Origin of the sequence: Acinetobacter sp. A47 (assembly GCF_000805455.1) — a bacterium.
GTDB lineage: Bacteria > Pseudomonadota > Gammaproteobacteria > Pseudomonadales > Moraxellaceae > Acinetobacter.
On record NZ_JSUS01000009.1, the window covers coordinates 115,344 to 173,014 of the forward strand.

General features: G+C 45.9%; 52 protein-coding genes and 6 tRNA genes (2 of these 58 cut by a window edge). 19 read left to right on the top strand and 39 right to left on the bottom strand.

Translation table 11 applies throughout. The features are described from left to right. The 5 genes in view from rng to OC23_RS03430 are tightly spaced (at most 54 nt apart) and all read right to left on the bottom strand, a layout consistent with a single transcriptional unit that may run on beyond the window. Positions 1–1,318, bottom strand: partial view of a ribonuclease G gene (rng, locus tag OC23_RS03410; RefSeq protein WP_038342819.1) — the 5' portion only. Its footprint begins 137 nt before the window's first position; only the first 1,318 of its 1,455 coding nucleotides appear in the window; it begins with the start codon at positions 1,316–1,318; its stop codon lies beyond the left edge, outside the window. Between the two features lie 54 nt (positions 1,319–1,372). Further along, positions 1,373–1,942 carry a Maf-like protein gene (locus OC23_RS03415; protein WP_038342821.1) on the bottom strand — a complete coding sequence of 190 codons (570 nt, stop codon included), beginning with the start codon at positions 1,940–1,942 and terminating at the stop codon, positions 1,373–1,375. Beyond that, positions 1,930–2,421, bottom strand: coding sequence for a rod shape-determining protein MreD (gene mreD / locus OC23_RS03420; RefSeq protein WP_038342823.1), 492 nt, complete (start codon positions 2,419–2,421; stop codon positions 1,930–1,932). Before mreD ends, OC23_RS03415 begins: the two co-directional genes overlap by 13 nt. After that, a complete protein-coding gene (gene mreC, locus OC23_RS03425) occupies positions 2,408–3,265 on the bottom strand; it encodes a rod shape-determining protein MreC (RefSeq protein ID WP_038342825.1) in 858 nt (285 codons plus the stop codon). Before mreC ends, mreD begins: the two co-directional genes overlap by 14 nt. A gap of 17 nt (positions 3,266–3,282) precedes the next feature. After that, positions 3,283–4,323 carry a rod shape-determining protein gene (locus OC23_RS03430; RefSeq protein ID WP_038342827.1) on the bottom strand — a complete coding sequence of 347 codons (1,041 nt, stop codon included), beginning with the start codon at positions 4,321–4,323 and terminating at the stop codon, positions 3,283–3,285. Positions 4,324–4,456: 133 nt separating this feature from the next. Here OC23_RS03430 and gatC point away from each other — a divergent pair, with 133 nt between their 5' ends. The 4 genes from gatC (at position 4,457) to OC23_RS03450 (ending at position 8,656) form a co-directional block, all read left to right on the top strand. Continuing rightward, positions 4,457–4,774 carry an Asp-tRNA(Asn)/Glu-tRNA(Gln) amidotransferase subunit GatC gene (gene gatC, locus OC23_RS03435; RefSeq protein ID WP_004652310.1) on the top strand — a complete coding sequence of 106 codons (318 nt, stop codon included), beginning with the start codon at positions 4,457–4,459 and terminating at the stop codon, positions 4,772–4,774. Positions 4,775–4,827: 53 nt separating this feature from the next. Continuing rightward, complete coding sequence (gatA, locus tag OC23_RS03440; RefSeq protein ID WP_038342828.1) at positions 4,828–6,306, top strand: Asp-tRNA(Asn)/Glu-tRNA(Gln) amidotransferase subunit GatA; 1,479 nt, start codon at positions 4,828–4,830, stop codon at positions 6,304–6,306. Further along, the gene (gene gatB, locus OC23_RS03445) at positions 6,306–7,775 is read left to right on the top strand and encodes an Asp-tRNA(Asn)/Glu-tRNA(Gln) amidotransferase subunit GatB (RefSeq protein WP_038342830.1); all 1,470 of its coding nucleotides are present in this window, start codon (positions 6,306–6,308) and stop codon (positions 7,773–7,775) included. The genes gatA and gatB overlap by 1 nt, the downstream gene beginning before the upstream one ends. 71 nt (positions 7,776–7,846) lie before the next feature. Beyond that, positions 7,847–8,656, top strand: a complete 810-nt coding sequence (locus tag OC23_RS03450; protein WP_038342831.1) for an NYN domain-containing protein — start codon at positions 7,847–7,849, stop codon at positions 8,654–8,656. A gap of 31 nt (positions 8,657–8,687) precedes the next feature. On the opposite strand, the gene OC23_RS03455 is transcribed toward OC23_RS03450, so the two are convergent. The 5 genes from OC23_RS03455 to OC23_RS03475 all read right to left on the bottom strand — a co-directional run bounded on the left by OC23_RS03455 (position 8,688) and on the right by OC23_RS03475 (position 12,124). Beyond that, on the bottom strand, positions 8,688–9,095 hold the full coding sequence (locus OC23_RS03455) for a PIN domain-containing protein (RefSeq protein ID WP_038342832.1): 408 nt from the start codon (positions 9,093–9,095) through the stop codon (positions 8,688–8,690). Further along, entirely contained in the window at positions 9,092–9,343 is a 252-nt protein-coding gene (locus OC23_RS03460) for a DUF6364 family protein (protein ID WP_038342833.1), read from the bottom strand. Before OC23_RS03460 ends, OC23_RS03455 begins: the two co-directional genes overlap by 4 nt. A gap of 90 nt (positions 9,344–9,433) precedes the next feature. After that, positions 9,434–9,955, bottom strand: coding sequence for a hypothetical protein (locus OC23_RS03465; RefSeq protein ID WP_038342834.1), 522 nt, complete (start codon positions 9,953–9,955; stop codon positions 9,434–9,436). Between the two features lie 153 nt (positions 9,956–10,108). Continuing rightward, the gene (locus tag OC23_RS03470) at positions 10,109–10,849 is read right to left on the bottom strand and encodes a hypothetical protein (RefSeq protein WP_413772396.1); all 741 of its coding nucleotides are present in this window, start codon (positions 10,847–10,849) and stop codon (positions 10,109–10,111) included. A 375-nt stretch (positions 10,850–11,224) separates the two neighbouring features. Beyond that, positions 11,225–12,124, bottom strand: a complete 900-nt coding sequence (locus OC23_RS03475; RefSeq protein WP_038342837.1) for a LysR family transcriptional regulator — start codon at positions 12,122–12,124, stop codon at positions 11,225–11,227. 100 nt (positions 12,125–12,224) lie between these two features. Here OC23_RS03475 and OC23_RS03480 point away from each other — a divergent pair, with 100 nt between their 5' ends. Continuing rightward, entirely contained in the window at positions 12,225–12,797 is a 573-nt protein-coding gene (locus OC23_RS03480) for a chromate transporter (protein ID WP_038342838.1), read from the top strand. Then, the gene (locus tag OC23_RS03485) at positions 12,794–13,309 is read left to right on the top strand and encodes a chromate transporter (RefSeq protein WP_038342839.1); all 516 of its coding nucleotides are present in this window, start codon (positions 12,794–12,796) and stop codon (positions 13,307–13,309) included. The genes OC23_RS03480 and OC23_RS03485 overlap by 4 nt, the downstream gene beginning before the upstream one ends. A 56-nt stretch (positions 13,310–13,365) precedes the next feature. Here OC23_RS03485 and OC23_RS03490 read toward each other — a convergent pair whose 3' ends face one another. The 6 genes from OC23_RS03490 to OC23_RS03515 all read right to left on the bottom strand — a co-directional run bounded on the left by OC23_RS03490 (position 13,366) and on the right by OC23_RS03515 (position 22,522). Continuing rightward, positions 13,366–15,417 (bottom strand): M13 family metallopeptidase, encoded by a 2,052-nt coding sequence (locus tag OC23_RS03490; protein ID WP_038342842.1) that lies wholly within the window; start codon positions 15,415–15,417, stop codon positions 13,366–13,368. A 203-nt stretch (positions 15,418–15,620) separates the two neighbouring features. Continuing rightward, on the bottom strand, positions 15,621–16,814 hold the full coding sequence (sbmA, locus tag OC23_RS03495) for a peptide antibiotic transporter SbmA (protein WP_038342844.1): 1,194 nt from the start codon (positions 16,812–16,814) through the stop codon (positions 15,621–15,623). Between the two features lie 213 nt (positions 16,815–17,027). Further along, complete coding sequence (locus OC23_RS03500) at positions 17,028–18,008, bottom strand: patatin-like phospholipase family protein (protein WP_038342923.1); 981 nt, start codon at positions 18,006–18,008, stop codon at positions 17,028–17,030. A 166-nt stretch (positions 18,009–18,174) separates the two neighbouring features. Beyond that, complete coding sequence (locus tag OC23_RS03505) at positions 18,175–19,650, bottom strand: alanine/glycine:cation symporter family protein (RefSeq protein WP_038342845.1); 1,476 nt, start codon at positions 19,648–19,650, stop codon at positions 18,175–18,177. A 94-nt stretch (positions 19,651–19,744) separates the two neighbouring features. Next, positions 19,745–20,980: a sodium/glutamate symporter gene (gene gltS / locus OC23_RS03510; RefSeq protein WP_038342847.1), complete on the bottom strand. Its 1,236-nt coding sequence runs from the start codon at positions 20,978–20,980 to the stop codon at positions 19,745–19,747. 189 nt (positions 20,981–21,169) lie between these two features. Continuing rightward, entirely contained in the window at positions 21,170–22,522 is a 1,353-nt protein-coding gene (locus OC23_RS03515; protein ID WP_038342849.1) for a DcaP family trimeric outer membrane transporter, read from the bottom strand. Positions 22,523–22,945: 423 nt separating this feature from the next. On the opposite strand from OC23_RS03515, the gene OC23_RS03520 reads away from it, so the two are divergent. After that, positions 22,946–23,650 (top strand): nitroreductase, encoded by a 705-nt coding sequence (locus tag OC23_RS03520; RefSeq protein ID WP_038342850.1) that lies wholly within the window; start codon positions 22,946–22,948, stop codon positions 23,648–23,650. A gap of 26 nt (positions 23,651–23,676) precedes the next feature. Here OC23_RS03520 and OC23_RS03525 read toward each other — a convergent pair whose 3' ends face one another. After that, positions 23,677–24,891 (bottom strand): multidrug effflux MFS transporter, encoded by a 1,215-nt coding sequence (locus OC23_RS03525; protein ID WP_038342851.1) that lies wholly within the window; start codon positions 24,889–24,891, stop codon positions 23,677–23,679. A 142-nt stretch (positions 24,892–25,033) separates the two neighbouring features. On the opposite strand from OC23_RS03525, the gene yccS reads away from it, so the two are divergent. The 4 genes from yccS to OC23_RS03545 all read left to right on the top strand — a co-directional run bounded on the left by yccS (position 25,034) and on the right by OC23_RS03545 (position 31,484). Continuing rightward, the gene (yccS, locus tag OC23_RS03530; protein ID WP_038342852.1) at positions 25,034–27,208 is read left to right on the top strand and encodes a YccS family putative transporter; all 2,175 of its coding nucleotides are present in this window, start codon (positions 25,034–25,036) and stop codon (positions 27,206–27,208) included. 78 nt (positions 27,209–27,286) lie between these two features. Continuing rightward, entirely contained in the window at positions 27,287–27,871 is a 585-nt protein-coding gene (locus OC23_RS03535) for a YcxB family protein (protein WP_038342854.1), read from the top strand. A gap of 158 nt (positions 27,872–28,029) precedes the next feature. Further along, positions 28,030–30,573 (top strand): PepSY domain-containing protein, encoded by a 2,544-nt coding sequence (locus OC23_RS03540; protein WP_038342855.1) that lies wholly within the window; start codon positions 28,030–28,032, stop codon positions 30,571–30,573. 125 nt (positions 30,574–30,698) lie between these two features. Then, positions 30,699–31,484: a YdcF family protein gene (locus OC23_RS03545; protein WP_038342856.1), complete on the top strand. Its 786-nt coding sequence runs from the start codon at positions 30,699–30,701 to the stop codon at positions 31,482–31,484. 15 nt (positions 31,485–31,499) lie between these two features. On the opposite strand, the gene OC23_RS03550 is transcribed toward OC23_RS03545, so the two are convergent. The 9 genes from OC23_RS03550 to OC23_RS03590 form a co-directional block, all read right to left on the bottom strand. Then, positions 31,500–31,982: a DUF2750 domain-containing protein gene (locus tag OC23_RS03550; protein ID WP_038342859.1), complete on the bottom strand. Its 483-nt coding sequence runs from the start codon at positions 31,980–31,982 to the stop codon at positions 31,500–31,502. Positions 31,983–32,071: 89 nt separating this feature from the next. Beyond that, positions 32,072–32,147 (bottom strand) — tRNA-Val (locus OC23_RS03555). A 139-nt stretch (positions 32,148–32,286) separates the two neighbouring features. After that, positions 32,287–32,363: transfer RNA gene (locus OC23_RS03560), tRNA-Asp, on the bottom strand. 40 nt (positions 32,364–32,403) lie between these two features. Next, a tRNA-Val gene (locus OC23_RS03565) sits at positions 32,404–32,479 on the bottom strand. A 101-nt stretch (positions 32,480–32,580) separates the two neighbouring features. Next, positions 32,581–32,657: transfer RNA gene (locus tag OC23_RS03570), tRNA-Asp, on the bottom strand. 43 nt (positions 32,658–32,700) lie between these two features. Further along, positions 32,701–32,777, bottom strand: a tRNA-Asp gene (locus tag OC23_RS03575). Between the two features lie 23 nt (positions 32,778–32,800). Continuing rightward, a tRNA-Val gene (locus OC23_RS03580) sits at positions 32,801–32,876 on the bottom strand. Positions 32,877–33,045: 169 nt separating this feature from the next. After that, complete coding sequence (gene elsL, locus OC23_RS03585; RefSeq protein ID WP_038342861.1) at positions 33,046–33,549, bottom strand: cell wall-recycling L,D-carboxypeptidase ElsL; 504 nt, start codon at positions 33,547–33,549, stop codon at positions 33,046–33,048. 284 nt (positions 33,550–33,833) lie between these two features. Next, complete coding sequence (locus tag OC23_RS03590; RefSeq protein ID WP_004802942.1) at positions 33,834–34,199, bottom strand: YbaN family protein; 366 nt, start codon at positions 34,197–34,199, stop codon at positions 33,834–33,836. A gap of 100 nt (positions 34,200–34,299) precedes the next feature. Between OC23_RS03590 and OC23_RS03595 the strand changes: the two genes are divergently transcribed. The 3 genes from OC23_RS03595 to dapE all read left to right on the top strand — a co-directional run bounded on the left by OC23_RS03595 (position 34,300) and on the right by dapE (position 36,682). Beyond that, positions 34,300–35,160, top strand: coding sequence for a DUF1853 family protein (locus OC23_RS03595; RefSeq protein WP_038342865.1), 861 nt, complete (start codon positions 34,300–34,302; stop codon positions 35,158–35,160). Between the two features lie 120 nt (positions 35,161–35,280). Continuing rightward, complete coding sequence (locus OC23_RS03600) at positions 35,281–35,424, top strand: entericidin A/B family lipoprotein (RefSeq protein WP_171194741.1); 144 nt, start codon at positions 35,281–35,283, stop codon at positions 35,422–35,424. Between the two features lie 124 nt (positions 35,425–35,548). Next, positions 35,549–36,682, top strand: coding sequence for a succinyl-diaminopimelate desuccinylase (dapE, locus tag OC23_RS03605; protein ID WP_038342867.1), 1,134 nt, complete (start codon positions 35,549–35,551; stop codon positions 36,680–36,682). Positions 36,683–36,731: 49 nt separating this feature from the next. On the opposite strand, the gene OC23_RS03610 is transcribed toward dapE, so the two are convergent. The 6 genes from OC23_RS03610 to pilG all read right to left on the bottom strand — a co-directional run bounded on the left by OC23_RS03610 (position 36,732) and on the right by pilG (position 45,895). Further along, the gene (locus OC23_RS03610; RefSeq protein WP_038342868.1) at positions 36,732–37,187 is read right to left on the bottom strand and encodes a hypothetical protein; all 456 of its coding nucleotides are present in this window, start codon (positions 37,185–37,187) and stop codon (positions 36,732–36,734) included. 12 nt (positions 37,188–37,199) lie between these two features. Then, on the bottom strand, positions 37,200–42,263 hold the full coding sequence (locus OC23_RS03615) for an Hpt domain-containing protein (RefSeq protein WP_038342870.1): 5,064 nt from the start codon (positions 42,261–42,263) through the stop codon (positions 37,200–37,202). A gap of 154 nt (positions 42,264–42,417) precedes the next feature. Next, positions 42,418–44,499 (bottom strand): methyl-accepting chemotaxis protein, encoded by a 2,082-nt coding sequence (locus OC23_RS03620; protein ID WP_038342871.1) that lies wholly within the window; start codon positions 44,497–44,499, stop codon positions 42,418–42,420. Between the two features lie 47 nt (positions 44,500–44,546). Further along, positions 44,547–45,083 carry a chemotaxis protein CheW gene (locus OC23_RS03625; protein WP_038342873.1) on the bottom strand — a complete coding sequence of 179 codons (537 nt, stop codon included), beginning with the start codon at positions 45,081–45,083 and terminating at the stop codon, positions 44,547–44,549. 45 nt (positions 45,084–45,128) lie between these two features. Further along, a complete protein-coding gene (locus tag OC23_RS03630; protein WP_038342874.1) occupies positions 45,129–45,491 on the bottom strand; it encodes a response regulator in 363 nt (120 codons plus the stop codon). 20 nt (positions 45,492–45,511) lie between these two features. Then, complete coding sequence (pilG, locus tag OC23_RS03635; protein WP_004652356.1) at positions 45,512–45,895, bottom strand: twitching motility response regulator PilG; 384 nt, start codon at positions 45,893–45,895, stop codon at positions 45,512–45,514. A gap of 279 nt (positions 45,896–46,174) precedes the next feature. Here pilG and OC23_RS03640 point away from each other — a divergent pair, with 279 nt between their 5' ends. Next, entirely contained in the window at positions 46,175–46,828 is a 654-nt protein-coding gene (locus OC23_RS03640) for a hypothetical protein (RefSeq protein ID WP_038342875.1), read from the top strand. Positions 46,829–47,039: 211 nt separating this feature from the next. Beyond that, positions 47,040–48,755: a proline--tRNA ligase gene (locus OC23_RS03645; RefSeq protein ID WP_038342876.1), complete on the top strand. Its 1,716-nt coding sequence runs from the start codon at positions 47,040–47,042 to the stop codon at positions 48,753–48,755. Between the two features lie 56 nt (positions 48,756–48,811). On the opposite strand, the gene OC23_RS03650 is transcribed toward OC23_RS03645, so the two are convergent. From OC23_RS03650 to OC23_RS03675, 6 genes are all read right to left on the bottom strand, one after another. Continuing rightward, positions 48,812–49,147, bottom strand: a complete 336-nt coding sequence (locus OC23_RS03650; RefSeq protein WP_038342877.1) for a YegP family protein — start codon at positions 49,145–49,147, stop codon at positions 48,812–48,814. 162 nt (positions 49,148–49,309) lie between these two features. After that, on the bottom strand, positions 49,310–50,983 hold the full coding sequence (locus OC23_RS03655) for an AMP-binding protein (RefSeq protein WP_038342878.1): 1,674 nt from the start codon (positions 50,981–50,983) through the stop codon (positions 49,310–49,312). Positions 50,984–51,300: 317 nt separating this feature from the next. Continuing rightward, positions 51,301–51,645 carry a zinc ribbon domain-containing protein YjdM gene (locus OC23_RS03660; RefSeq protein WP_038342880.1) on the bottom strand — a complete coding sequence of 115 codons (345 nt, stop codon included), beginning with the start codon at positions 51,643–51,645 and terminating at the stop codon, positions 51,301–51,303. 52 nt (positions 51,646–51,697) lie between these two features. Beyond that, the gene (locus OC23_RS03665) at positions 51,698–52,054 is read right to left on the bottom strand and encodes a DUF488 domain-containing protein (RefSeq protein WP_038342882.1); all 357 of its coding nucleotides are present in this window, start codon (positions 52,052–52,054) and stop codon (positions 51,698–51,700) included. Between the two features lie 22 nt (positions 52,055–52,076). After that, on the bottom strand, positions 52,077–52,415 hold the full coding sequence (locus OC23_RS03670) for a DUF2004 domain-containing protein (protein WP_038342883.1): 339 nt from the start codon (positions 52,413–52,415) through the stop codon (positions 52,077–52,079). 76 nt (positions 52,416–52,491) lie between these two features. After that, positions 52,492–52,938 (bottom strand): SRPBCC family protein, encoded by a 447-nt coding sequence (locus tag OC23_RS03675; protein ID WP_038342886.1) that lies wholly within the window; start codon positions 52,936–52,938, stop codon positions 52,492–52,494. A 187-nt stretch (positions 52,939–53,125) separates the two neighbouring features. Here OC23_RS03675 and OC23_RS03680 point away from each other — a divergent pair, with 187 nt between their 5' ends. The 3 genes from OC23_RS03680 to OC23_RS03690 all read left to right on the top strand — a co-directional run bounded on the left by OC23_RS03680 (position 53,126) and on the right by OC23_RS03690 (position 55,775). Then, positions 53,126–53,848, top strand: a complete 723-nt coding sequence (locus OC23_RS03680; protein ID WP_038342888.1) for a YgfZ/GcvT domain-containing protein — start codon at positions 53,126–53,128, stop codon at positions 53,846–53,848. A 157-nt stretch (positions 53,849–54,005) separates the two neighbouring features. Further along, on the top strand, positions 54,006–54,728 hold the full coding sequence (locus tag OC23_RS03685; protein ID WP_038342889.1) for a DsbC family protein: 723 nt from the start codon (positions 54,006–54,008) through the stop codon (positions 54,726–54,728). Between the two features lie 246 nt (positions 54,729–54,974). Continuing rightward, positions 54,975–55,775 carry a tetratricopeptide repeat protein gene (locus tag OC23_RS03690; RefSeq protein ID WP_038342924.1) on the top strand — a complete coding sequence of 267 codons (801 nt, stop codon included), beginning with the start codon at positions 54,975–54,977 and terminating at the stop codon, positions 55,773–55,775. 44 nt (positions 55,776–55,819) lie between these two features. Here OC23_RS03690 and OC23_RS03695 read toward each other — a convergent pair whose 3' ends face one another. Continuing rightward, positions 55,820–57,671: the 3' portion of a TonB-dependent receptor gene (locus OC23_RS03695; protein ID WP_038342891.1), read on the bottom strand. The gene runs 278 nt beyond the window's last position; 1,852 of the gene's 2,130 nt are visible here — the last part of the coding sequence; its start codon lies off the right edge, out of view; its stop codon occupies positions 55,820–55,822.

Below are 57,671 nucleotides of genomic sequence, written 5' to 3' on the forward strand. Positions count from 1 at the left end.
GAGCAACGACAGTAAAGCCACCCTTGGAATCAAATGCACGGGCATAACGCAAAATCTCCCGAAATATTTCGTAACATACTGTCTCTGCCGTCTTTACATAGCCCCTGCCCTGACAGGTTGGGCATGATTCACACAGTAAATGTTCCAAAGATTCACGGGTACGTTTGCGGGTCATTTCTACCAGACCCAGTTCAGAAACCTGGGTAATTTTGGTCTTGGCATGATCACGCTCAAGCATCCGCTCAAACTGGCGCATCACTTCTTCACGATGCTCGGCTTCCTGCATGTCGATAAAATCAATAATGATAATACCGCCCAGATTACGCAGACGAAGCTGCCGTGCAATCACCTGGGTGGCTTCCATATTGGTTTTAAATACGGTGTCTTCCAGACTGCGCCCGCCGACATAAGAGCCGGTATTGACATCAATCGTCGTCATGGCCTCGGTCTGGTCAATCATCAGATAGCCGCCAGACTTGAGGGCTACACGGGTTTGCAACGCCTTTTGAATATCTTCTTCAACGTTATATAAATCAAAAAGCGGCTTTTCTCCCGGATAATGAATCAGCCGGTTTTGAATGGTCGGCACAAACTCATTAACAAACTCGCTCAGCTTGCCATGGATTTCTCTTGAGTCGACATAGATTTTAGCCGTTTCATCGCTGGCCAGATCACGCACGATGCGTTGTGGTAGAGGCAATTCTTCAAAGATCAGTTCTGCGGTTGCAGCTTCTTTTTGCTTGCGCTGGATAAATTCCCATAATTTGCTGAGATAACACATATCCTGCGCAATTGCGGCTTCATCTACGCCCTCTGCAGCAGTACGCACAATGACACTGCCGGGCAGATTATGTTGTGCCTGGATGCTTTCAATAATACTGCGTAAGCGATCACGCTCGTCTTCAGACTCAATGCGCTGAGAAACACCAATATGGTTGCCGTAAGGCATCAAGACCAGATAGCGTGAAGGAATCGAAAGATCGGTGCTTAACCGGGCCCCTTTGGTCCCAAGCATGTCTTTCATGACCTGAACCGTCAGCATCTGTCCGGGATGCAACAGCTCAAAGACATTTGGAGTGGGCTGCGAACGCGACCACACCATATCGTTAATATGCAAAAAAGCGGTTCGAGACAAACCGATATCCACAAAGGCAGCCTGCATCCCTGGCAGGACACGCACCACCTTACCCTTGTAGATATTACCCACTAACCCACGTTTCACGGTGCGCTCAACGAATAGTTCATTGACCGTACCATTTTCAATCAATGCCACACGACATTCCATCGGCGTGACGTTAATCAGCAACTCTTCTGCCATAGCAAACTCAAAACTTTATAAAAATTCTTATATCCGAAAGTGTTAGCCCGGGTATTACAATACCTGAGTTTGAACCCTTTCTAATAACTGTGCTGTCTCATAGAGGGGCAACCCCACGACATTACTGTAGCTGCCCCGAATCTGAGGAATATATTGTGCAGCAATTCCCTGTATTGCATAGGCACCAGCTTTTCCTGCCGGCTCACCCGTGGCCCAGTATTTTTCCATTTCCGCATGGCTCAGTGACCGGAACTCAACCTCGGTATGTACCACCGTGCTCAGGCTCTGGGATGAAGTCGCAACACATACACCGGAATAGACATCATGCCATTGTCCGGAAAGTGCCGACCAGATAGCAAAGGCATGCTGCTTTGATTCTGGCTTGCCAATAATCTGCCCGGCAAAGCTCAGGCTGGTATCGGCGGCAATCACAATGGCATCCGGAAACCGGGCTAAAACTGCCTGCGCCTTATCCCGGGCCAACCGTTCAACATAGTGCTGAACTGTTTCCCCATCAAGCACCGCCTCATCAACATCCGGGCTATAGATTTCAAAATCCAGCCCCAGTTGTGTTAATAGCTCCTGCCGGCGAGGTGAGCTTGATGCCAGAATTATATGCGCCATTTATGTAAACAATAATAAACCAGTGGCCATACTAACACACCTGTCACCACAGGTTGCCAATGACGGGCAATCGAAAAATGGGTTCCGGCAATGGTCTGGCTAATCCACAAAAAGGTAATATGCGCAACAATGGCAAGAATCGCAATCACCCATGAGTTACCAAAGGTCAGGATACGACGTTCACGGATCAGGTAACGTGTCACAAAGCTGATCAGTACAAAACTGAGGGCATTTAAACCCAAAGGCGCATCGAGCAGCAGATCGACAAAAAGCCCCATGCCAAAGGCAAACCAGACTCCGCACCAGACCGGCTGGTAAAGTATCCAGAACAGCATGATCATCAGCATCATCGATGGACGCCATCCTGAAGCCTCATAAGGCATCGGATAAACCATCAGGATGGAACCAATCACAATTGACAGGATAATCATCCACAAGGGATCTTTGCGTTTCTCGTAATTCAACTTAGCGATCGGCATAAGGTTGCTCCTGCGCTAATGATTCAGAGAATAACACCACCACATGATGGCCGCTGGCCAACTGCGCAGCAGGCGCTACGTCAATTTCAGCAAATTCGCCCGAATTGTGCCGGCTTATTTTGGAAACGGTTCCCACCAGATAACCCGCCGGAAAATGTTCACCAAGCCCGGAGCTAAAGACTTTGTCCCCGACCTGTATATTGGCGCTGGTCGGCACATATTCCATTTTAAGTTGTCCCAGATCGCCGGTTCCGGTCACAATGGCCCGCATCCCCGTCCGTTCCAGCCGTACCGATAAGGAATGTTCCTTGTCAGAGAGCAGCATAATCCGTGCACTATGAGGATAGACATTAATAATCTGCCCCATAATCCCCTTATCATCGAGCACGGTTTGTCCGACCCGTAAATGATCCATGGAACCACGGTTAATGATAATAATGTGTCGTAAAGGATCGGCATCAGTCCCAATCACTTCAGCAATCTGCATACGGCCATCAATAATTAATGGCGTATCCAGCAGCCCTCTTAGACGGTTATTTTCCGCAGAAAGCTCTGACAGTTTTTGCAGGCGGACCTGAGCCTGAAGAAGTTCAGCCTGCATGGCCGTATTTTCACGGCGCAATTGGGCTTCAGATTTGGTTTGTTGGTTAAGCCATTCTCGCGACAGTACAGGATAGCTTGCCAGCGCATAAATCGGATTATACGCGGCATACAGGACATCCCTTGCGGGCTGGATGACATAGGGCATGCGCCAATCAAAGAAAAGCACCACCAGACATGTAATGACCGCAATGACAAATGAGCGAAAAGATGGCGGTTGTCTTGAAAAAAGATTCGGTTGCACCGCCTCGTCCTTATGATTTAACCAACGAAAAGCATGTCATGGTTTGGATTGTCAAAGAATTCCAGAACTTTACCGCCACCACGTGTAACGCAAGTCAGAGGATCATCTGCCACAATCACTGGCAAGCCAGTTTCCTGGGCAAGCAATTTATCAAGGTTACGCAGCAATGCACCCCCACCAGTCAATACGATACCGCGTTCTGCAATATCCGAAGACAATTCAGGTGGTGTTTGCTCAAGTGCAGACTTCACCGCACTGACGATACTTTGTAAAGGGTCGGCAATCGCTTGGGTAATTTCATCAGAAGTTACGGTAATTGCACGAGGTACACCCTCTGCCAGATTACGGCCACGAACTTCGATTTCGAGGGTATTGCCATCTGCAACAGCCATACCGACTTCTTTCTTGATCACTTCAGCTGTGGTTTCCCCGATCACACAACCGTGCGCTTTACGAACGTAGTTGATGATCTGTTCATCAAATACATCACCACCGATGCGTAGTGAATCTGCGTAAACACAACCTTGTAATGAAATGATGGCAATTTCAGTCGTACCGCCACCCACATCAACCACCATCGAACCGCACGCTTGCTCAACAGGCATACCTGCGCCAATTGCAGCAGCCATCGGCTCCTCGATCAGGCGGACATCACGTGCGCCTGCATTGAATACAGCCTCACGAATGGCACGGCGCTCAACCAGGGTTGATTTGCATGGTACACACACCACAACACGGGGTGCTGGCGGGAATAAACGCTTTTCATGCACTTTGCCAATAAACTGATTCAACATGGTTTCAGTTACTTCAAAGTCAGCAATGACACCGTCTTTCATTGGACGAATCGCTGAAATATTCGCTGGTGTACGGCCTAACATTTGTTTAGCATCAAGACCGACAGCAGCAACAATTTTTTGTGAACCACTATGGCGAATTGCCACAACAGTTGGTTCATTTAATATAATGCCGCGGCCTGGTGCATAAATAAGTGTATTTGCAGTACCTAAATCAATGGCTAAATCCGGCGAAAACAAGCCAATTAGTCGTTTTAGAATCACGGGGGCGTTCTCAATTAAACTTTGTGTGAATACAAGGTGGCAACTTTAACTAAATGTGATGATTTGAACAAGTCAATCGCTTATTATAACGCACGATATTTTGAAATTTTTTAATACTGAATTAGGTAAAGTTATGTCTACATCATCAGATGCTCAGCAGACAACAGACTTAAACGCGCAAACGGTCTCGCAAATTGCACACCTTGCCCGTTTGTCTCTCAATGACACGCAATCTGCTGAATATGCTCAAAGTTTAAATAAAATCCTTGGCATGATGGAAAGCTTGAAAGGCATTAATACCGATGATGTTGAGCCTTTAAAGAGCCCATTTGACAACCCGCAACCCCTACGCGCTGACGTTGTGACCGAGAGCAACCATCGCGACGAATATCAGGCAGTCGCGCCTGCAACAGAAGCAGGTCTGTACCTCGTACCTCGCGTAATTGAATAAGTTTTATTCGATTAGTCAATATTTTATATTTAGAATGTAAAGAAATTTTTCATATGACAGATTTACATCGCTTATCAATCCGTGAACTCTCTGAAGGCTTGAAACAGGCCCAATTTTCATCACGCGAATTGACTGAACATTATTTAAAGCGTATTGCCCACATTGACCCGAAAGTAAAAAGTTATGTGACGGTGACTGCTGAACAGGCACTTCGTGAAGCCGATGCCGCCGATGTGGCACTCAAGGCTGGCAATGCCACAGCTTTAACGGGTATTCCGCTTGCCCACAAAGACATTTTTTGTACACACGGCATTAAAACCACGGCCGGTTCAAAAATGCTGGATAACTTCATTTCACCTTATGATGCCACCGTGGTTGCAAAAGGCAAAGCTGCGGGTCTTGTGACGTTAGGCAAGGTGAACATGGATGAGTTTGCCATGGGTTCAACCTCCGAAAACTCGTATTTTGGGGCAACCTCAAACCCGTGGAACCTTGACCATGTTCCGGGTGGTTCATCCGGTGGTTCTGCTGCGGCAGTGGCCGCTGACCTTGCACCATTTGCCACAGGTACCGATACAGGCGGTTCGATTCGCCAGCCGGCTTCATTTTGTGGCCTGACTGGCTTGAAACCGACCTATGGCCGTGTATCCCGCTTCGGTATGATCGCCTTTGCATCATCACTGGATCAGGGTGGCCCGATGGCGCGCTCGGCTGAAGACTGTGCTTATTTGATGAATGTGATGGCTGGCCACGACGCCAAAGACTCGACTTCCGTCAATAAAGACGTTGATGACTATGTGGCAAACCTGAACAGCACAGCAGTGAAAGGTTTACGCATTGGTATTCCAAAGCAATACTTCAATGTGGCCGGTTTAGACGCCGATGTAAAAGCACGCGTTGAAGAGTCGTTGAAAAAGTTAGAGGAAATGGGCGCAATCCTGATTGAGATTGATCTCAACATGACCGAAGCCTATGTACCCACCTACTACCTGATTGCGCCTGCGGAAGCATCTTCAAACCTGTCACGTTTTGACGGTGTACGTTATGGCTACCGTTGTGAAAATCCGGTCGACCTGATGGACTTGTACAAACGTTCACGTTCGGAAGGGTTTGGTGCCGAAGTTCAACGCCGTATCCTGATCGGGACTTATGCCCTTTCTGCAGGTTATTACGATGCTTACTACGTCAAGGCACAGAAAGTACGTCGTCTGATCCAGCAAGACTTCCTCAAAGCCTTTGAAAATGTCGATGTGATTGCAGCACCATCCGCACCAACCACAGCGTACAAGATCGGTGCCAACCTCAGCCCGACTGAAATGTATCTGGGTGATATCTATACCCTTGCTGTAAACCTAGCAGGCCTGCCAGCGATCAATGCACCGGTTGGTTTTGACAAAGACAGCTTACCGGTGGGCTTGCAGTTGATTGGCAACTACTGGTCAGAATCACAATTGCTGTCGATTGTGCATCAATATCAACAAAACACAGACTGGCATACTAAACGTGCGGCAATTGCTGAGGAGAATGCATAATGGCTGAAGCTCAAAAGTTAAAGTTAATTGACGGTTGGGAAGTCGTTATCGGGATCGAGATCCATACTCAGCTTGCCACCAAGTCTAAAATCTTCTCGGGTTCATCGACTGAATTTGGCCAAGACCCGAATACACAAGCCAGCCTTGTTGATTTGGCCATGCCGGGCGTACTGCCAGTATTGAACGCAGAAGTGGTTGATCTTGCAATTCGCTTCGGTTTGGGGATTGATGCCTATATCGACCAGGCCTCTGTGTTTGCGCGTAAGAACTACTTCTACCCAGATTCGCCAAAAGGCTACCAGATCAGCCAGATGGACAATCCGATTGTGGGCTTGGGTCATATCGACATCCAGCTTGAAGATGGTAGCACCAAACGCATCGGTGTAACCCGTGCCCATCTTGAAGAAGATGCTGGTAAATCGATTCACGACCAGTTTGAAGGCATGTCGGGTATCGACTTGAACCGTGCGGGTACGCCATTACTTGAAATCGTATCTGAGCCAGATATGCGTTCGGTTGAAGAAGCGGTTGCCTATATCAAATCGATTCATACGCTCGTGCGTTGGTTAGGTATTTCTGACGGTAATATGGCAGAAGGTTCGTTCCGTGCCGACTGTAACGTGTCATTGCGTCGTCCGGGTCAACCCTTCGGTACCCGTTGCGAGTTGAAAAACCTCAACTCATTCCGTTTCATCGAGCAAGCAATCAATGTTGAAATTGAACGTCAGATGGAAATTCTGGAATACGGCGGCGAGATTGATCAGGAAACCCGTTTGTTCGATCCGAACAAGATGGAAACCCGTTCTATGCGTTCAAAAGAAGAAGCGAACGACTACCGCTACTTCCCTGATCCGGACTTGTTGCCAGTGATTATTGCCGATGAGCAGATTGAAGCCATCAAAGCAACCATGCCAGAGTTGCCTGCGGCACGCCGTGCACGCTTTATCGTAGACTTTGGTGTAACTGAGTACGATGCGCATGTATTGACGCTGTCACGCGAAATGGCGGACTTCTATGAAGCTGTTGTGGCTGCTGCTGGCGGTGCCAAGCAAGGTAAAGTCTCTGCAAACTGGGTGATGGGTGAATTCTCAGGCGCTTTAAACAAAGCGGGCCTAGAATTGGCAGATTCTCCTGTTTCTGCTGAGCAATTGGGTGGCATGATCGCGCGTATTGTGGACAATACCATTAGCGGTAAGATTGCGAAGCAAGTGTTTGGCTTTATGTGGGAAGCAGAAGGTAAATCTGCAGATGACATTATTGCCGAGAAAGGCTTGAAGCAAGAAACCGATACTGGTGCGATTGAAGCAATCATCAAGGACGTGCTTGCAGCCAACGAAAAAATGGTTGAAGAGTACAAGTCTGGTAAGGAAAAAGCCTTTAATGGTCTTGTCGGTCAAGTGATGAAAGCCTCTAAGGGTAAAGCCAACCCTGCTCAAGTCAATGAACTCATGAAAAAATTGATTGGTTAATTTATTGGCTAATCAATTGATTTAATGATATAAAACCTCGTATTGATACGGGGTTTTATTTTGAGAAAATAATGGCTTTAAAGACAATATTCAATGTAAGTGAAGAAAAAACAGCTAAACTTGCTGTATTAATTGATGCAGATAATGCCTCAGCAAAAGATATTAAAAATATTCTAGATGAGTTGACAAAATATGGTGAAGCCACCGTAAAAAGGATTTATGGAAATTTTGTTAATCAAAATGGGAGCTGGAAACAAGCTATTAATGATTTAGCGATTAAGCCAATGCAACAATTTGCGTATACTACAGGAAAAAATGCCACTGATGGTTTTATGATTATTGATGCAATGGATTTACTTTATACCAATCGTTTTGATGGCTTTGCACTCGTTTCCAGTGATAGCGATTTTACTGCTTTAGCCATTCGCATTAAAGAGCAAGGTGCCACAGTTTACGGTTTTGGAAAAATGCAAACTCCTGAAGCTTTTAGAAATGCTTGCTCCCATTTCACTTATGTAGAAAATTTAAGAGATGATGAGGGGTTTGCAGTAATCTCACAGCAGAATAAACTACAATCAAATATTAAAAACACAGACAAAGAAATTGAAAAAGTAGAAAAGACTCCTATCATAATATCTAGCCCACATCCTGAATTACCATTGTCCACAATCAAACAAATTTTTGATAATCACGATGTTGAATGGATACCGGCCTCTTCTTTTACTTCTCAATGGAAATTATTACAAAATGACTTTGATCCAAGAAATTATGGATTCAAAAAAGTTGTGGACTTAATCAAAAGCCATACAGATATTTTTGAATATGATGAGCGTTTATTAGAAAATGGACATAAACAAATATATATAAAGTTAAAAAGCTAAATTCTAAAAGGCTTAGTTTTAAACTAAGCCTTTAATCAACCAAACCACTCGGTAAAGCCACCTTTAATTCAGCAAACTTATAATCCTGAATATTTCGAGTGACAATCATCGTACAACCAAAACTCAAAGCAGCAAAATGCTGAATAGCATCTTCAAAATCAGTAAATTTAGACTCTAAAGCATTGGTAATTCCAACATGATCTACAGGAATAATGACGAAAAATTTTAGAAGCTGCTTTATAAATATACGAGCCTTCTCATCCCCACCTAACTTACGCAAAATATAGTAAATATTGGCAACACTATTGGATGAAATACAGCCTGTAAAAGTTCTATTTTCACACAAGGCCAGAACAGACTGACTCGCCTCAACAAAAGGCTGACGCGCTAAAGCGACATCTAAAATCACATCAGAGTCGATAAAAATACGCTCACTCATAGATGCTTTTCCATACGTCCATCTGCAAGTAATTCTTTATAATCCTGCCCGTTATCCTGTTCTGCAAACATTCCAGTTAAATGCTCTGTAATTGGGGCGTGAAGCTCATTGGTTCTATTCGCTTGAGCTGAGATACGGTCCAAATAAGCCTCTACCAGGCTAGAAACACTTTGCTGATGCTGTTGAGCATAATGTTTTGCTCGTTCAATCACATTTTTATCAATAGACAATGTTAATTTTGCTTGCATAAGTTTCTCCCTATACGTATTAACTATTTAATTATACGTATAGGTCATTTTTTAGCAATTCCTTTTAATCAATAGAAAAAACTTAAACTTTTACTGGCCTCTTAACACACCCAACTTATTCCAGATATCAGGCGTTAAAAAAGTCGTCACTAATTTATTTAAATCAATATAACGCAAGGTGCCTTGCAACTGCTGTCTGACCGCTGGGTCTTTGACAATATCCTGCCCTGCACTCTGACCTAACTGCTGGAAAGCCTCCCCAACGGCCTTAACACCTTCAGCTTTAATCACGGCTTTGGTCTGCGTCGAACACTGCTCCACAATCACTCGCTGTAACACCTGCGCCAGTTTCTGATCTAACTGGGTTTTCTGCTCAGGCGTGACATTGCTGAATGCCTTTAAATCAGGATGCGCAGCCAAAGCACTAAACGTCCATTGTAAAACCGTGGTTTTATCGGCTGCGGTGGTCGATTTCACCAGACAATCACTGAGTTGATCGACCGTTGGTCCTGCCATTGCCACCTGAGTAGTCCCCAACACAGCCGCAGCCATCAAGACAGAACGGCTCAGATGAGAAAAATTACGGCAGACAGAAGTATAAACGCGAGACATAAGCACAGTTCCAAATTGCAATCTTTCCCTTTGTACCATGTACAAGGCAAATCATCTGTAATGTCGCTGTAAATTGCGTAAATCCACGCCTTTCAAGCTTTGCAAAAGTGTAAAATGCTCCTCTAAAACCATCCTATATTCCTGCATGTGCATTTATTCCATACCGGCATAATCCCATGATGCGGGTATATCTGGCTGCTGCGGTGCTTTATTTAAATCAATATTCAGGTTACGACTGCCCTTAAATGATTTCTCGCCCGAATCTGATACAGGGGAGACATCCAGACTGTAACGATAACGAAATTGCCAAAGCATTGGTTTGATCGGACGGATATCCAGACTCAGGCTATCTTCATCATGACATTTTCCTTTAGAGCGTTCATAGTCCTGTTCCGAGAAACAGGCCCGAATCATCCGGTTAAAGCTAAAAGGATAATTTTTGATAAAGACACGTTCATTGCCGGAATCCTCTAACTCGTAAAAGCTGGCACGCTCAATGCCAGCGCCGCCTCCCGAATACATTTCAGAATATTGATCCAGGATTGCAATTGCATAACGCTGTTGAGTCAGCGGAAAAAGCTTGGGAAATATATATTGTTTATGCCGGTCATCATCGCTTGCGACCGTCACAATACTCCATTTACTGTCCAGTTTAAGGCCGGTTGCTGTAGGCTTGAAGCGGGCAATATCATTCCGGCCCGATAACATCCATAAATGACCGTCCGCAGTTTTTAAGCTGCGCCATTGTACACCTTGCTGGCAGAAGTCCTTGATTTGATCGCAGAGCTGCTTCTGTTCAGCCGAACTCAGCTGTCCCTTTTTAAATTCCACAATTTGTAGGGGTGCAGCAGATGTAATCGTACTTAAACAGGTCGATATAGCCAGCAACAGCATTACAGTCAAACCCGTCTTATTGTTCTGCATATTCATTCCTTAGGCTATTTTTCTTTTCAATACATGATTTAACCATGATTCCAGCCTGATCAGGTATCCCCACTCCGAACACTTAAAAATGTAGCAAGCGCTACCGTTGCCAGACTACTCAGCAATGCCCTACTGCCATGCATTTAACACTTTGCTGAACACCGTGTGATAAATCTCGGGTGGCATGGTCAGTCACAACCTTTGCCTTGTTTGCAATTATCCATCTACCTCCACCCGGTATAAATATCGAACCAGCACCAGCTAGTCGTGCATACTTGGTTATGGTCAGACTTATACCGTATGATCGGCTCAGATTGTACTTGAAGCCACAAGTTAAAATACCCGTCAAATGGCTTGGCTGGCTTGAAGCAGACTTAAGAAATGTTCAGCCCGAATACTCCGGCCTTGGGCACGACAAATCGCATAGATCGGGGCAATACATGGTTTTTTTGCCTCAAGTGCTTTATACACGATCTGCTTGTTCCAGAAATCCTGAATTGATGCAGGGACAATGGACAGTCCAATCCCTGCCGCAATCAGGTTGAGGCTTGAGGTCAGGCGGGGCGCCTCCTGTACAATATTGGGACTAAAGCCTGCCTGATAGCAATTTGCCAGAATATTATCAAACAGGTCCTGCCCTGCAAGACGGCGATACAACACAAATTCATAAGGTTCCAGATCTAGCAAACGGATTGGTCCTGCATGCCCGGCCAGTGGATGGTTACTGGGTAAGGCCACAATCAAGGGTTCATCCAGTACATGGATACTCTGTACTGCGGCATGAATGGGCGCAGGCTTACGTAGAAAGACAATATCCAGTTTTTCATTGATCACGGCATCGGTTAAGGCGGTGCTGCTGTCCTCTTCCAGATGGATGGCCACTGCCGGAAACTGCTCGCGGAACTGACGTAATAAAGCCGGCAAAAAAGGATGTAAACCTGCGGAGTTGGTAAAACCGATATTGATCTGGCCTTCCAGCCCCTGAGCAATGTTCTTTACCCGTTTCGGAATCGACTGGGCATGCGCCAGAATGGTAATTGCTTCCTGATATAGCGCTTTGCCGGCCTCCGTAACCTCGACACCACGTGGCAGACGTTTAAGCAAAGCCGTATCCAGTTCCTGTTCGAGGCTTTTAATCAATCGGGTCAAGGGCGGCTGTTGCATATGCAACCTGACGGCGGCTTTGGAAATATTACTTTCTTCAACCACAGCCACAAAGGCAGTGAGCTTATGAATATCAATCATACATACCTTAAAAGTATAGATAATGGCAAAAATAGCATTTGTGAATATACCACAAATCTTTCATGCTATAGCTCACAAGGTTGAACAGAAAGGTAATCCAATGAAAGCCCAAGTCCTCTCAATACAGCATGAGCCTCTGAGTACAGCTCCTGATTGTAAGGCACTATTTACGGGGTTTATGCAATTGGGATTAATGGGGTTTGGTGGCGTGCTGCCACTGGCTCATCGCATTATCGTTGAAGAACACAAATGGATTGATGCAGGCAAATTTACCGACTTGCTTGGCGTATGCCAGTTATTACCGGGCGGTAACATCATCAATATGGCCGTGGCCATTGGAATGGAATTTCAGGGCGTTAAAGGTGCGATCAGCTCAGTCCTCGGTTTGATCTCCGCCCCAACAGCAATCGTGCTGATCATCTATCAGGTCTATGAACATTTTCAATATCTCCCTGCCGTCAAACATATGATTCAGGGACTGGCCGCTGCTGCCGCAGGCTTGCTGTTTGCAACAGGCCTGAAGATGCTCAGGCCGATTTTAAAGAGCTATCTGACCATATTTACCATTGGCCTGACCTTTATTTTTATGCTCTGGGTCAAACTGCCATTGGCACTGACGTTAGCGATGCTACTGGCCATTAACATGCTGGTATTGGGAGTGAAAAAATCATGATCTTACTTACCCTTGCCGTGGTTTTTACTCAGCTTTCACTACTGGCCTTTGGTGGTGGCAATGCCATTCTGCCGGAAATGCAGCATCAGGTGGTAACCGTGCACCAATGGATGAGTGCAGAACAGTTTAGCTCGCTATTTGCCATGGCACAGGCGGCACCCGGCCCCAATATGATGATTGTGCCTCTGGTCGGCTGGCATGTGGCAGGCCCGGCAGGTTTACTCATCACCTCATTGGCAAAATTTGGCCCTTCGTCAATCATTACCATATATGCACTCAAATTCTGGGAACGCTTTAAAGCCAATCCGTTACGGGCACGTTTTGAAAAAGCCCTGAAACCGATTACTGTTGGCTTGGTCTTGGTCAGTGCCTGGATGATTGCCGATACATCTGCACAAAACCTGCTTCTGGTCATGATCGTGATCTTGACTGCCCTCCTCGGCATGTTTAAGAAAATTCACCCGTTATGGGTCATGGCAGCCGGTGCAGGACTGGGGATCTGCTTTCTGTAAGCCTCAGCAAGATATATAAAAAAACCTGCATGATGCAGGTTTTTTATGTTTCCGGTTTACCAGATGCTCACGCGTTTCTCTGGCGGCAAATACATGCGGTCTCCTTCCTTGATCTGGAAGGCATCATAAAACGGTGTCTGATTGACCAAAGCACCATTGGCTCTCACTCTGTCCGGTGCATGTGGATCGGTTTTCAAATATACGATTGCTTGTGCTTGACGGGTTTTGGCACGCCAGACCTGCGCCCAGCCCATATAGAACCGCTGCTCGCCAGTCTGCCCATCAATTACGGGAGCGGGTTTGCCTCCCAAAGAAATCTGGTAGGCTTTATAAGCAATCGACAAACCAGAATTATCGGCAATATTTTCCCCCAAAGTCAGCTCACCATTGACGTGATAGCCTGCAATCGGCTCATAGGCATTGTATTGCGCCACCAAAGCCTGGGTTTTGGCCTTAAACTTCTGATGATCCTGTGCTGTCCACCAGTTGCGCATATTGCCCAGCTCATCAAACTGGCTGCCCTGATCATCAAAACCATGACTGATCTCATGCCCGATGACACTGCCAATCCCGCCATAATTGACGGCATCATCGGCCTCGATATTAAAGAATGGCGGTTGTAAGATCGCAGCAGGAAAGACGATTTCATTTGAGGATGGATTGTAATAGGCATTCACCGTTTGCGGTGACATAAACCATTCATCACGATCAACAGGTTTACCCAGCTTATCCAGTTCTTGCTGATGCTCAAACTGTCTGGCCCGCAGCACATTCCCGACCAGATCATCAGCCTTGATCTGCAAGGCTGAATAATCACGCCATTTTTTCGGATAACCCACTTTAATCGACAGGCTGTCCAGCTTTTTCTTGGCCTGCACCTTGGTGGCAGGACTCATCCAGTCCAGCTCGCTGATGCTTTGATCATAAGCCCGTATCAGGTTCTGAACCAGCACATCCATACGCTGTTTCTTGTCGGCAGAAAAATGCTTTTCTACATACAGCTTGCCCAGTCCATCCCCCAGCACCCCATTGACCATCTGGATACCACGTTTCCAGCGTACTTCCTGCTCTCCGACATCACGTAAGGTCTTGCCATAAAAAGCAAAGCTCTCATCGACCAACGCTTTATCCAGATAAGGGGCAAAACTGCTGATCAGGTTCCATTTAAAATAAGCTTTCCAGACTGGCAGAGGTGTTTTTTGCAGCACCGGATCAAGTGCCTTGAAATAGCTTAACTGATGTACCTGAATGGTCTGGATTTTATCGTTGACACCAACCGTAGTCAGGTAGGTATTCCAGTCAAAACTGCCCGTTAATTTTTTTAACTCGCCGGTTTTATAAATATTGTAGCGTTTGGATAAATCACGGTTCTGGACGTTGCTCCATTGAATCCGGGCCAGTGCCGTTTCAAGCTGCAAAATATCCTGTGCATGCCAGGCTGCTTGCGTATCACCAGCCAGTTGCAACATACGTTGAATATGCTGCACATATTTGCTGCGGGTTTCTACAAATTTTTTATCGTCTTTTAAATAATAATCCCGATCCGGCAGGCCCAGTTTACGCTGGAGCAAACCTGCAATCATGACATCGGAACATTTCATGTCCTGATCAATACTGATATCAAACGGCCCTCTGACACCAATCCGGGAGAAATGTCCCATCAGTCCGGCCAGCTCGGCCTTGTTCCGAATCGCGTCCACCCGTGCCAGTTCCGGCTTTAACGGCCTGATTCCTTGCGCTTCAATTGCTTTTTCATCCATAAAGCTGGCATAGAGATGAGCAACCTTCTGCTCGACACTGCCTGCCGGCCATGTTTTAGTACCCAGCTCATCAACAATGGCATGCAGCTGATTGATTGATAATTCATGCAACTCGTTGAAAGTCCCCCAGCGTGCCTTATCTGCTGGAATTTCAGTATTTTTTAACCACGTGCCATTTACATAGTCATAAAAGTCATGACTGGCACGCACACTCTGGTCAATATATTGCTGGTCAATTCCTGATGTTTTTTGAGTTAAGCTGGACTGTGTGGCTTGAGTTGCCCATACATGTGCAGTAACAGTCGCCAGCGCAAGCACCAAGGCACTTTTAAGCAATATAGGTTTCATGATTTATCCTGTTGATTTAGGTTTTCAGTTATACACAAGCAAAATGAAAGATCATTAATTGAATCAAAAGACTATAGTGAAACATAGGCCTCAGATAAAGTCATTTTCGTTGCAATATATATTCACTTTTCACATAAAAACCACAATCACAGACAATACCAAAAGCCGAAGCAATCTGCTTCGGCCTAGTTCGGTTTAACAGCCTAATCCAGAGTCTTTTCAAAAGCTTTAAGACGTTTATAGATAGATAATAATTCAATAATCGTTGGCCATGAGGTAATCAGGTATTGAAAGGAGGTTCTCACTTGCTGGAATACATTCAGGATTTGCATCATGACACCCAGCGTTACTGCACCCGCGGCAATTGAGGGCGCCAGAATAAAAACGCCATATAAATTATCTAGTTGCAAATACCAGATACGCACCAGATTAAAGTAGGTATAATGAAAATACAGCTTAAAATAATTCAGGCGAACCTTACTGAAAAGCTCTTTCAAGGTCAATGGATCGGCACGGGTTGCATGATCTTCACCATACACCAGTTCCTTACGATAAGCAGCTTCAACCTTCTGGTTATTAAATTCCAGACCGGGCAGCTTATACCCCACCAGCATCAACACCACGGTTCCAAAAATTGCCCAGCCTAGGGCTGCAATCATTAAAGCATGCGGAATCTCGCCCACAACCGGCAACACTTTTACATGAACTGAAAGTTGCAAGAGGATCGGTAAAAAGGCAATCAGGGTCATGATCGCTTCAATAAAGCTGACTCCCAGACTTTCTGAAGTCTTTGCAAAACGCATGGTATCTTCCTGCACACGCTGTGAAGCCCCTTCAATATGGCGGAGCCGGTCCCAATATTGGGTGTAGTACTCATTCATGGCGGTTCGCCAGCGGAAAATATAATGGCTGACAAAAAACAGGTTTAATACGGCAATGGTGACATAGACCATCGCAATAAAGATGAACGTCAGCATTTCGCTATAAAGCAGGTTGAGGTCTCCACCGCCACTCGATACCATTTTCTGGATTAAATTGTAAAAAGGCTGATACCAGGCATTAATCACCACATCAACCTGCACACTGAACCAGATATTAAACAGGATAAAGGCAGAGCCCCAGATCGACCATATTTGCCATTTATTGGCTGAACAGATACGCCAGAAACCGGCAAACAAAGCGGTTGCAATCAGAAACCAGAGATAAAACCACAGAAATGAAGGGGCCCAGAAACGGCTGACATCAATCGGGAGTTGGGCATCGCTATAGCCCCGAGCAAAACCGAGATATTCACCCCAGCTATGACCACTGCTGTACCATAGCAACATGTTGAGTGATAGCCAGATCACCACGGAAATAAAAAATGGCCGCGGGTTTGGAAAAAAAGACTTAAACATCGTGTTTAACAATCCTTGTTGTGTTGCAATTAACTTTAGTCGTCATCCTATGACTTCAAACTTAAAACGCTTAGAGAGAAAAGTTTTATGTTTTGTAGATATTTACTATTTTTCTGCTGGTTTTAATAGTTTTTTGTAGAATATTTATCTCTCAGAACACTAATGATTACCAGACTGGCTCAGTATAAATCTCACTCAGCCAGCCAGCGATGGTTATCTGGGCAATGCAGCATGCTGTTGTACCGCCATATCTTGTTGCTCAGGGGGAGATGCATCTGTTTTACGCTGGATTGCCCACTGGATCTCTGCCAGTTTTGCTTGAGCAGCCTCAATTCCAGCCTGCATGGTTGACTCCCGGCCTTTTACATCAAAAATATGTGCTTTTTCGCGAAGGTCAGGTTGAATCACAATATCGGCCTGTTTTAGTTCCTCTTCAGCCAGACGCCCCTGCATAATATTAATATTCTGGTTAAACAGCCCCCAGACATTGGAGGTTTCGGTGTGGATCGGCTGGGCCAGAATATCCACCGCAATCACCACATCTGCCCCTAACTCACGAGCAACCTGTACCGGTACCGGACTCACCAGCCCGCCATCGACATATTCGACCTCATGAATTTTGGTCGGTACAAACATGCTGGGAATTGAGGCAGAAGCGCGCACGGCCTGACCGGTATTGCCATAGTTAAAAACCGTTCTGCTGCCATCCCGGAGTTCGGTGGCCACCACATACATCGGAATTTTCAGCTTTTGTAACGGCGTATTGTGAACTTGCTGGTTGATATAGTCTTCAACCTTCTTTCCATCAAAAAAGCCCTTTAAGCTGACATTGACATCCCGGACGTCATTGGCTTTTAACTTGAGCGCAATATCACGCAGCTCGGCAGCACTTTTACCGCTGGCATAAATAGAACCGACAATACTGCCGGCACTGGTTCCCACAATAAAGTCGGGACGAATGCCCTGCTGTTCCAGTACCTCAATCACCCCAATATGGGCATAGCCCCGCGCTCCACCACTGCCCAGTACCAGTGCCACTACCGGCCGTTTCTGTTGCTGCTTGATATAGGAAAACGGTTGCGATACAGCCTGAGCCCGTGCATCTTCAACCACAGGACTGAGGTGAGCTGTGCTCTGACAACCCGCCAGACACATCATTGAAAGGCCAAGCATCCATAATTTAAGCTGTTTCATACGCAGTGTTGCCATGTTCATATTATTGTCTGTGTTTGCTGTACCGGATTTTAGCGCTGGAAAAAATGAAAAGATGTAGCAGTTTTTTTGCATTTGTCATTTGGATGTCATAAAAAAAGCCCCTCGCAAGGGGCTCTTCATTCATTTACGCACTGACCAATACCGATTACCAGATATCAGAACCTACTTTCTTCTTCAGTTCCGGATATTGATCAATCTTGAACTCAGGCTCTTTTACGCCTTTCTTCAACTGTGCAGTATAGTCTTTCAACAAGGTACGCGCCATTGGCGTTAACAGTAAGATTGCGACCAGGTTAATGGTTGCCATGATCCCCATGAACAGGTCAGCCATCGACCATACCAGCGGAACGCTACCGATTGCACCGAAGTACACCATGACCAACACAAAGACACGGAATACAAACATGACTTTTGGATTGTTATTGATGAACTGTACATTACTCTCGGCATAGGCATAGTTACCCAATACAGCTGAATAACAGAACAGGAATAACAGAATCGCCAGGAAGTCACCACCCCAGCTGCCGACCTGAGACTCCAGGGCACGCTGGGTCAACTCAACGCCGACAAAGCCTGCATCGTGGTACACACCAGAGATCAGGATAATCATCGCGGTACTGGTACATACAATGAAGGTATCAACGAATACACCCAGCATTTGTACCAACCCCTGATTCACAGGATGTTTTACATCAGAGGCTGCCGCAGCATTCGGAGCAGAACCCATACCGGCCTCGTTCGAGAACAGGCCACGCTTGATCCCCTGCATCATCGCCATGGAAATCATGGCACCGAAGAAACCACCGGCAGCGGCATTAAACTGGAATGCTTCAGTGAAGATCAGCTTAAAGATGCCCGGTAAAAGTTCGTAGTTGCTGAGCGCAATGTATAAAGCAACCGCTAAATATAAACCGGCTTTTAACGGTACAAACATTTCTGCAAACTTGGCAATACGTTTGATCCCGCCAAAGATAGCCAGTGCAACTAAAACAACAAGGGCCAGACCCACCCACGAGATGACCAGATCAACGCCACCCAGATGGGCTACCAGATTGGCCTTGTCCCAACCCCATGCATGTGAAGAGGCATTGGCAATGGCATTGATCTGAACCGAGTTGAATACAAAACCATAGGTAAAGATCAAGGCAAGCGCAAAGATCACACCAAAGGTTTTGCTACGTAAGCCTTGAGTAATATAGTAAGCCGGTCCACCCCGAAACTGCTTGCTATTACTGTCTCTGACTTTAAATAACTGAGCAAGCGAAGACTCAATAAAAGCCGAACTCATCCCCAGCAATGCAGTAAACCACATCCAGAATACTGCGCCAGGCCCGCCAATCGCAATGGCGATTGCAACACCGGCAATATTACCGACCCCGACACGACTGGCCAGACCGGTAACAAAGGCCTGAAAGGGAGTAAGCCCGTGTGTATCTTTCTCACCTTTACGGCTGCCCTTCATTACCTTGATACTGTGGAAGAACATTCTAATCTGAACGGCTTTCGTCGCGATCGTATAGAAAATCCCTACAGCGAGCAGGAAAATAACGAGGAAGTCCCATAAAGGATCATTAAAAAAACTTACCCAAGCCATCAGGGTGTCATTTAATTTTTCATTCATCACTTATTCGCTTTTAAATATTTTATGCACATCCGTGCATATACGATAACAATGGATGAATCAAAAAAGCCCCGCGTGGGGCTTTTGATCCGACTTAGGCAAAGAATTTCAAAATTAATTGAATTACTGTTGCGTTAATTAAATCAACGAAGAACGCACCACAAAGCGGAACAATCAGGAACGCTTTATGCGATGGTCCATACATATTGGTAATTGCCTGCATGTTGGCAACCGCAGTTGGTGTTGCCCCCATACCGAAACCACAATGACCTGCTGCCAGAACAGCGGCATCGTAGTTTTTACCCATGACACGGAAAGTCACAAATGCTGCATACAAAGCCATCGTAATGGTTTGCGCACCCAAAATGACGACCAATGGACCAGCCAGATCTGCCAGTTGCCATAATTTCAGTGAAAGCAGGGCCATAGCCAGATAAAGCGACAATGAAGCGTTACCGAAAACATCAATCGCACGGTCAAAGATATCGACCTTTAATACGCTTTCCAGAATATTACGCAGGATGACACCACCACCGAGTGCCCATACAAATGTCGGTAACTCGAACCAGGTGCCTTTACTGTAACCGGTCATGAACTCTGCAAAGGCAAGACAGGCAGCAAACATACCTAAAGTGGTAATGGCATTATCAGCAGTGATTAAACGGACTTGATGCGGATTTTCAAATGGCGCCAGTTCATCAGGATGCTGATCCAGATGTGTATCGCGATTCTTGATCTCGGCCGGTGTCTGTGCCTGTGCAAGACTGTAACGGTTAATCAGCAGTTTTGCCAATGGTCCACCGATAATACCACCGATGATCAGACCAAAGGTAGCACTTGCCATACCCAGCGCTAACGCACCCTGAATGCCGTGTTGAGATTCAAGAATCTCACCCCACGCACCTGCGGTACCGTGACCACCAGTCAGTGTGATCGAACCTGCAATCAGGCCAACCAGCGGATCGATGCCGAGCATCGTCGCCAGACTCATGCCGACCGCATTCTGAACCACGATAAAGGATGCCACACAGATCAGGAAGATCACCAACCCGATACCACCTTCCTTCAACTTCATAAAATTGGCGCTTAAACCAATCGAAGCAAAGAAGATCAACATAAAACTGGTTTGTAGCTCGCTACTAAAAACAATGCTATAGCCCCACAGTGAATGCACCAGCAGGGAGACCACCGCAGCAACCAGACCGCCAGCGACAGGTTCGGGAATGTTATAGCGTTTTAGAAAGTCGATTTTATTAACGAGCAAACGCCCTAATAACAAGACGATAACCGCCGAAATCAGGGTATAAAAACCATTAAAAGTAAATTCCATATCTTCTTCCGTTTACTTTAGCAGTCCGTTTGATGGCTTGACCCGTCACCGGAACTGCTAAAATAGTAACTCTCAAAATGAGTGAAAACTCAATCAGCTTTATAAAAAGCATACAGTTCTATGTCAGAACCCATGCCGGTATCACCGATTCGGTTTTCACGGATGATTTTCACCTACAGGATAGATGGCTTAGAAGTTATAGCGGGCCATTGCCCCTACACGATTATCTGTACCCTTTTGCCCGTCAAAGGTTTTACGTTCACCATAGATATACTCCAGGCCAAACGTTACCGGGGTTACCGGTGAATACATGATATTCCACCAGCCTTGTTGCAAGGTTTTATTCTGGGCAGTGTCTTTGGCAATGACCGCCTGCTTGGCAAAGTCATTGCTATCATCTGCAAACATTGCACCATAAGCCAGGGTACTGCGCAATTTCGGGCTAATCTGATAGGTTGTGCCTACTGTAAATGCATCAAACTCATTGAGATTTAAATCAAAATTCGTTGGATTCACATTAAATGCATTGTTGGTATACAACAGGAACTTACTATCGCCTTTGACATGCGAATAGTCAATCATGGCCTGTAATGCATCCGTAAATTTGTATTTTGCACCAACAGCAACACCCCAGCCAAGTTCAGCCTCGCCAGAATGGACGCGGTTATTGTCCTTATCATAGGTTGCTTTGCTACGTGCTTCAGTCAACAAGGCACGTGCCGAAGTGGTGCCCTTGCCTTCTGCAAAATCATATTTCAATTTTGAGGTTAAGGCCGGGGTACGGTTATCGTCATTGCCCTTTTCCAGAGCGACGGCATAACTGGTCTCAGGAGTGAACTTGCCACTATAACGTACCATTGGGGTACGGTAGGTGCCGATTCCCAGAGGAGAGTTAAAGTCGAGCATTTCCGGTTGCAAGTCTGTCGCCAGGAAGGTTGATGTGGTTTGACCAAATAACCAGTCATTGAAGGTCAGGTAGGCATGACGGATACGGATGGTGTCATTGCTGCTACCGCCACGGAAGTCTACTTCCAGCTTCCCGCCAACATCTGCCCCTTCAACAGGTGCCTTAAAATCAAGCCCCAGACGGGTTGTGGCAGCAGTGCTATAAAAACGGTCACTGTTTTTTTCAGCCCCTTCCAGATCAACCTTGTTGATCCGGTTGAAAATGCCATCCCCACCTTTGGACTGGTAGGAAGCATCGCCACGCACGAAACCGTATAGTTTTACTTCTGCACCAGAAGCGGTACTAAAGCTCAGTGGAGATTTTTTTGGAGTCGCAGCAGCTACAACCGGTGTATTCTGATTTTGTGTTGTAACAGCTGTCGCAGCAGGCGCTACGCTAACTTGTGTTGGTTCATTTTGTTGTTTTGCTTGGGGAACATACTGCTGTAATAACGCTCTTAATTCCTTGACTTCATCGCGAAGTTGCTGAATCTGTTCTTGCTCGCTGGCAGCATGTGTACTGTTCATCATTAAGGCTGCAACAGTGATTGCCAGTCCTTGCATTACGAACGGCTTACGGATGAGAGATAAACTCATGAGAAGCTCCTTGTATATGGTGTATATTTCAACATTTCCCACAGACGATGAATTGGGTAAATTCAAACAGTCTGCAAATAGAAAATTCCCCCTCACCCAATCAGTAAGGAAAGCCTAATCAATTTTAAAAAGGGCGTATTATGCATAAATTTCGGATATTGTGTGTACTTTTTACTTAAAGAGTTTATTCGAATTCTACAGGCTGCCATAAATATTATTTCGATTTCATTATGTTACTTATAGAATTATTTCTCACACAAACCAAACAAAATATAGAAAACCCGCAACAATTGCTGCTCATCCACTTATTTGCCTGCATGTTTTTTAGCCGCCACATTATTTATACCGCAAAAACCGCCAACAAAAAATATTTATTGCTTTATAGTCTTCTGCCATGAAAAAACCAAAATGATGAGGTGTTTTATGAACATGGAACAAGTCCGCCATGTAGATGAGGCAATCACTTCCCGGCATTCGGTACGTGCATTTTTAGATACCCCGGTTGACCCCCAGACCATTAAGGATATCTTGACCGTGGCAAGCCGTGCTCCTTCCGGAACCAATGTCCAGCCATGGAAAGTCTATGTAGTGACAGGCAAAAAACGTGCAGAAATGATTGAACGTGTGTGTGCAGCGCAAATTGAACTCTTGCAAAAACCGGAACTGGCTGCCCAATATCAAGAAACCTTTGCTTATTATCCCCAGACCTGGATTTCGCCCTTTATCGATCGCCGCCGTGCCAATGGCTGGGGACTTTATGGCCTGCTAGGCATCCAGAAAGGTGAAAAAGAAAAAATGGCAGCGCAGCAATTGCGCAACTTCCAGTTATTCGATGCACCTGTGGGGCTGTACTTTACTGTAAATAAAGCCATGGGCATCGGTTCAAAAATGGATATTTCCATGATGTTGCAGAATGTCATGATCGCGGCCAAGGCACGCGGACTGGATACTTGCCCGCAAGCAGCATGGAATCATTTTCACCCGATCGTACTGGATATACTGGGCGCACCGGAAGATGAAGAGCTGGTATGTACCATTGCACTGGGCTATGCCGACCCTGACCATATTGTCAACACGTTCATTACGCCCCGCGAGCCGGTTGAGAACTTCACCGTGTTTTTAGATTAAAGTAGCCGAGATATTGCAGTACCTCTTTAGCCAGAGGTACTGCCTTGCAATTTACCGACTTTCAAGATGGCAATAAAGCCGGCACTGGTAAACAGCAGCATCATCAAGCCCATGTTGAGTGAGGCTTTCCAGACCAGAAAATTCAGGATAATCCCGGCCAGCAAACCACAGGCAAACTGCATGCTTCCCATGATGGCACTCGCCGTTCCGGCACGTGCGCCCTGTTTTGACATCGCTAGCGCCATTGCATTTGGCCCGGTCAGACCAATCCCGGAGACGACCAAAAACAAGCCTGGCATTAGTAAGGTTAGAGGCGCATCTGCCATCAAGCCTGCACCCAGTACAATCAATGCCCCCAGACACTGGATTGATCCGCCCAGCTTTAAGCGCTGGTACACGCCCATACGGGTATTTAGGTGTTTGTTAACCGAAGACATCAGCATGATGCCTGCGGCATTCAAGGCAAAGGCATAAGAGAAGTGTTGCTGGGATAAACCATACTGCCCCATAAAAACGGCGGAAGCCGAACTGATATAGCAGAACAGGGCTGCCCCCGTTAAACAGCCTGCAAACATGGGGATGCGAAAACTCTCATCTTTCAAGATGGCTGCATATAAGGTCGTGACCTGATAGACCGATAACTTCAAGCGGCGCTCGGCAGGCAAGGATTCTTTAAAAAAGAAGTGCACACAGAGCCAGCATATAACCCCGATCATTGCCAGGGTGACAAAGATCGCCTGCCAGCGGAAGAAATTAAGAATCCATGCTCCAAACATCGGCGCCAGAATCGGTGCCAGCCCCATGACAATCATCATGCTGGAAAATGCCTGTGCAGATCCCTGCATGTCCAGACGGTCACGAATTGCAGCACGTGCGATCACCACGCCAACACATCCTCCGAGCGCCTGAAAAATACGTGCTGCGATCAAGGCCCACTCGCTGCTTGCAAACACACAGGCCAGACTGGCCATGGCATACAGTGCCAGGCCAAAGTACAGGGGCGTTTTACGTCCAATCCGGTCGCTTACCGGGCCATAAATCAGTTGCCCCATAGCCAGCCCAAGAAAGTAGGCAGGCAAGGTATTGGCAATCATTTGCGTACTTACCCCAAACTCGTCTGCCATTTGCGGCAGGGCTGGCAAGTACATATCAATCGATAACGGCCCTAACGCAGTTAACAAGGCAAGCAACATAATCCATGCTGTTGAATATTGACGTTGATTGGTTTGCCCGGCCTGCATACTGCCCCACTTTAACAAATTTTGGAATATTCTAAGCTTAGCATCCCCACCAGATTTGTGCATAATATTAACGTCTGCGAGCAGCCTATCCATGTTCACAGCCAGATGAAAATTCCATTGCAGAATACAAGAAGGATACCCCTTGAATCCCTGGTTCGGACGTTTAAAACAAACAACCTATAACACCACGTTAATGTATAACGTGCGCATGCTGATCGCTTTTACCGGAACAGCATTTGTTCCTTATTTACTCGATTATCAACTGGCAACAATTCCCCTGACCCTGGGGGTGGTTGCAGCAGCGATTAGTGATATTGATGACCGCTTTTCTGTGCGGATCATGAATCTGATTTATACCTATATCGGTTTTTTTATTACCGCTGCTTCGGTTCAGCTGTTATTTCCCTACCCGGTTGCCTTCGCAATTGGACTGATCGCCTCATGTATCGGCTGGATCTTGCTCGGCTCACTCGGCCGGCGTTATGCCACCATTGCTTATGGCTGTCTGGTGACCTCTGTCTATACCATGCTGGGGGTGCATTTATTTGAGCAGTGGTATGTTCAGCCGGCTCTCCTGGTCGCAGGTGCAGCCTGGTATGGCTTACTTTCCACCATCAGTTTCCTGCTGTTTCCGGTACGTAAAGTCCGCGATCAGCTTTCTGCCTCCTACTCGGCCTTAGGCAGCTTCCTGTTTGCCAAGTCCAACCTGTTCGATGTCGACATGACGCCTTCCAGCTATCAACAGAGCATGATTGATATTGCCATGGAAAATGGCAAGCTGGTGGCAATCTTTAACGAGTTGCGCATGTCCTTACTGACCCGCCTCAAAGGAGACCGCGGACAGAAGGATACCCGGCGCAGCCTGCAATATTATTTTGTGGCACAGGATATTCACGAACGGGCAGATTCGGCACATATCGACTATCAGAAACTGGCCAAAGTATTCCAGCATAGTGACATCCTGTTCCGTTTCCAGCGTATCCTGTCGATTCAGGGCAAGGCCTGTCAGGATCTGGCCCAGTCGATTGTAAGCCGCACCCGTTATGTACATAACAAACGCTTCAAGCACAGCTTTGAAAATTTACGGGCTTCGCTGGAAAAGCTGCGGGAAGATGGCCATTATGACCAGGTTCGGATTAATGCCCTGTTTGCGCTGTATCAGAACCTGAAATCCATTGATGCCCAGTTACAAAATCTGGAAACCGAACGTAACCTGCAAAAGATCAATGCCCAGCACGCAGAAAGCCAGCTGAAAGATGATGACCTCAAGGGCTGGAACGATATTATGGTTCGGGTTAAACAACACCTCACCCCGGAATCGGTCCTGTTCCGGCATGCCGTTCGCTTGTCCATTGTCCTGTTTATTGGCTATGTGTTTATCCAGATGACAGATATCGCATACGGCTACTGGATTATGCTAACGGCCCTGTTTGTTTGCCAGCCGAATTTTAATGCCACCAAGCGGCGTCTGTATCTGCGTATTGTCGGTACTCTGGTCGGGATCATTGTTGGCCTGGCCATCATCTATTTTATTCCTTCAATTGAAGGACAGCTGGTGATGCTGATACTCAGTGGTGTGCTGTTTCTGGAGCTGCGCAGCAAACAGTATGCGCAAGCCACGGCTTTTATTACCATACTGGCCTTAATCAACTTCAATCTGGATGGTTCGGCCTTTGCAGCAGGTTTGCCGCGCTTTATTGATACCGTGATCGGCTGTGCGCTGGCCTGGTTCGGCGTGAGCTTTATCTGGCCAGACTGGAAGTTCCGCAGACTCCCCCGTTCGATCCGACGTTCTTTACAGGCTCAATGTAAATACCTGAGCGAAGTGGTCGCGCAATATCATCATGGCCGTAATAATGCCCTGAATTATCGTGTGGTACGCCGTGCTGCCCATAATACCGATGCAGAAGTGGCTTCGCTGATCTCGACCATTGCCACCGAACCCAATATCGATGCCAACCGGAAAAGTCTGGCTTTCGAGTTTTTATGCCTGAGCCATACCTTTTTAAGCTATATTGCTGCCTTGGGTGCACATCGTGAGCAACTACAGGATCAGGAAGTGCTCAGCTTGCTGGATCAGGCACTGGATGACATTCAGGGGGCATTACTCAGGGATGAAGTTCCCGACCTATCTGCACAGAATATGATGCAGGCGATCCGGGAGCGTTTGAGCCGCAATGAAGACAGCGAGCAGAAGTCGCTGATTATCTTGCAACAACTGTCTTTAATGCTGGGAGTATTGACCCGCCTCAGCATGCTGAAACAGAGCCTGAGCCATGAACCGAATGAAGACGGCACAGAATATGCATCACTGTAACGATTCGCCATTGGCATAATATCTTTGCCTGCCAATAGGTGTTAAACTTAACCCAGTTCTAGACTCATTTTTTACACTATGACCGCCAAAACGCTATACGCTTATACGCTACAACCTGTTCCTTACGAAGTTTCCGAAGCTGAACAACGTCAAGCTCAACTTATGATTTGGCGTAGTACCAACAAATTCAGCCGCAAAGCATGGATGATCATGATTGCACTCGTGGTGCTTTCTTTAGTTGCAGCAGGACTTATCAAATATTACTCCACCTACTCAACCGTGATTTGCTGGGTAGTGATCGTGAGTGTGGTTCTTTTTTATCTGGTCAAGAAATTTGGACTGGAATGGTATGTTAAACGTAAAATGAACGAATTCCCTGTTCAGGAAATTAAGGGTTTACGCTTAGGTGTACAACCGCATGGCATCGTCATGCGCCAAAAAATGGGGCTGCAAGAAGGTACGGCAACCATTGGCTGGAAAGATATCTATGAATGGTACAACTCACCAGATTTCATCCTTGTAAATTTCAAGGTAAAAACGCCTAAAGGTGAAGAACAGCAAGGGGCTTATATCTTGCCAAAACGTATGGATTCAAAGAACTTTTCTTTCAACACCGTTCGTAAGCATCTGACTGAAACTGTAGGCGCCCCTAAATCAATTTAACATCCTGCTTTGAAAAACCTCTCGCCATGAGAGGTTTTTTTAACCCCATTAAAATAAATGAGAATCAAAATCAATATTACCTGCAAAATCCACATTATATTCTTATTCTTGAGTTATAATTTTTTACATGAATTCCACTCTATTTACATTTTTTGACCATGTTTAAAAAAGTTTTCTTCCAGATTCACTGGTTTTTAGGGATCACTGCGGGGCTGATTCTCTCTCTCATGGGAGTGACTGGGGCGATTTATTCTTATGAGCCACAAATTCTAAAGTGGATCAATCAGGACAGCTATGTAGTCGAAGTCGCCCAGACTCCGAAACTCACCCCTGCCGAGCTCTACCAGCATTTCAGCCAACAACAACCAGAAATCGAAATTAACAGCATTACCATCGCTTCCGACCCGGCTGCATCTTCCACCGTCAATATCAAAAAAGAAGGTGCACGTCGTGGTTATAACATGATGGTCAACCCGTACACGGCAGAAGTGTTACCTGAAATTAAAGGCCGTGATACGTTGCAATTTATTCAGCGTTTACACCGTAATCTGACTGCAGGTGAATTTGGTGCCCAGATTACTGGCGCCTCGACCCTGATGCTGATTTTCTTTGTATTGAGTGGGCTCTATTTACGCTTTCCCAAAAAGCATACTTTTAAACAATGGTTGTTCATTAAACCCAAGTTAAAAGGCCGTAATTTTATCTGGGATTTGCATGCCGTAGTGGGCACCTGGGTGGCGGTTTTTTACCTGCTGTTCGCCTGCACAGGCCTATACTGGTCCTATGACTGGTGGCGTGCCGGCATGTTCAAGGTCATGGGTGTTGAACAGCCACAACGTAACCAACAGCATAATGAATCTGGAAATAAAAAGCATAAACAACAGGCTTTATCAAGCGAGCAGGTCAATAGCATCCTGACCCAGAGCTGGACTGGCGTCAATGCTCAAATCGGACGTGAATATTCTACCCTGACCTTAAATATTCCAAAACGTGATGATGCCAAAGTTGAAGTGTCTTTTGTCGATGCGATTCCGCAACATGAACGCGCACGTAATCAGGCCGTCTATAACTATCAGGCGCAACAGTTTGAAAAACTGGAGCTGTATGAAGATAAAAAGCTCAATGAAAAAATCATGAGCAGCATGCTGCCTGTACATCGGGGCAGTTTCTTTGGTTCGACCTATCAATTTATTGCCATGCTGGCCTCCCTGGCTATGCCGCTGTTTTTCATTACGGGCTGGATGTTGTATTTAAAACGTCGTAAACAGAAGAAACTGACCCAAGCCGCACGCCAATCTCTCAGCACGCAACCGCTTGATCCAAACGCTCAACCCTGGCTGATTACCTACGCCTCTCAAACCGGTGTGGCAGAGCAACTGGCGTGGCGTACAGCAACCAGCTTGCAAGAAGCACAGCAACCGACCACAGTAAAACCGATCCAGCAGCTGACTGAACAGGACCTGCAACAGGCTCCACAGGTTTTATTTGTGATCAGTACCTATGGAACCGGCGAAGCACCAGATCTGGCCTCAGGTTTTAGCAAGAAACTGATGCAGCACAAGCTTGATCTTAGCCAGATGCAATATGCTGTACTGGCTTTAGGTTCAAAAGAATATCCAGACAGTTATTGCAGCTTTGGCTATGCCGTTGATGCCTGGTTAAAACAATGTCAGGCACAGCCGCTGTTTGATCTCATCGAAGTAGATAACGCCAGTGCCCATGATATCCAGCGCTGGAACCAAGCCCTTTCAGTCGTGACCCGGCAGGTACTGCATGCCATGAATATCGAGAAAGTTTTCGATCAATGGCAATTGAATGCACGTACCCTGCTAAATCCGGGTAGTCTGGGTCAGGCAGCCTATAATATTGAACTGACCACAACGGCCGATATGACCTGGCATGCAGGCGATATTGCCGAGATACAGCCAGCAAATAGCCAGACAGAAATCCAGAACTTTTTAGCTAAACACCAGATTGCAGCACGCACTGTTGTGCAATCGCTCAATCAGACGGTTGAACAGGTACTGTGGGATAAAAACCTGCGTGTTGAAACTCAACCTTTCAATAGCCTGGAAGAGTTACTGGCCCAGCTTCCGGCCCTGCCAACCCGTGAGTATTCAATTGCCAGCATCCCTTCACAGCAAATGTTGCGTCTGGTGGTGCGTCAACACCATGACCAGAACAACCAGCTCGGTCTGGGTTCAGGCTGGTTAACCGAGCATGCCCAGCTCAAACAGGCAGTTGCATTACGCATCCGTACCAATGAATCCTTCCATCTGATTGATGATAACCGCCCAATCATCTGTATTGGTAACGGTACCGGTATTGCCGGCCTAATGAGCCTGTTACAGCAGCGTAACCGTCAAAATTACACCGCTAACTGGCTGATCTTTGGCGAACGCCAGCGCGAGCATGATTTCTTCTATCAGGAAACCATTCAGGCCTGGCTGAATATGGGCACATTGCAACGACTGGATCTGGCCTTCTCTCGTGATCAACAACAACGTATCTATGTACAGGATATTTTACGTCGCAATGCCGACGAGCTAGTGAAATGGGTCGGGCAAGGTGCGGTGATTTATGTCTGCGGTAGCATTGAAGGCATGGCTTCAGGTGTCGATCAGGCCCTGACCGACATCCTCGGTGCATCCACCCTGGATGAACTACGTCAAGCAAGCCGTTATCGCCGCGACGTTTACTAAGTTTACCTTTTAAAAAAACGGGTGCCTGTCACCCGTTTTTTTATTGTGTTAAGACAATCGGAGAATTTGCCTTTCTTGCAAATTTGCATACACTTAGCGCGGTTCATATCGTCAAAATCAAGATTATGCAAATAAGTTCATGGATTCGTATTTTTTTAGCGTTTATTGGTTCGGTTTTATTTTTAGATGGCGCCATTCTCATCGCCTTTAAAAAAATTCATATCGGCACAGTCCTCCCGCTCCTGCTTGGATTATTTTTCTATTTCTATGCTTATTTCTATTATCACGTTGAACGTTTCTTTTTCTATCATTTCCGGCTCCATTCCATCTGGCGCTTTGGCTGGCTGTGTTTCTGGGCATGGTTAGTCAGCTTAGGCTATTTCTTTAACTATCTGGCTGATAATAATGCAAAAACACAACAGGTACCCCCGGTAAAAGCCATTATTGTGCTGGGCAGTGGCGTCGAAAATGGCCAACCTTCTGCGACGCTGGCCAAACGTCTGGACCGTGCGGCTCCTATCGCACTAGCACAACCTGATGCAAAACTGGTGCTGACAGGCGGCATAGATTATGGTGAAACCGAAAGTGAAGCTGTCGTCATGGCCCGTTACCTGCACAAGCAATATAACATTCCTGCAACACGGGTGATTCTGGAAGATAAGAGCACCAGCACTGAACTCAACCTCAAGAACAGCCAGCCCCTACTGGCCGCACAACAGATTAATCTCCAGCAACCAATTGCCATTGTGACCAGTGATTTCCATACCCTAAGAGCCGCAGCAATTGCCCAAAAACAGGGTTACCGCAATATCACCCTGCTCGGGGCCAGCACGCCCTTATCCACCCGCTATAATGCCTGGTTAAGAGAATATTTTGCTTATGTCAGTGGCTGGCTACTCAAGGAGTACTGATCAGCACATCCGGCTTCAGGATGAGGCAGGGTTATGCAGACGGATATCGCGTGGTAAGGGAAGTTTTAACTCTGCAAATACATCCGGACGCTGTAAATAAATCTGATATAAAAAATTCTTGATATCCAATAATAAAGCATCGGGAGTAACCAGCAGGTTATTCCCCTCCGGTGTCAAGTCCAGCGATAAAATCGTGTTATTTTCTTTTAGAAATGGAATCATCTTCTCGATAAAAGCCAATAACGGTACTTCCTGAATTTCGTATTGTGCCCAATTGTCTTTAATCAGCAATTTTGCCAGACTTTTGTTTTGCCACACCGATAAGGCGTGCTGGCCTGAAGGTGTCGAGCATAATGCCCAGCCATCATGATAAAGCGCAATCACGTGACGCTGCATAATAATGTTCTGGATAAACTGGCGATAGCTATCTTTGAGCGAAGAACTGGCGGGGGTTGCTTGAGATTTCGACGCAGCCTTGCGTTGATAAGGATTTCTCATAAAGTACTTCATATTAGAATCATTATATTGATGCTAATCATAAAATAACTTGGTATGGATTACAATGATATCAGGCTGGGGAGAAAATATGGTGGGCGCTGACGGGATCGAACCGCCGACATTCTGCTTGTAAGGCAGACGCTCTACCAACTGAGCTAAGCGCCCTGAGCGAGGATCAACAAAGCGAAGCTTTGTCTGAGCGCAAGAGAAAAATCTTTGATTTTTCTAATGGCATCTCGTATCAGAGATCAAGTATAAAAATACTTGTTAAAACTAACATTCTCTTAAACTGATATCAAGAGAATGGCGCAGCGGACGGGGCTCGAACCCGCGACCCCCGGCGTGACAGGCCGGTATTCTAACCAACTGAACTACCGCTGCACTACTATACTTCCAGTGTGAAAGTAAATGTCACAAATTATGGTGGGCGCTGACGGGATCGAACCGCCGACATTCTGCTTGTAAGGCAGACGCTCTACCAACTGAGCTAAGCGCCCTGAGCGAGGTAACAAACCTAAAGCTTGGCTTAGAGATTTGTCTGAATATAAAAGAAGTCAACCTAATCTATTCAACTCTATCCAGTCTTGCAATCTTAAAGTGGCGCAGCGGACGGGGCTCGAACCCGCGACCCTCGGCGTGACAGGCCGATATTCTAACCAACTGAACTACCGCTGCACGATAATTTTGCAATCATGGCAAACGTTCATTAAAACTAAAGTGGCGCAGCGGACGGGGCTCGAACCCGCGACCCCCGGCGTGACAGGCCGGTATTCTAACCAACTGAACTACCGCTGCACTTGAGTCTTAACGTAAAGGCTTGGTGGGCGCTGACGGGATCGAACCGCCGACATTCTGCTTGTAAGGCAGACGCTCTACCAACTGAGCTAAGCGCCCTTAACGTCTTCATCGTTTGTGAGGTGCATTATAGAGAATCTTTACAGCCTGTCAAACGCTTTTGCCATTCTTTTCTGAAAAAACCGTACGAATGATTAAAAAATAAGTGATTCCATGCAAAAAACGATATTTCCGTATTTTATTTAAGCACTTATTTGCATTTGTATGGTCAATTTTGCAGGGCCTGCTCAGAGATATAAACCAGCGCATGTTCAGAAACCAGCTCAAACAACTCGATAATTTCATCATTTTTCATCCGGATACAGCCATGCGACATCGGAATGCCCATTGGCTCTGTGTCAGGCGTGCCATGAATATAGATATAACGCTTAAAGGTATCTTGCCCTGCCCCACGATTAAACCCTTCTTCAAGGCCATCCAGCCACAAGATCCGTGACAGGATCCAGTCGCGCTGTGGAAATTGCTGGGCTAATTGCGTGTCATAGACTTCACCTGTCGGCTGACGCGCAATAAATACGGCGTTCTTCGGTGCATCGCCACCAATCTTTTGTGCAACCTGATGCCAGCCTCTTGGGGTCTTGCCGCTATTTTCCTGTTCACCAATACCGTTTTTGCCTGAAGAGATGACATAGAATTTATTGTGCTTAGGTAAATGCAGGGTCTGTTGTGCCAAGTCTATGATGATGTCTGCCTGATCAAGGGTATGGGTCATTTTTATCTCGATAGATGATAGAACATCTTTATTTCAACATAGACGGCGTGCTTTTTCTTGTATTTTTCAGTAGCTTTGCTGCGTGACAGCTAGTTACTGGCGCATGAGACATTATTGCTGCAAGGTCTTGCATAAAAGGAAGATATTCCGCAAGAGCGGTGCTTTGCTTAACGTCTTTACTCGAACATAGTTCTCGTCTTGCACTCGGACAAAGCGTTGCTTTTCTTAACTCGTCACTCGCAGCATAGCTGCTCGTCTTGCGCAGCTAAAAAGCGGTGCTTTTCTTAACGCTGCTCAGGCTCGGGGCGTAACCACAGCCATACTGCTACGATAAACATGGTGACATCGGTAAAGACTTTCACCCAAAACGGCGCATTGGTAAAGAGCATCAGGATACCGCTAATGAGCATCATGATACTGGCGATCCATTTTGCTTTGCGGGGCACCGTACCATGTTCACGCCAGTTGCGTAAGGTCGGACCATACTTGGGATGGTTTAATAACCAGGCATCCATTTCCGGCCAGCCTTTCGAGGCTGCCCAGGCAGCCAGAATCAGGAAGACCGTGGTTGGCATTCCCGGCAAGATTGCCCCAATGATGCCCAACGTAATAAAAATCACAACCAGGCTACGCCAGAATAAAGTTTTCATTGAGTCATTAACCAACACCTGTTTACAACCGTGCTAGTATAAAGTGTTTTTATTGCAGATTCTTAAACTTAACCTATTATTTCAATGATTGAGTGACTTCATGTCTAAAATGATTACCACCCCTTGTCTTTTTGAGCCGTGGTTACAGTTTGAGCACCCAATCGTCCGGCATCTGGCTTTCAGTCTGGCCAGCCCCAATATTCTGGCCCGCATTCCAGACGATCTGCCTGTTAAAAATCATTTTGAGCTCCATCCTGACCAGCACTGGCAAACTCACTACCACCATTATGAAACACGCTTAAAACAACTTGACCGTTTTCCCCAGCCCCTGATTGATTTTCTGGCTCAGCTGAAAAGTACCCGGCTCGGTCTGCGCTTTGAACACCTGCTCTGGTTCTGGTTATTAGAACATGACTATCATCCCTACCAGTTACTTGGCCATAGTATCCAGAAAATTGCAGGTGCCAGAACCCTAGGTGAACTGGATTTTGTATTGCTGAATCAGGAAACACAGCAGGTAGAACATTGGGAGGTGGCCTTAAAATATTATCTGGGTGAAGGAAAACTGGATTTACCGCTCTGGTTCGGGTTAAACAGGGCAGATACCTTGCAGCGCAAATTAAGACATTTTACTGAACGCCAGTTCCAGTTTACCGAAGCCAACGGTCATCAAATCCAACGTAAGTTTGCCGTCATGAAAGGCCAGCTCTACCTGCCCAGCGAGCATGCGACCTCGGATTTACCTTGCTGGGTCAACAGTTCACGTCGCCTAGGCCAATGGGGCACCACAATCCCGCATGCCCCCTATTACCGCTTACAACGTCATGAATGGCTATGTCCGGACATGCAGGCATCATCGCAACCTGCGCACTGGTGGACCAATGGTCTTTATTACCAGCAAACGCAAACTCCCGGTTTTTATATGTTCCGTCAGCCCTCACTTTTGTTTAGTTTAACTTAACTGACTTGTTATCTGGCCAGATAACATTTCATAACACATTTACCATCAAACCCTTATGTTCATTTTCCAGTATTTTTTTTAGCCTCTTAAGTACATCATAATTACATTTAAACGGAGAAGATGATGAAAAAAATCTTAGTTGCTTCGATCATGACTGCTTTTGTTCTCACAGGCTGTAATACATTTAAGGGTTTTGGTAAAGATGTATCTAAAGCAGGTGATAAAGTTACTCAGACTGCTGAAAGAACTCAGGATAAAATGTAATTTTTACCGAACAAGCATGCAAAACCTTATCTAGACCTAGATAAGGTTTATTTTTACATACCTTTCTTCTACAGATTCCCCTATTATATCGGTTCACATTTCACCAGATTTAGCCCCATCTCGCATGAACCATTCCGATACTCTTGAACTTAGTTTACAACTCCTACGCCAACCTTCGGTTACGCCTGTTGATCATGATTGCCAGAATATTATGGCTGAGCGCTTAGCAAAGATTGGCTTTAATATCGAAAACATGCGTTTTGAAGATGTTGATAATCTATGGGCACGCCGCGGCACTGAAAGTCCGGTTTTCTGCTTTGCCGGACATACCGATGTCGTACCTACAGGCCATCTGGATGCATGGAATTCAGATCCATTCCTGCCAAGCATCCGTGATGGAAAACTCTATGGTCGTGGCTCTGCCGATATGAAAACGGCACTGGCGGCCATGGTAGTTGCATCTGAGCGTTTTGTAGCTAAACATCCCAACCATAAAGGCTCCATTGCCTTTTTAATCACTTCGGATGAAGAAGGCCCATCGATTAACGGTACCGTTAAAGTGGTTGAAACACTGGAAGCGCGCAATGAAAAGATGAACTGGTGTCTGGTCGGTGAACCATCCAGTACCCATCAGCTCGGTGATATTGTCAAGAATGGTCGTCGTGGTTCGTTAAATGCTGTTTTGACCGTGCATGGTAAACAGGGCCATGTGGCTTATCCTCATCTGGCTGAAAACCCGATCCATACGGCATCGAAGGCGTTAAGCGAGTTATGTGAAACCGTTTGGGACAAGGGTAATGAATATTTCCCTGCGACCTCTTTCCAGATTTCAAACATTCAGGCTGGTACCGGGGCAACCAACGTCATCCCGGGCTCACTGAAAGTTACCTTTAATTTCCGTTACTCTACCGAAGTTACAGCGGAGCTTCTGCAACAGCGTGTACTGGCAATTCTGGACAAACACCAGCTAAATTATGATATCCAGTGGACCTTGTCCGGTTTGCCCTTCCTGACTCCTGTTGGCGAGCTGGTCAATGCCGCAAAAACCGCAATCAAGAATGTCACGGGTGTCGATACAGTTCTGTCTACCAGCGGCGGGACTTCCGATGGCCGTTTCATTGCCCCGACAGGCGCACAAGTACTGGAGCTGGGAGTATTGAATGCGACCATTCACCAGATTAATGAACATGTCAATGTCGATGATCTGGAGCCACTGGCCGAAATCTATGAACAGATTCTGGTTGAGTTACTGGCTTAAAACTCAAGGACTCTGCCATAAACAGGGAACTCGTTTGAGTTCCCTTTTGTTATAGACCAAGCTGCTGCTGTATATGTTGTAAATGGGGCACATAAAAGCGTTTGTCCCCCATCTTTACATATTTGAAGATTTTATCATCATCAATGGCCCCCTCTTCATCGACCACTTCCGAAATACGCAAACGGATTGATTCCGGCATCGCATTGCAAATCAGCGCAAAGCGCTGCGAGACGTCTTCGCCTTCTACCACCAGTGCAACCCCCTGTTTTCGGTCCGGGTCATTTAGCTTATAGACAGGCAGTTTAAGGTCATGCCATTCAATATGTTCCACATTGGTCTGCGTATCCATTGCTGAGAGGACAATGTTCTGTGGCAGCAGCATGGGAACCTGTTGATGACACTCAATCATGTAGGCATCAATAAATCCCGTTGATACGGTAATTAAATGTTGTAACTCCTGCTGGTCCAGTTGTCCCAACGCCGAGTTTGCGCCTTTGTTTACCATTGATTTTACCTCTTAGCGCGTAACCAGTAGACTTTCAATATTTTCTAGCAGGGCCTCTTCCTGGAACGGTTTACCCATATACTGGCTGACCCCAAGCGACAATGCACGTTCACGATGCTTCTCGCCGGTACGCGAGGTAATCATGATGATTGGCAAGTCCCGATGCAGCTCATGGTGTCGTACCAGGTTGGTCACTTCAAAACCATCCATACGCGGCATCTCGATATCGAGCAGCATCAGGTCCGGTTTCACGGTTTCCAGTTGCTCCATCGCATCAACCCCGTCTTTGGCTGTGACAACATCATATCCCTGACGCTCTAACAGACGAGAAGTCACCTTACGGACAGTTACCGAGTCATCGACAATCATGATCAGGCGACGTTCATCATAGCGCTGTTTGGTATAGGTTTCATCGGCCTGCTTGCTACGCACAGTCGACTGTGCTTGACGCGCAATATTCTGACCATCCAGAATCAGACAGACCTGACCATCCCCAAGAATCGTGGCGCCTGCAATCACACCAATACTCGAGAACTGCTGTCCGACCGGTTTCACCACAATTTGTCCCCGTGAACCAATCAGCTGGTCCACCAGTAATGCCGTGGTCTGGCCCTGTGCTCCCTTGATCAGCAGCACAGGCAGCGAATGCACCACACCACTTAAACGCGGCATGGGTTGTCCTGCCACAAACTCGGACAGGTAACGCAAGCGGTAGCGTTGCTGATCAATGCTAAAGTAATCGTCCTGACTCTCGAAATACTGCTCAAGTGCCAGCGGTGAAATACGCACAATACGGTCGATCTGTGCCAACGGGAAAGCAAACTGCTGGTCGCCCGCCTTCACCATCAGGGCATCACTGACTGCAACTGTAGTCGGTACCCGAATGGTAAACGTCGTTCCCTTACCGAGGGTTGAATCTACACTGACATGACCGCCCAAAGCCTTGATATCGCTCTGAACCACATCCAGTCCCACACCGCGTCCAGAAATTTGTGTAACCTGCGCTGCGGTACTAAAACCGGGATGGAAAATAAACTGTAGAATCTCTTCCGGCCCCAGTTTCTGCTCCTGGGTCATCAGACCGGTTTGCAGTGCTTTTTCTTTAATGCGGTTAACATCAATCCCTTTACCATCATCACTGAAGGTCACCACCACATCGGTGCCTTGGCGGCCAATATTCAGCACAATATGCCCGGTTTCAGGTTTATTGGCCTGTAAACGTTGCTCACGGTCTTCAATGCCATGGTCAATCGCATTACGCAGCATGTGTTCAAAAGGTGCCACCAGACGTTCCAGAATACTGCGGTCCAATTCCCCTTCAGTATTGTTGACCACCAATTCTGTTGGACGGTTCAATGCTGAAGCGGTCTGGCGTACGATACGCTGCAAACGCGGTAACAGGCGTGAAAATGGCACCAGACGGGTACGCATTAAGCTTTCTTGAATTTCAGCCTGAATACGGGATTGCTGGAGTAACAAGCCTTCCGTATCACGGATTTTTTCAGATAATGTGGTCTTGAAGTCGACCAGATCCGAAGCCGATTCGGCAAGTGATTTGGACAGCTGGTTCAGCGATGAATACTGGTCCATCTCTAACGGGTCAAAGTCGGCATAGCGTCCTTCATCCCCGCCATGCCGTGCAATGATCTGGCTTTCAAGCTCACCTTCCATTCGACGCAACTGATCCGCCAGACGCTTGATCGCCAGTTCCATTTCTGTCAGCGTACCGCCGAGTTGCCCCAGATCCATCTCGATACGCGAACGGTTAATCGCGTTTTCGCCAGACAGATCAATCATCTTCTCAATGACATCTGCAGAGACACGGATCATCTCGTTGTTCTGTTCGATACGCTCTGTGGTTTCCCATTCACCCAGCATGGACGGTGGCTCGGTTCCGTCGCCCTGAACAAACTCCATGGTATATTCAGGTGTAAACATATCTTTGGCAGACAGTTTCTGAGGCAACTGTGCTGAAACATCCACAAACTCCATCTTTTCCAGACTTTGTTTCAACCCGTCAAAGTTGGCGTATTGACGTTTAAAGATAGCCTCATGCAACCATGCCAATGCAGTATTGAGCAGGTTGTCATACACATTGGAACTGAAATGATGCAGACCAAACTGCTCAAATGCATTTTCCAGATGATAGGCGATCACGGCAATGGCATCCATTTCGGCCATGCGTGCGCCACCTTTTAGACTGTGGGCATTACGTTGTAGCTGTAACAGCACACTCCGGTTGCCGCGTTGCTCAAACCACTGTTGCAATAGACCTTGTGCCTGCTCCAGCAACTCTTCGGCTTCTTCAAGGAACGTCTGTTCAACCAGTGAGCGGACATCATCTTCACGGTTAGCCTCTACAATTTCATTGACAGGTTCTGCAACGGCTTCAGGTTCTGCAGCAACAATGCTCAGCTCCTGTTCAGCCTCTATTACAGGTTCATCATTTTCAGGCTGTACCTCAACCCGATCAGAAGATGATGGCTGTGGCTCGGCTGAAATCGCCTCTATTCTTGTGAGTGGCTCAACCGCCACAAGCTCGACATCATTTTTATCTGCCTGAACCGACTGTTCCGCATTTTGCAGCAGTTGAACCACATGCGTTGACGGATAATCGGTCTGCTGATCCCGGATGGTTTGAATCCGGTCAGCAATATCATCCTGAACCAGACGAATCAGGGCCGTCAATTGAGGCGTAGCCTGTAGTTGCTGATTGATCAGTTTTTCATAAATGCTTTCCAGCTCATGCGCAATCAGACCGATATGACGGGCCTGAATCATGTTTGCTCCCCCTTTCAGGGTATGCAAATAACGCATCAGGTTTTTCAAAGCATCGAGATTTTGCTGCTCTGCTGTCCAGCTGTTCAGATCAGCGTCAATTCCGGCCAGCAGCTCATCTGCTTCTTCAAGGAAGATATCCAGCAAGTCCGGATCGAAGTTGCGGTTTGACTCGGCTGACTGGAGCTGCTGTTTATCCAGGGCAAGCTGTGCTGCCAATGCAGTTACATCGGCTGCTGCAGCGGCCTGAGTAGAACTGCCTGCAAGACTTGCCTCAACAGCATGCTCATGGGTCTCTGCTTCAATTGTTTCAAACTGCGGCTGTGGCGTATCAGTAACCGCTGCCTGCGTCGTAGTAACCGTGGTTTTTTCCAGATTATGCAAAACAGCCAGGCTATGCGTCGCAGGATAATCGACCTGCTGGTCACGAATGCGCTGGATACGGTCGGCAATGTCATCCTGTACCGCACGAATTACCGCAACAAGTGCCGGGGATACCTGAATTTGCCGGTTGATCAGCTTTTCATAAATGCTTTCCAGCTCATGCGAGATCAGGCCGATATGAGTGGCCTGAATCATGTTTGCTCCACCTTTCAAGGTGTGCAGATAACGCATCAGGTTTTTTAAGGCATCCACATTGTTATGATCAGCCGCCCATGTGTTTAGATCAGTATCAATACCGGCAAGCAGTTCGTCGGCCTCTTCGAGGAAAATATCCAGCAAGTCCGGATCAAAGTTACGGTTTGCCTGATCAGAATTTAACTGTTGCTTATCGAGTGCAAACTGGGCAGCCAAATCAATGACCGTACCAGAAGCGGCCTGCGGCTCAATTGCCAACGGCTCTGCAACTGTATCGCGAAGCACTGGCTGTTCTGGCACTGTCTCGACATGTTGCTGGGTAAATGCACTTAATTCATTTAAGATACGTTCATGCGCTTTAGTCAGGGTTACCCGCTGACCAGCAGCCAAGGTATCAAACAACTGGATAAACTGTTGATGTACCTGATGATACAGTTCAAAGGCATAATCAAGATTGAGTAAGCCAGGTTTAAAAATCAGGTCCTGATAGCTGGAACGTAATAGACTGGTGTACTGGTACATGCCAATGGTGGCATGATGATGTGTATGCTGTAACAGGATTTCTGCCTGCTGGCTGAGTTGCTGGATATACGCTGGAAACTCATGACGAGCACGTTTTTCAAAATCAAACTCGACATCCAGCAAATCGTTAATTTCCAGCTCAATTAACCGGGAAACCAGCCCTTGTGGCCGGATTGCCTCGCCCTGCTTTTCTTCAAGCTGGAAGTCATAACTCTCCCAGGCAACATTAAAGGTCTCATAAATTTCATTGAGCTTCTGTTGAGTGCCTGCATGTTTCAAGGTATGTAAATAATCACCGACAAACTGTGCATAATGGGTCAATAAAGCCGTTTCATCTGAACTTGAGTCCAGCTCTTCCTGCAATAAGGTTTTAAACAGGTTTTCAACTTTTGAGCTGGCTTCAAAGACATGATCCACATGCGCCATGGCCGAGCTGCCACGCAAGGTGTGCAAGGCCCGAATCAGGGTATTGTACTGCTCATTGCTTGGACGATCATTTTGTAAAAACTGGCTGATGGTCGCCAAATGCTCTTCTGCTTCTTCCTGGAAAATGGCCAGGGTTTCTCTGGCCAGCGCCTCGTCCTCAAATGGCGTGGCCAATGCAAGCTCGGATACATGCTCAACTTGCGGTGTTTGCTGTTCCTGTGGCTCTGTTTCGCGCGTTTCGTCCCCTGGCTCAAGACCGGTAAAGGCTTGTGCATGGTCAAGATCGGTAGCCAGATTTAAAAGCTCTGCCAGCGCAGGTTCAGGACTTTGCTGTTGTTGTAGTTGCTGCCCGAGTAAAACCAGTGGCTTGAAATCGACCTGATGCGCTTGAACCGCCTTAAAGTCATGTGCAAGCTTAAAGCGGTAAAGATTAAAAACCGTCTGTACATAACGCTGAATGTCAGCATTTAAAGTAATCGTACCCGCAATCACACGATTCAAGGTATCTTCAACCGTCCATGCCAGCTCCCCCGAAGACTTCGCCCCAACCATGCGTCCCGAGCCTTTCAAGGTATGGAAATGACGGCGAATATCGGTAAGCACATGCTGTTGATGTGGCTGTTCTGTCCATTGAACGAGTAATGGTTCTAACTCAACAAAGATCTCATCCAATTCTTCAATAAAAATTTCAAGAATCTCTGCATCTTGTTCAAGATAACTGTCTTCAGGAAGCGTCATCGTTTCAACTAACGTTTTTAATATTTGTTTCATAGCTGCTTCTTTCGTTTTTTATCCACCAAGGTGGGTAAAAATTACGTCTATCTATCACACAAGATGTAGTTCCATGTTCGCCATCACCTTGTTGAGATATCCAACACATCTAAAATGGAAAGACAGACACCCCCATCTGTCTTTCCAATTCGGTTTACTCAGGTAACTTGAAGTCAGTTACTGATTCACGTAATGATTCAGCCATATTTGCCAGCTCAGATACCGAGCGTGCTGTATCAAACGTTGCAGTGGTCGTTTGCGAAGTAATTTCCTGTACCACGTTCATCGTGGTGGCAATATGACTTGCAGAAGCAGACTGTAGTTTTGCAGCATCCGAAATGCTTGCAATCAGTTTTGCCAGATCACCCGATACCGTTTGAATCTCATCCAGTGCAATCCCCGCATCTTTGGCCAGATTCGCACCACGTACTACCTCGGAAGTGGTTTGCTCCATGGAAATAACCGCTTCGTTGGTATCTGTCTGAATGGTTTTCACCAGACTTTCAATCTGCTTGGTGGCTGATGCAGAACGTTCTGCAAGGCGTTGGACCTCATCGGCAACCACGGCAAAACCACGACCCGCCTCACCAGCCATCGATGCCTGAATGGCGGCATTTAATGCCAGAATGTTGGTCTGGTCGGCAATATCGTTAATCAGCGAGACAATATTACCAATCTCTTGCGAAGATTCACCCAAACGTTTAATACGCTTTGAGGTTTCCTGAATCTGCTCACGAATGTGATCCATACCTTCAATCGAACGGTTTACCACCTGTGCACCATTGGTCGCAATCTGCACCGAACGTTGTGCCACTTCTGCAGACTCGGAGGCGTTGGCAGATACCTGATCAATCGACAAGGCCATTTCGTTCATCGCAGCCGATGCACCGGCAATCTCCTGTGCCTGATGCTCAGACGCTTCTGCCAGCTGGTTGGTAATGTTCTGGGTATCCTGGGTATAACGTGCCACCTCTTGAGAGGTTTCGGTAATTCGTGATACCAGGTCTCGTAACTGATCAATTGCAAAGTTGATCGAGTCGGCAATGGCACCGGTAAAGTCTTCCGATACCGTTGCATAAGAGCGCAAGTCACCATCTGCCAGATCGGCAATTTCATCCAGTAAACGCAAAATCGCATTCTGGTTACGGTCATATTCGTCTTGCAGGCGGGTTACACGCTCTTTATCGGTATTACTACGCAGGGCAAGCAATTGTAGTGCAGAGAAAACCAGCAAGCCTAACGCCCCGATCAGCACGATACCGGCAATCACATTACCCCAACCGCCTTCAGCCTTGTTGGACAGGTCATTCAAGGAGGTTAACAGTGCATCCGATTGCGAGAAAATCTGCGAAGATGCCTGACGCACACGTACGATCTGGTTCGCATTTTGCAATACGGTGGCTGCCGCCGATTTCAATACGGCGTCATAGTCAGATTTGATGCTGTCAACCGACTCACGTAAAGCCGGTGAACTGATACGGTCTACACCAAGTTCGGAACTGCCATTGAGCTGGGCATTTAAATACACACCAAAGGTATCAATATCGGCACCGAAATCATTTGCAGACACGCTGGAATTGTCTGTACCCACCAGTACCGAGTTGATTGAACGTAAAATACGTTCTGCAATAAACACCTGGTTCTTGGTGATAATTACCTGACTACTCGGCATGTTCTCACGTACCATCTGGTCGACCATCAGGTTGTATTCGGCCTGAATTTCCGGAATGGTTTCACTGATCGAGATGTTGGTATCATACAGCTGGTTAATGACTTTCTGTTGTGAAGCAATCAGGTCAATATTCTTGGAAACGTTACTCCACAGTTCATGAACCTTCTTGTATTCATCAGAGCCTTTACCGTAGACGCTTTCAACGGTTTCAAGGTTCTCTGCAAACTGCTTTTCCGACTCAACCAGTTTTTTCATGGCTTCTGGAGTACCAGAGGCCGTCGCTTCTGTTGCCTGACGCGAAATGGTTTGCGACAACAGGCGTAGCTCGCCCAGACTACGGGTTAGCTGGTTGGAACGGGGAACACTAACAAACAGGTAAATCAGGAGGATGACAGCAAGGGCCAAAGCAATTAAAGCACGATAGATAATCGGTTTGGATTTCTCGCTTTCACCGAATAAACGGGAAAACTGGTCAAGCTGAGCGCGTATATTGTCAAGAAACGCCCCCCCTTTTTTCAGCCCCGCACTATCACTACCATTCTTTTTTTTAAGTTTAAAGCCCATATCAGCTTCTCCCCGAAATACGCCTTTATGTTCCGTAGCGCATTAAATTAGTTTATAAATTTTATTGATGCATTCATGTATTGAGGATTTTTTAATAACCGGCTCAATAAGAATACATGCCATTGCTGATTATGCTGGTGGAAATGACCCTGACAATATGCTTTTAAATGATTGTCCAGTTCATTGTTTTGAGAAAAGAAACTCTTTTTATTGAAGTGCTGAATCCCCAAAACCTGATCAACGACCAACCCCACATAATGATCTTGATGGCTAATACAAATCACTTTTTGCGTTGGTGAAAACTGGCTTCTCTGACCTGAAATAAAATGTGTCAGATCAGAAACTGCGAGCAGTCTCCCCCGAATATTTGCCAAACCGCGCACCCACGCCTGAGTATTCGGTACCGGTGTATATTTCGGAGGATAGATTACCTCCGAAATTTCCCCCAATGGCGCAACAAAATATTGCCCCAACATCTCAAATGCGATTCCCGACCAACGGTTAGCTTCATTCTGAGTTGAAGTATATTGTCTATTGCCTCGCTTGGATAAACGAAGCAACTCGATAAATCCATTTGCTGCCATACCCTATCCCGTATTGAGTAATGAGAAGGCTCACATTGAGCGAAATCAACTTAATAATTGTTTAATCACATCAATCAGCTGCTGTTCATCAACCGGTTTGGTCAGATAATCACAGGCACCTTGACGTTTTCCCCATACCCGGTCGGTGGCCTGGTCTTTGGTACTGACAATCACAACAGGAATATGCTGGGTGTCTTTGCCCTTACTGATCTGACGTGTCGCCTGAAAGCCATTCATGCCTGGCATGACCACATCCATCAACACCAGATCAGGTAATTCTGCTTGTGCCATGGTGACCCCGTCAGCACCATTGGTTGCTTCCAGAACGTCATAACCGTGTTTTGTTAAAATCTCTCTAAAGCGAAAAGTTTCAGTCGGTGAATCATCTACAATAAGAATACGAGCCATTTTTCCCTCAATCTTTAATTTTATGCGCTGACGTGGTTACGAATCGCGTTTAACAACTCATCTTTACTAAATGGCTTGGTTAAATATTCATCAGAACCAACAACACGGCCTTTCGCCTGGTCAAACAAACCGTCTTTGCTTGACAACATAATGACCGGAATATTCTGGTAATTTAGAGAGTTCTTAATTAATGCGCAGGTCTGGTAACCGTCTAATCGAGGCATCATGATGTCGACAAAAACGATATCAGGATTGGCTTCTGCAATTTTTGACAAAGCTTCAAAGCCATCAACCGCCGTAATGACTTCACAGCCTTCACGTTGCAATAAGGTTTCAGCGGTACGACGAATCGTTTTGGAATCGTCAATCACCATCACCTTCAAATTTTGAAATTTATCTTCCATTTATTGTCCTGCCCCAATACTCAATACAAATTATGGTTGGTTTAATTTGTTTTATACAGATCAGTTGATATTTTTAACATATCTTTACTTGCATTATCAATGAAGTTTTTTGAACCAAACTATCAGTTTTGCTAAACAATCCTCATCAGTTCACACTTTTAATTAAATTCCTAATTTTTTTGCTTGGCAAGTATTTTTAAATGCTTAAATTAGCTCTAATATACAACTGATTATTATTTAAAAATAAGTGATTTATTTAACTTTTTTTCGGGGAATGTAATGTCTGGTTCGTTAAAGTACGGTTTCCGCGCGGGTCACTTTACAACGATTACCCGTACTTGCATCTGCTCATTTTTCCTCCTGATTGCAACCAGCCATTCCTGTCTGGCGGCAGCGGAACAGCCCAAGGCCATCTGGTATCGCTATTATGACAAAAACGGCGTGGCCAATGTCAGTACCTCGGTTAGCCCTGAACACATCCGTCATGGTTATGAAGCCCTTGACCGCAATATGCAGGTGATCAGGCGCAACCGAGCCTATAATGCCGCCGCCGATATCCAGCAATCAGCGCAACGTGAATCTGTTGCCCGTCGTCGTGAACAGGACCTGAGACTGAAACGTGCCTATGGCAATCCACAGATCGCAACCGCAAAACGTGATCAGGTTCTGGCAAATTTAAAAAAACAGCTCAATTACCAGCAGGAACAATTACAGCAACTGCAAAAAGACAAGATTGGCTTTAAACGACAGGAAATGGAATATCACCGGAAAGGGGAAATGCCACCTGCCCAGCTAAAAAACAATCTGGAAAACAATAGCCAGAATATAGAAAACATAAAGAAAACGGTTGAAAGCTTACGTAATGCCTATCATAAAACCGAAACGGAATATGCCGATATCATTACCCGGCTCAAAGCGCTAGAACAGCGCTAGGCCAAGACAAATCAAGGGATACATGCCAGATTGAGCTTGCCGTACCAGACAGACTGAGCCGACATTTTGATTATTTCGCTGCATTGCTCGCGTTAATACTGCGCCAAACTGAATGATTCATGTCATAATGCCTGCAGCTCAAAGCGAGCCTATTATTTTTGCTCCTTGTTGGGGCAGCTTTTAAATAACACTTAACTTTAGGACAGTTTCCATGCGCGCAAGCCGCTTTTTATTTGCAACGTTAAGAGAAACCCCAAATGATGCTGAGGTCATTTCACACCAGCTCATGCTACGTGCGGGGATGATTCGTAAACTCGCTTCTGGCTTATACTCTTGGTTGCCCATGGGAACGCGCGTTTTAAAGAAAGTAGATGCCATTGTCCGTGAAGAAATGAACCGTTCAGGTGCATTAGAAGTCTTCATGCCGGTGACACAACCTGCGGCATTGTGGGAAGAGTCTGGCCGTTTTGAGCAATACGGCCCGGAGCTGTTACGTTTTAAAGATCGCCATGATAATCCGTTCGTTCTTGGCCCAACCCACGAAGAAGTGATTACCGATCTGGCACGCAACGAGCTAAAAAGCTATAAACAGTTACCACTGAATTTCTACCAGATCCAGACCAAGTTCCGTGACGAAATTCGTCCACGTTTCGGGGTAATGCGCTCGCGTGAATTCATCATGAAAGATGCATATTCATTCCATACCGATCAGGCGTCATTGCAAGAAACCTATGACGTGATGTATGACACCTATAGCCGTATCTTTACCCGTCTAGGACTGGATTTCCGTCCGGTACAGGCAGATACCGGTTCAATCGGTGGTTCAGCTTCACATGAGTTCCATGTACTGGCAGCTAGCGGTGAAGATGATATCGCGTTCTCGACCGAATCGGATTATGCAGCCAATGTTGAAATGGCAGAAGCCGTTCTGGTAGGCGAACGTGCAGCACCGGCCCAAGCCTATACCCTGGTTGACACCCCGAACCAGAAAACCATTGCAGATGTCTGCCAGTTCCTGAATGCTGACGCAAAACAGTCAGTCAAAGCCCTACTGGTACAAGGTCCAGCCGACGAAAAAGGTAATAGCCCTGTGGTTGCCCTGTTCTTGCGCGGTGACCATGAGCTGAATGACATTAAAGCTGAAAAACATCCGTTAATTGCAGCACCTTTAACTTTTGCAACTGAAGCACAGTTACAGCAATATGGCTTGACTGCAGGCTTCTGTGGCCCTCAGGGTCTGGTTGAAAAAGGCCTGACCGTGATTGTGGACCGTGCAGCTTCTGTCTTGTCTGATTTTGTAGCTGGTGCCAATGAAGTGGACAAACATGCCACCGGGGTCAACTGGGACCGTGATGCCAAATACACAGAAGTTTACGACCTGCGTAATGTGGTTGAAGGCGATCCATCTCCAGATGGTAAAGGCACCTTGCAAATCAAACGCGGGATCGAAGTCGGCCATATCTTCCAGCTGGGAACCAAATATTCAGAAGCTCTCAACTGTAAAGTACTCGGTGAAGATGGCAAGCCATTGACCGTGACCATGGGTTGTTATGGCATTGGTGTAACCCGTGTGGTGGCAGCAGCCATTGAACAGAACTTTGATGACAAGGGCATTATCTGGCCACAAGCAATTGCGCCATTTGAAGTCGCGATTGTACCGATGAATGCGCATAAGTCACCACGTACACTTGAAGCAGCTGAAGCCCTGTATGCAGAGTTACAGGCACAAGGTTATGACGTACTGCTCGACGACCGTAATGAACGTCCGGGGGTAAAATTCTCTGATCTCGAACTGATGGGAATTCCACATCGTATCGTGATTGGTGAAAAAGGTCTCGATGCCGGTACTTTCGAGTACAAGGGCCGTCGCGATGCTGAAGCAAGTAATCTGAATAAAGATGAACTCTTGGCAAAGCTGGCTCGTTAAGCCAAGCCGTTAATGCAAAAAAGCCGTTTCATTGAAACGGCTTTTTTATTGATGAATCAAACTGTTAAATCTTTTACGGTTTCTGATGGGCCATTATTTTTAACCGATTCAATGCCCTTGTCTCGTGACTGCTCACTTGCATACAGCTGACTGCTGCCAATAACCTGATGGTTAGCGGCCTTTAAGTTGAAATAAGGCTTGTCATTTTTTGATGTCAGACGCTCATAACGGGCCTCGTCAGGGCTATTCTTCTGTACAGAGGCAATCCCGTTCAATGCCGCTGCCTTGGTTTTATATAATTCACTATTTAAAATTGGCTCACCATTACCTGCTTTGAGTACAAAACGGTATTGGCCATCGCTTGCCAGACTTACTTCGAACCATCCTGCCATAAGGACCTCTATTTATTGGAGTTGCATTTTGATTGTTATCCTCATCCAATATAGATCAGCAATTGCTGTTTAAGAAGATTAAATTTTGTTCGTTTTTGGTAATCTACTTTATCACTTGGTGTTTTTGCTCAAGTCCAAGTCATCACCTCTAGCCCGTCCCTTTTATTGCGTTTCTTTTAAATGCCTGCGTAAGATTTTGCCAATATTTGACTTAGGCAGCTCACTTACAAACTCGATATATTTGGGGCATTTATAGGCTGTCAGATTGGCTTTGGCATATGTAAAAACCTCCTCTTCAGTGAGAGAATCTTCTTTTCTGACAATAAAGACTTTCGGCACCTCTCCTGATTTTTCATCTTTTATACCAATTGCCGCAACCTCCAGCACTTTTGCGTATTGGGCAATCACCTCTTCAATTTCGCGAGGATAGACATTAAATCCCGAGACCACAATCATGTCTTTTTTCCGGTCAATCAGTTCCAGATAGCCCCGTTCATCCATGATGCCAATATCACCTGAACGGAAAAGCTGGTTCGCAGTCATGACCTGTGCCGTCTCTTCGGTTTTCTGCCAATAACCTTGCATGACTTGCGGGCCACGAATGGCAACTTCACCCGCCTGCCCATAAGGCAGCTCCCTGCCCTGCTCATCAATAATAACCACATCGGTTAAAGGTACCGGAATACCAACTTTGCCACTGAAAGAGCGTTGTCCTTTGGGGTTAAAGGTCGCCAATGGGCCGGTTTCAGAAAGGCCATAGACCTCACAGATAATGTTACCTGTCAGCTTGCGCCATAAATCGGCGGTTGCGTGCAAGGTAGGCATGCCACCACTTACCGCTAGCCTAAAACCGGAAAAATCGAGGGTCTGGAACTCCGGCTGATTGGCCAAGGTATTAAACAGGGTATTTACCCCCGGGAACACCTGTGGAGAATAGCGTTTCCATGTCTCCAGTACATAATCAATCTCACGTGGATTGAGGATTAAGACCACAGTCTGCCCTGAATAGAGGCTGTACAGGATACTAAATGAAAATGCGAATATATGATAAAAAGGCAACAGGCATAAAATTCGGCTACTGCCACCTTGTGCAGACAATACCAGATTTGGAGAAAAGGCCGCATCCATTTGCAAGATATTAATAAACAGGTTTCCATGGGCCAGTATGGTGCCTTTCGACAAGCCTGTGGTGCCACCGGTATATTGTAATAGGGCAATATTATGTAACCCCAGTTCCGGCCGCTTATAACTGTCCGGATGAGCCTCATCCATAATACTCTTAAAATGAGCCACGTTTTCTATAAATACATGTTCTTCCGCTTTGTTTTGCTGTAACTGGGGATATTTAAACAAGGTGTCTGCAGACAACAGGTCTGAAACCGAAGTGCGGATCATGGTCTTGATCTGGGTTTCGGCTGCAATGGTCTGAAACGTAGCAATTGCCTCTTCAATAATAATCAGTACTTCAGCCCCGGCATCATTTAACTGATATTTCAGCTCACGGGCGGTATAGTTCGGATTGACATTGACCGCAATATAACCGGAACGGAGAATTGCACATGCAACAACCGGATATTGCAGGACATTCGGCAGCATGATCGCAATACGCGTTTGCTTAGGCAGATGTAACTGTTGTAAATAGCTTGCAAAGCGCAGGCTCAGTTCGTCCAGTTGTTGATAGGTCAGGGTCTGCTCATAAGAAATAAAAGCCGGGGCCTGGCTATATTGCCGAAAAGATTGCTCAAGCAGTTCAAGCAACGACTCATGTGGCGCAGGTAACTGCAGTTGAGCAGGAATATTATATTTCTGGTATTCATTATCCCAAGGATGGCTCATTTTCATTTATAAGATCTATTTATTAGGGGAAATTGCCAGTATAAATTTTTATATTCAAATAAAGTGACGGCTTATGTAAAAAACTGTGAATTGTATTGAGCTCGATAAATCGTCAGCTCAAGCAGATGATTCGGCTTGCGGCATTGAATCGACGTTGTTTTCATTAAGGAATTTACAGTTGATAAAAAATGCGCCTGCATGTGGAGGATTGCCGGGTACCACCAGCTGGGCTGTTTAAAGGCAAAAGCAAGATAGGATTGTATTGACAGCATTTTAATCAAAAGGGAGCATTGAACTGCTCCCTCAGATGAGCCTGATTAGGCTTTTTTGACAAATTCAGATTTCAGTTTCATGGCACCGACACCGTCAATCTTGCAGTCAATATTGTGGCCATCGCTGGCATCTGGCACTAAACGGATGCTTTTGACTTTTGTCCCGACTTTGACCACAGAAGATGAGCCCTTGATTTTCAAATCCTTAACAACCGTGACGCTATCCCCATCGGCAAGCACATTGCCATTTGCATCTTTAATGATGTCTTGTACTTCAGCAGCAGGAGTTTCCCCTTCTTTCCACTCATGTGAACACTCCGGGCAAATTAACAAATCGCCATCTTGATAAGTATATTCTGATTGGCATTGTGGGCAATTTGGAAAAGACATAAAAAAATCTCAAAAAGGCTATTATGCGTGATAGCCGCTTTTTTTCAAAATTTTAAGGCTGAATTGCCTTTCCCAGTAAATAATTTTTCAATACCAGTGCATGGTTTAACCCAGGGTCGCAGGCTGCATAAAGCAGCGTTAACGGCCCTTGTTGCGCCATCTGTCTTAATTGCCCGACATGCGGATTATGCTCAAGTTCCCGATAGTACTCCTCCTGAAAACTTAACCAGTGCTCGGCCTGATGGCAAAAAGCCTCCCTTAAGGCCGTGGATGGTGCGATTTCTTTTAGCCACAAGTCCAGATGAGCCCGTTGTTTTGACATCCCTCTCGGCCACAACCGGTCAACCAGTACGCGCTGACCATCCGTTGCTGCTACAGGATCATAAACACGTTTAATTGCAATCAACATTTTCCTCCTGCCGGGCTTGTACTTAGCTTTCCATGGAAATATCAATCACCTGGCCTTGTGCATCAAAGCAAACGCAAATCACATACTGGGTAATCTCGTCGGGCAAAGTAAAATCCAGCATTTCACGGTGATCAATCTCATCACTTTCCCATTGATCGGCCAGCACCAGTAAATCCAGAACCTGCAACGGTTTTGGGACAGCACTTCCAGAGTATTTTTCCCAATAAGCCGGCTCAATCTCTTCAAGATGGTGCTGGATAAACAGCTCCACACTGTCTTCTGCTTGCTGATTTTCTAAGGCTGCCCGCATTGCAACCCGTGCAACCTGCTCTCGTCCTTTAGCAACGGCCTGTTCAGACATTTCATTCCCCAATTTAATCTATTCATCCAGTATTTTTTGTTTTTCTCACTCAACAGATGTTACTTAACCAATATCCCTATTCATCCGGAATATCTGCTTGAACCAGCAAGCCCAGCAAATACAGGGATTCTTGCCACCCCAGATAACAGGCTTCTACGGGTATCACATCAGGAATACCGGCTTGCGTAATATGCACCTCTGTGCCAACCATAACGGCTTTTAATTCAATCGTGACCTGAATATCACCGGGCAAGTCTGGATCATCAAATCTGTCGGTATAACGCAATAAGCGGTTCGGAACTATTTCAGTATAAGTCCCGCCAAATGAATGGCTCCGTCCTGTGGAAAAATTGGTAAATGACATTTTATAGCTTCCGCCTTCCTGCGGGTCCAGATGATGTACTTTTGCAGTAAATCCATGCGGCGGTAGCCATTTGACCAAGGCATCCGGATCAAGAAAGGCTTTAAAAACACGCGCTGGAGGCGCACTCAATACTCGATGAAGTCTGACTGTTCCGCTCATTATTATTCTCCCATCCCGGTTTTATTCTGATTAGTTGGGCCATCATAGCGATTTTTTTCGCAAAGACCATGTCCCTGATCGCCCATTTGAGCACGATTATCGACAATCTAAAGCTGCTTTTTTGTGAAAAATGGCGCAAAATAACAGTCCATATTTTAGTGATCAGAATGCAGCTTAGGATTGATCTATGAGTCAGCTTGCTTTTACTGCTTTTAATTTAAATGGTGTAGATGCGCAAAAGTTCTTACAAGGCCAGGTCACTGTCCACGTTGAACGTTTACCGGAAAATGAAAGTCGCTATACTGCTATTTGTGATTTAAAAGGACGTATTCATTTTGGTCTATGGATTAAAAAATTAAATCCTGAAAGTTTTGAGTTAGTCACCACGCAAGACCAAGCTGAAGAATTTGCCAAGCATATTAAAAAGTTTGGTGCTTTTTCCAAAATGAAACTGGAAGAAACAGGTCTGGTTTTCCCAACCGTGAATGGTATTCAAACCGGGTTTTCTTCAACAGAAACAGACATCCATACCTGGCAAATTCAGGCAATTCAATCTGGGCAGGCCTGGATTAGCCAGAGTACCGAACACCTGTTCCAGCCACAAGAACTACGCCTGCATCAACGTGATGGCGTGCATTTCGACAAAGGCTGTTACTTAGGTCAGGAAATCGTGGCACGTCTCTGGTTTAAGGCAAAACCTAAACACTGGTTACACCTGATTCAGGCTCAAGCAGATGTGCCAGCGCCTGCCACCCAGCTGAGCAAGGATGTGGAGGTGGTCAATAGCATCGCGTTTGAAGAGGGTTATCTGGCACTTGTGATTGCCAAACCTGCTGCACTGGCAGAATTGGGCGTGACCGTTCTGGACTTGCCTGAAGCGTTGAATGGTGATGTGGCAAGACCTCAATAATCTCTTAGGTTCTTTCCAATCCTATCGGTATAGCCCTCATCATTGAGGGCTTTTTTCCGGATGCTTAAAAAACAAAGTTGAACAGCATTCTTGTCGAAAGTAAAAATGCGCGTTATTGTGCCTTTATTTTTAACCTAACCGGTTTTCTATGAAAATAATGATCAAGACACTCGCTTCAGCACTCGCCTTCACACTTTTCGGTTCAGCAATTGTGCATGCGGACAGTAAAACACTCGAACAGAACTTTAAAAAAAATTATCCTGAAATTCCGGTCAAATCAGTCACGGCATCCCCTTTACCTGGCATTTATGAAGTTTATGCGGCGGGTAAAATCATCTATACCGATGAAACAGCCAAATATCTTTTTTTCGGTAATTTGCTGGATGTTCAAAACAAAAAGAACCTGACTGAAGATCGTTTGGCACAGTTAAGCAAGATTGATGTTAAGCAACTGCCGCTTGATCAGGCTATTAAATATGTCAAAGGTAAGGGCGAACGCACACTTTATGTGTTTAGTGACCCGGACTGCCCTTATTGCCAGAAGCTCGAACAACACATGACCTCGATTGATAATGTCACTGTTTACCTGTTCCTGCTTCCTCTGAAAAAACTACATCCTCAAGCCGAAGCGGTTGCCAATAAAATCTGGTGCTCAAAAAACCCATATGAAGCGTGGGAAGATTATATGTTGCACCGCAAGGCGCCAAGCAATACAGCGCAATGTAAGACGCCCATACAGAAAAATCTGGCTTTAGCACAAACCCTTCAAATTGATGGCACCCCAACTTTATTCCTGCAAAACGGAATGAGACTTTCAGGTAGTCCGCAAAATGCCGAGCAGCTTGAACAGTTATTACAACAAGCCAGCACACAAAAATAGAAATACCAGCGAGTGGCTTGCTGACGCTTTTACCAAAAGCACTCACAAGCCATTCTTGCAGCTAATAAGATATTTTTTGATGTTTAAATTATTATAAAAACAAAACCCGCTCTTACACGCCCCTAGTCCAGAGATATACAAATTCCTTATTTACATTTTACGGCAAGCTTTTATGATGAGAACAGCATATTGAGTTCTGCGATGCAATGGATGAAAGCAGATCAACATGAGAAAGGAAAAATAAACATGAAAAAATTGCTCATTGCGAGTTTAATTACCCTTGCCAGCCATAGCGCTTTCGCAGCTGACAATAAAACCTCCAGTGATGTGTTTGCAAAAGCCACTCAACTCTACGAAGCAAAAGACTACAATGCCGCCTTTCAGGAAATGCACCGTCTGGCAGATACCGGCAATACTCAAGCGATTTATAACCTCGGTTATATGCATCAAATGGGACAAGGCACAAGTAAAGACGAAAGAAAAGCCTTGCAATACTATCAGGATGCTTCAAACAAAGGCTATGGCAAAGCCAGTTTTACGCTTGCCCAGCTCTATCATACCGGTGATCTGGGTGTCGCAAAAAGCGATCAGAAATATAAAGAATATTTAGATAAGGCTTCAAATCAGGGTTCGGAAGAAGCCATTGTCGAGTCTGCCAATATATTATTCAGACAAGGCAAGCCTGAGTACGACCAGATGGCTGTGCAGAAGCTGTTACCGTTGTTAAGAAAGAACTATTACCCTGCCATGCATTTAAAAGCGATTTATGATTTAAGCCTGGGGGTGAAAAACAAAAATCCTTTTATGCAGCAACAATCGGTAGAAAGCCTTAAGGATTTGGCGAAAAAAGGCTATGCACCTTCGCTTATGGTCTTGGGTAATATGCTGGCCAATGGCGGGATTGTGACACAAAATCTGGAAGAGTCCCGGTCAATTTTCAGTGGTTTGGCCAAACAGAATTATCCGAATGCAAAAGAGTCTTTAGCCAAGGTTGAACAAGCCATTGCAGCAAAAAAAGCAGCTGCTGCTCAGGCTCCTAAGAAATAAATGAATCAGCAGCACTACACCGGGTAAGTGCTGCTGAACATAAGTTAAAATTGCTTGCTTATCTTGATTCCTGCACTCCAGTTACGACCATCGGCAGGTTCAAAGAAGCGGCTGTTGCCTTCATTTACAATCACAGAACCTGCATAGTTTTTATCAAACAGGTTATCTACACGCGCAAAGCCATTGATGCCCCAATCTGCATATTTCCATGTATAACCGGTATACATGGAAGCAACTGTGTAACTTGGCGCTGCATCGCTGTTGATATCATTGACATAGACCTTATCCATGAATTGGGTATCAAGCCCTGCATAGAAGCCTTGTTCAGGTTGCCACGCTACGCCAATAAAGGCTTGATTCTTGGCAATTCCAGGAATTGAATTACCTTCCGGAATTTCTGCAACCTTCCCAGCAGCAGGTATTTTTGAATCAAAAGTTGCATCTAAATATGCATAGCTGGCATTTACAGCCAGATCTCTCCAGAGTTTCTTATTCCATGCAAATTCGATACCTTGACGTAAAGTTTTATCGGCATTGCGGAAGGTTGCTCGCCCGCCCATACTTTCAGCAGCAACGATATCATCCTTGGTTTTAATGTAGAAAGCTGCCAGATTAAAATCGCCTAACACATTTGAAGATTTTAAACCGAGTTCATAATTGTCACTTTTTGATGGTTTCAAATCTAAAGTACTGGCTCCTCCTTGTGCAGGATAAGCCATCTCAGTAAATGTCGGCGTTTCGAAACCTTTGGCATAACTTGCATAAGCCAAGACTTCAGGAGTTACCTGCCAGCTTAAAGCAACCGAAGGTAATAGCTCTTCATACGTCGTCTTACCACTATTATCGCCATTCAACCCTACAATATAGTGATCTTTCGACTTGTAATGAACATTGCTATAACGCATACCTGTATCTAAACGCCATGTTGGCAAAAATTGCCATGATGCCTGTAAATACGGATCGACATTCCATAAGGTATTTCGTTCATCACGGCGTAAAGCGCCTTTTACTCCTTTATCGCCTGCATCATTAAAGTTCTGATAACCTTGACGATCTTCATTCATTGCATCAATTGCTACGCCAGCACTAAACTGGGTATTCGGCAATAAATCTTTCCCGGTCCAGCGGAAGTCAGCCCCATAATAGTCACGTTTAAAATCAATGACGCCACCAGCCTGATATGGCGTTTTCGGATTCTTCTGTACAGTATCCGGAATAGACTGATATTGTGTCACCTGACGCTGCCCAATATAGGTCATTGCATAGAGTTCATTCTGGTCATTCAGGGGTTTTGACCAAGTCAATCCTGTCTGGGTCTGATCAATTTTTTTACGGGCATTGTAATCCAAAACATTTTTGGCAACCTGTTTGGGATTTTTCTCCCAATCAGCCCGGGTTAAACCGCCTGGATCATCTGCATTAATCTTGACATAGTTGGTTACCCAGTTGATTTTACTGCCATCATCCAGATTCCAGCTCAACTTGGCATTGCTTAATACTTTATCGGCGCCACTATGATCACGGAAACCGTCGGTATCAAAATATGAGGAACTGATGATATAGCTCGGTTCATTCTGGTTTTTGGCTCCGCCCTGCAACACGAGACCTGCACGACTCTTATTATGGCTGCCACCGGCATAGCTCATCTCGATCGAGTCTTTTCCCTGCCCCTCACGCGTGGTTGCCAAAATCGCGCCACCAGAAGAGTTTCCATACAGTGAAGAAAATGGCCCCGTCAGCACTTCAAGATGGCTCAAACTCCCCAGATCAATATTTGAGGTTTGACCTTGACCATCCGGCATGGTCGCTGGAATACCATCGGTATATAAGCGGATGCCGCGTACCCCAAAGGTTGAACGTGCACCAAAACCACGCATCGAGAGCTGCAAATCCTGG

Bases quoted from the DNA above. Each gene is read 5' to 3' on its own strand.
- OC23_RS03415 (WP_038342821.1), bottom strand. From the start codon at position 1,942: ATGGCGCATATAATTCTGGCATCAAGCTCACCTCGCCGGCAGGAGCTA.
- mreD (WP_038342823.1), bottom strand. From the start codon at position 2,421: ATGCCGATCGCTAAGTTGAATTACGAGAAACGCAAAGATCCCTTGTGG.
- gatC (WP_004652310.1), top strand. From the start codon at position 4,457: ATGTCTACATCATCAGATGCTCAGCAGACAACAGACTTAAACGCGCAA.
- gatA (WP_038342828.1), top strand. From the start codon at position 4,828: ATGACAGATTTACATCGCTTATCAATCCGTGAACTCTCTGAAGGCTTG.
- gatB (WP_038342830.1), top strand. From the start codon at position 6,306: ATGGCTGAAGCTCAAAAGTTAAAGTTAATTGACGGTTGGGAAGTCGTT.
- OC23_RS03450 (WP_038342831.1), top strand. From the start codon at position 7,847: ATGGCTTTAAAGACAATATTCAATGTAAGTGAAGAAAAAACAGCTAAA.
- OC23_RS03455 (WP_038342832.1), bottom strand. From the start codon at position 9,095: ATGAGTGAGCGTATTTTTATCGACTCTGATGTGATTTTAGATGTCGCT.
- OC23_RS03460 (WP_038342833.1), bottom strand. From the start codon at position 9,343: ATGCAAGCAAAATTAACATTGTCTATTGATAAAAATGTGATTGAACGA.
- OC23_RS03465 (WP_038342834.1), bottom strand. From the start codon at position 9,955: ATGTCTCGCGTTTATACTTCTGTCTGCCGTAATTTTTCTCATCTGAGC.
- OC23_RS03470 (WP_413772396.1), bottom strand. From the start codon at position 10,849: ATGCTGTTGCTGGCTATATCGACCTGTTTAAGTACGATTACATCTGCT.
- OC23_RS03475 (WP_038342837.1), bottom strand. From the start codon at position 12,124: ATGATTGATATTCATAAGCTCACTGCCTTTGTGGCTGTGGTTGAAGAA.
- OC23_RS03480 (WP_038342838.1), top strand. From the start codon at position 12,225: ATGAAAGCCCAAGTCCTCTCAATACAGCATGAGCCTCTGAGTACAGCT.
- OC23_RS03485 (WP_038342839.1), top strand. From the start codon at position 12,794: ATGATCTTACTTACCCTTGCCGTGGTTTTTACTCAGCTTTCACTACTG.
- OC23_RS03490 (WP_038342842.1), bottom strand. From the start codon at position 15,417: ATGAAACCTATATTGCTTAAAAGTGCCTTGGTGCTTGCGCTGGCGACT.
- sbmA (WP_038342844.1), bottom strand. From the start codon at position 16,814: ATGTTTAAGTCTTTTTTTCCAAACCCGCGGCCATTTTTTATTTCCGTG.
- OC23_RS03500 (WP_038342923.1), bottom strand. From the start codon at position 18,008: ATGAAACAGCTTAAATTATGGATGCTTGGCCTTTCAATGATGTGTCTG.
- OC23_RS03505 (WP_038342845.1), bottom strand. From the start codon at position 19,650: ATGAATGAAAAATTAAATGACACCCTGATGGCTTGGGTAAGTTTTTTT.
- gltS (WP_038342847.1), bottom strand. From the start codon at position 20,980: ATGGAATTTACTTTTAATGGTTTTTATACCCTGATTTCGGCGGTTATC.
- OC23_RS03515 (WP_038342849.1), bottom strand. From the start codon at position 22,522: ATGAGTTTATCTCTCATCCGTAAGCCGTTCGTAATGCAAGGACTGGCA.
- OC23_RS03520 (WP_038342850.1), top strand. From the start codon at position 22,946: ATGAACATGGAACAAGTCCGCCATGTAGATGAGGCAATCACTTCCCGG.
- OC23_RS03525 (WP_038342851.1), bottom strand. From the start codon at position 24,891: ATGCAGGCCGGGCAAACCAATCAACGTCAATATTCAACAGCATGGATT.
- OC23_RS03535 (WP_038342854.1), top strand. From the start codon at position 27,287: ATGACCGCCAAAACGCTATACGCTTATACGCTACAACCTGTTCCTTAC.
- OC23_RS03540 (WP_038342855.1), top strand. From the start codon at position 28,030: ATGTTTAAAAAAGTTTTCTTCCAGATTCACTGGTTTTTAGGGATCACT.
- OC23_RS03545 (WP_038342856.1), top strand. From the start codon at position 30,699: ATGCAAATAAGTTCATGGATTCGTATTTTTTTAGCGTTTATTGGTTCG.
- OC23_RS03550 (WP_038342859.1), bottom strand. From the start codon at position 31,982: ATGAGAAATCCTTATCAACGCAAGGCTGCGTCGAAATCTCAAGCAACC.
- elsL (WP_038342861.1), bottom strand. From the start codon at position 33,549: ATGACCCATACCCTTGATCAGGCAGACATCATCATAGACTTGGCACAA.
- OC23_RS03590 (WP_004802942.1), bottom strand. From the start codon at position 34,199: ATGAAAACTTTATTCTGGCGTAGCCTGGTTGTGATTTTTATTACGTTG.
- OC23_RS03595 (WP_038342865.1), top strand. From the start codon at position 34,300: ATGTCTAAAATGATTACCACCCCTTGTCTTTTTGAGCCGTGGTTACAG.
- OC23_RS03600 (WP_171194741.1), top strand. From the start codon at position 35,281: ATGATGAAAAAAATCTTAGTTGCTTCGATCATGACTGCTTTTGTTCTC.
- dapE (WP_038342867.1), top strand. From the start codon at position 35,549: ATGAACCATTCCGATACTCTTGAACTTAGTTTACAACTCCTACGCCAA.
- OC23_RS03610 (WP_038342868.1), bottom strand. From the start codon at position 37,187: ATGGTAAACAAAGGCGCAAACTCGGCGTTGGGACAACTGGACCAGCAG.
- OC23_RS03615 (WP_038342870.1), bottom strand. From the start codon at position 42,263: ATGAAACAAATATTAAAAACGTTAGTTGAAACGATGACGCTTCCTGAA.
- OC23_RS03620 (WP_038342871.1), bottom strand. From the start codon at position 44,499: ATGGGCTTTAAACTTAAAAAAAAGAATGGTAGTGATAGTGCGGGGCTG.
- OC23_RS03625 (WP_038342873.1), bottom strand. From the start codon at position 45,083: ATGGCAGCAAATGGATTTATCGAGTTGCTTCGTTTATCCAAGCGAGGC.
- OC23_RS03630 (WP_038342874.1), bottom strand. From the start codon at position 45,491: ATGGCTCGTATTCTTATTGTAGATGATTCACCGACTGAAACTTTTCGC.
- pilG (WP_004652356.1), bottom strand. From the start codon at position 45,895: ATGGAAGATAAATTTCAAAATTTGAAGGTGATGGTGATTGACGATTCC.
- OC23_RS03640 (WP_038342875.1), top strand. From the start codon at position 46,175: ATGTCTGGTTCGTTAAAGTACGGTTTCCGCGCGGGTCACTTTACAACG.
- OC23_RS03645 (WP_038342876.1), top strand. From the start codon at position 47,040: ATGCGCGCAAGCCGCTTTTTATTTGCAACGTTAAGAGAAACCCCAAAT.
- OC23_RS03650 (WP_038342877.1), bottom strand. From the start codon at position 49,147: ATGGCAGGATGGTTCGAAGTAAGTCTGGCAAGCGATGGCCAATACCGT.
- OC23_RS03655 (WP_038342878.1), bottom strand. From the start codon at position 50,983: ATGAGCCATCCTTGGGATAATGAATACCAGAAATATAATATTCCTGCT.
- OC23_RS03660 (WP_038342880.1), bottom strand. From the start codon at position 51,645: ATGTCTTTTCCAAATTGCCCACAATGCCAATCAGAATATACTTATCAA.
- OC23_RS03665 (WP_038342882.1), bottom strand. From the start codon at position 52,054: ATGTTGATTGCAATTAAACGTGTTTATGATCCTGTAGCAGCAACGGAT.
- OC23_RS03670 (WP_038342883.1), bottom strand. From the start codon at position 52,415: ATGTCTGAACAGGCCGTTGCTAAAGGACGAGAGCAGGTTGCACGGGTT.
- OC23_RS03675 (WP_038342886.1), bottom strand. From the start codon at position 52,938: ATGAGCGGAACAGTCAGACTTCATCGAGTATTGAGTGCGCCTCCAGCG.
- OC23_RS03680 (WP_038342888.1), top strand. From the start codon at position 53,126: ATGAGTCAGCTTGCTTTTACTGCTTTTAATTTAAATGGTGTAGATGCG.
- OC23_RS03685 (WP_038342889.1), top strand. From the start codon at position 54,006: ATGATCAAGACACTCGCTTCAGCACTCGCCTTCACACTTTTCGGTTCA.
- OC23_RS03690 (WP_038342924.1), top strand. From the start codon at position 54,975: ATGAAAAAATTGCTCATTGCGAGTTTAATTACCCTTGCCAGCCATAGC.